Here is a 57,671-nt window from a genome sequence, read left to right on the forward strand (position 1 = left end):
CCCTCTTTTCGGGCTTGAGTGAACGGTATTAACGGATCACGCTCTTTTGCCCGGTGTTCGTCCAGATTAATGACGACTGATTTTGGTACTGACATATTCGCTTCCACCTGATACAACCCTTTACTGAATGCCTGCTTTGCTGACTCAATACCGTGCTGCTGGCGATAATCGTCCCAGTCAGCCTTGCTTGTTTAGCCACCGTCGGTAAATTGCCTTCATCAATCGCCGCCAGTACCACACCATCATGTAACTGACTGACCGTTAAAGCGGTTGCATAGCCCTCCGTAATGATGATCGTGTCTGGTGTTCCGATTACAGGTGATAAGGGGATAAAACTCCCCTTTTTCTGCGTACCAGAGACAAGACGTTTTTCACCCTTCGGCTTGATGATTTGAGCACCGGTGATCGTGTTGTCCAGTATCTGAGTGACCAGTAACAACGAACCGTCGTTCAGTAGCTTCTGATCGGGGCATGGCAGCCCCTTTTTGGCCAGATAATCAGATTGTCCGGTAGTAGCCTGAGCCACCAGCTTGTTCACTTTTTCAGCTATCGGAGGAGCCTCTGATTTTGGCGCCTCCTTTCTGGCAGGTTGGGGTTCAGGCAATGGCAGTAATAAAGCCTCAGAAACCACCTTAGCCGCTTCGATTACCGTGATACCTTTAGCTTTCGAGAGTAAATCAAAACCGTCTCCGTGGTTCGGGTGTTCACACTGGCGACAATGCCAATTACCGTCCCCGTGGTCGTCTATAAAGTGAAAGCGATCATTCCCGCCACAGATAGGGCAAGCACCATGCTTACCCTTTGCAGGAACGTCCACACCACAGGCAGACAGCAAACCTTGCCACTGATTTTGCGCTACCGCTTTCACCGAACGAATATCAATATGACTTACCATTTCGGGAATCCCTCGCGGTGATGGAGTTCAAACTGAGCATTTTGTTCTGTGTCGTTCAGCGCTTCGGCGATCCTCGGCAAATACATCAATGCCTCACCGATACGGCGTAAATCTTCCCTTGCCTGACGATTGTCATAGCTTTCATTATCAACTGACCAGAACGCCATCTCCCCCATTGCCGACATTGCCGCCATCACGCTGCTCAATGCCCCTTCGGAGTTTTTACGCAGATCTTTGAGTTCTTCGGTGCTCATGGCGTCGAAATTAGTACGTACCAAATGGTTATCAGAGAGGGAATACCTGCCAATAGACGGGCTTCACCTTCACTGTCTGCCAGTACCGTGATAAGGCACACCGGATGAATATCCACCAGTCGCTGAGTGCCTGATGCAATTAGGAATGTAAATTTAAGGCGAGTTTGGTTATGCTGTGGTGTATCCATAGCGTAAGTCTCCTTTACGTTTTTGGTTAGAGGCCCAGTTAGTGTTCGCGCACTACTGGGCTTCGCTGTTTGTATACCTTGAGCTCTCAAGGTGTGTTTCGAATTATACTTATAAGAAACACACGTTAAGGCTTTTTGTATTTCTTTTTTTGTGTATAATGAAACACACCAACCGTAAGGAGTTTCATTAATGCCAACACCAAACAAAAATGCAAAGTCACAATTAACTACTGTTCGTGTACCGCATGATGTAATGGAGGGAATGGAAGCAGCAAAACAAGATAATGAAAGCAATGCTGGGTTCATTATTACTGCGATGCGTGGAGAAATAGCTCGCCGCCAAAGTGAGGGCAACTGTAAAGACCCACTACTCTCATCCCTTGATGCGCTTGCTCGTATCGAAGAAATCGGTACAAAAGCCAATGAAGAGATAAGATTACTCATTAGTGTTGCGCAGGAAGAACTCCAGCAGCGCAAAGCCAAAGCATCATCTGAGCAATAACCAACTAATTGATTTATCTCATGATGGAAAGAGCCATCATCCCAAAGGGTAGTATTCGCCGTGCTATCCTTTTCTTTTTGTGCTCCACTATCGGAGTTACCGATATTCACTCGGTTCAAAAACAATGATTGATTTCTAACTACATCTCTTAAAGATATGTGGTTCTGAGATTGAGGACTCCTTAACCTCAAGGAGTCACCAGACATGATGACCATCACACTACCTCTCGCAGCTCTATTCCTTTTGCCGTGTACCCCTGAACCCGAACACCCTCAACACGGTGGCGTTTCTTTGTCAGAAAGCGAATGTGATCGGCATAGACGTAGAGCCACTGACCGTCTACAGCAATGCGTTCGAAGGTTTTGATTGGTCGTTTTGCATACTGGACAAATGGAGTTAACTTATTGTTTTTAAGCTTTTCTTTTGTGCGCACCTCTTTGATGCTTCTTTCATTGTGTCGATAAATCCAGACATCATTTATTTTTCCTGTAATCTGACGGGTACGAACTTTGACATAACCCAAACGGCGCATAAGTTTGCTGAATTCGGCATCATTGCGGATTAATCTGCTCAGATACTCCAGCGGTTCACGCTTCCAGCCTTTCGCCTGATAGCACTTTGCCAGTTCATGATGATGTTGCTTATTGAGAATGGTGTATTTATCTGGCTGGTTCGGATTGCGGTATAAAACCCAGTTATCCACGGCTTTTTTCCGCTGTGCCTGGTCAATCAGTAACGCGAACGTCGCTAAAGCTGTGCCATTTTTACGCGTGTGATATTCAGAACTGATTGAAGTGATGATGTTCAGGGCGTAGCTATCAATGTCTTTTAGCTGGACAAATCCATAATAGTTACCACTATTCAAATGATTAATTGTGCGTACCTCTGAATGATATTCAAAGGATTGCTTATCCTTGCCTGTCAGCCCGGTATCACTCTTTGCATCGTGAACTGATACACCTGAATTAAGCCAAACCAACCCCTGACCGTTATGACGCAGCCCTAGATCAGTCAGTGTGCAAATACCCTTGTTAATCGATGACCAGTCACCGGAAATAACTGCTTTGCGGATATTTAAAATATCATTCTGGCTGTTTTCAGTGTGAGCGAGTTCCTGACCATTTAAGGCCATATTTTTAGATGTCATCGTTTTACCCTGTCTTAATTAATTTGATTTTCGGCTATAGGGGTTATTTGTATTGTCTATTGTGGGTTGGAATATAGAGCATTTCATCACATCACCTCGCCACGAGATTCAGCAATACGTTGTGATATCCAGTCATCTATTTCTGATTCAATAAAAGCGACTGAGCGAGTGCCAATCTTGACTTGCTTAGGAAATTTATTATCTGCAATGAGTCTGTAGATCCACGCTTTACCGTAGCCCGTTCTGCGCTGAACTTCGGGTAGACGGATAAGGTTTTCTTTAGGTATTGTGATTGCTGGCATGTAGCCCTCCTGTTATCTAGCCCTTAAGATATTATGGTGGACGTTGTTTGATTTCAGGACATGCTATGCTAATTTGCTTGAACAAGGAATGACACATTAATTTGAATATATTCATTAATATGTCATGTTAATAACTCGTCCCATAAGAAAGTATAGAGCCATGACAAAAGTAGGTTATTTTCTTCCTGTTTTTGTCCTTTATAAGTTTTCCAGCTCATACTTAAATTTATGTATCAATAAGTTTCTTCTACTAGAAAGCGGGTTTACATATTGCCCTCCTCTCTTATAGGTGCGTGTAAAGTAACGCTGTGATATCTCTAACTCTTTTATTTTATTTTTATTCACATTTATAATTTCGTTGTAATAAATTAAAGAGTTATCCTCTTTCTCCTTACTCTCCTTTGTCTTTTTTACAATTCTAGATATTGTTCTTGGTCAATATAATTATTTAAAATGGGTGATGCTGACATTAGTGTTAATACCCTTGCAATGTTATTTTTTTATAGAGCAATAGAGATTTTGCAATTTCAGAAAGAAGGATTCTTTCTCTTTTTGTTTCATCATCTCTTTTGGTTATTAATTCATTTTTAAGTGTGTTTATTTTGGATTCTATGACAATAGGATTTAAGTTACTGCTTCCATTGATAATGTTATGATAATCCTCATCAGTATCTGAGGATAAAATCCAATGTGTATTTAGTTTTAATACTTCTTCAAGTTTTTCTTTATATTCTTCTAAAAAAGCTATTTTCCTTCCAAGATAACCAGTTAAATCAAATCCTGCCAAGGATGCAGCGAAACGCAGCACTATTAAACATAATAATCTTATATCATTAATTTGCTTAAATTCGTAGCTATCAAAATATCTCTTTTTAGATAGTTCATTGGATAAAAAAGAAAGACTATACTCGTAAAAATTTACATTGGAGTTATATTCTACGCCAAGCAATTCAAGTGCTCTATTAATAGATATTGTGGATATGAAATCATTAATAATCTTATTTGATTCATTAATTTTCATATCAAATGCAAACTTTTCTAAAATCTTCTCACATTTTTTTGCTGATTCCATTTTATCATCAATGGAATCGCTGCTTACTGTGCGAGAAGCTAACATGCACAATCTTATATCCCGGTAAAACCGAAGAATTTCCCTTGTATGATAATAAATTAAATCAAAATCAACCGATTTAATATCCACACGTCACCTCACGCCCTCTATTAGCAGGAGCTATGCCAGTTCGTAGAGGTGTACGGGTTTTCGGTGATCAGCCTAGGCATAGCTTTATTCTTTAACATCTTGGATAGTCTACTAAAGTCGATTTATCCTGTCTATTTATCCAGTTACGCACGTTTACCAAATTTGCCATGTATCACATTTTCACCTCGTTCTAATGCTTCCATATAGTCGGCGTACCATTGAAGCATCTCCCTGCGACCATCCAGATATTGAGCATGGTTATATGTGCCTCGAATGCTGTTCTTATCAACGTGAGCAAGTTGTGTTTCAATCCACTCAGACGGGTATCCTTGTTCATGTAAAATTGTGCTCATGGTATGGTGGAAACCATGTCCCGTTGCTCGCCCCATATAACCAATGCGTCTGATTAATACATTTAATGCCATTTCACTCATTGGCTGGGATTGTTTTATCCTACCCGGAAAAACATATGTTCCTTGGCCTGTAATTGGTTTTAGCTGTTCTAAAATATCAATCGCCTGAGTTGATAATGGGACAATATGAGGACGACGCATTTTCATTTTTTCAGCAGATATTTCCCATTGAGCTTTATGAAAATCAATCTCTGACCATTCAGCCTTGCGTAATTCACCGGGGTGCACGCCTGTTATAATTTGTAATCGCATTCCCATCTTTACAATGAAACTACCTGTATAAGTATTTAATACTTTGTAGAACTGTGGCAATTCATCAACAAGTAAAAATGGATAATGTTCTTTTTTGTGTGGAACAAAAGCTGAGACTAAATCAGGTGCAGGATTATATTCAGCTCGCCCTGTGACTATTGCATAGCGCCATACTTCTCCACAGCGTTGACGAACTTTTCTAAGTTTTTCAGTCGCTCCCCGATCATTCAATAGAGATAAAACAGCCATAAGTTCCATTGGCTTAATTTCAGCAATAGGTCTGTTACCTATGTAGGGGAAAACATCTTTTTCAAATGTTTCCATCATTTCTACTAAATAAGAAGCTGATCATCGGTCTTTTCGTTTTTCGTACCATTCACGCGTTATATTTTCAAAGGTGTTTTCTATCAAATTAGCCGCTGATATTTTCTCTGATTTTCGTACATCGCTGGGATTAATACCGCCAGCAACTAATTTTCGTGCCTCATCGCGTTTTGTTCTGGCTTCAGCGAGAGACACTATCGGATATATACCAAAAGAGATCATTTTGGGTTTTCCACCAAACCGATAACGAAAACGCCAACCTTTTGCTCCATTTGGTTCTATAAGTATCGATAATCCATTTCCGTCATTCAATGTATAGGGCTTTTCTTTCGGCTTAGAGCGCCGTATTTCAATATCAGTCAGTGGCATTGTGTATAGCTCCGTAGAAATGAGAATATCCTATACATATTACTATACACAATTTCGTATAGATTTAGATTTAGGAAGACGACACTAGACTAAGCGAGAGTCATATCAGTGTGTAACGCTTGATTTTACTGGGGTTAGTAGACTTTTACAGACGGTGAGAGATGTTAACTTGGAGCGAGTGAAGGGAATCGAACCCTCGTCGTAGGCTTGGGAAGCCTCTGCTCTACCATTGAGCTACACCCGCATTAGCGATATGACGCAGCCAAATATATACCTCTTACCGAATATCAGCAACTGCTTATCAATTAAAGGCGGTTCAATTTTTCATTCAACTACATCAATTTATCTTATTGGATAAAAATACGCCCTACTCAGTTATATGTGCAGGGCGTATTATAGGTTTTAATCAAAAATGATTATTTATTCGGACGCATAGCCGGGAACAGGATCACGTCACGGATGGTATGGCTGTCAGTGAACAGCATCACCATACGATCGATACCGATGCCCAGACCTGCTGTTGGTGGCATGCCGTGTTCCAATGCAGTGACGTAGTCATCATCGTAGAACATCGCTTCGTCGTCACCTTCGTCTTTCTGACGAACCTGCTCAGCAAAACGTTCAGCCTGATCTTCTGCATCGTTCAGCTCGGAGAAACCGTTACCAATTTCACGTCCGCCAATGAAGAATTCAAAACGATCAGTAATGAATGGATTATCATCATTACGACGTGCCAACGGAGAAACTTCTGCCGGATATTCAGTAATGAATGTTGGCTGGATTAAGTGGCTTTCTGCGGTCTCTTCAAAAATTTCGCACTGAATACGACCCAATCCCCAGCTTTTATCAACTTCAATACCAATAGATTCAGCGATAACCACTGCTTTATCCATATCATCCAGATCTGCCATGTTGGTTTCCGGGCGATATTTGCAGATTGCTTCTTTCATGGTCATTTTGACGAAAGGTTTGCCAAAATCGAACTCTTGTTCGCCGTATTTGACCAAAGTCGTTCCCAGTACATCCTGAGTCAAGGTACGGAACAGTTCTTCAGTCAGAACGATCAGATCCTGATAATCCGCATAAGCCATGTAGAGTTCCATCATGGTGAACTCTGGGTTATGACGTGGAGAAATACCTTCGTTACGGAAGTTGCGGTTGATTTCAAACACGCGTTCAAAACCACCAACCACCAGGCGTTTCAGATAAAGCTCTGGTGCAATACGCAGATACATGTCGATATCCAGCGCATTGTGGTGAGTAGTGAATGGACGTGCACTCGCCCCACCCGGGATAGCCTGCATCATTGGCGTTTCGACTTCCATGAAGTCTTTACTGACCATGAAATTACGCAGTGCAGCCATAACGCGGGAACGGATCTGGAATGTCTTGCGCGATTCATCATTGGAGATCAGATCCAGATAACGCTGACGATAACGCGTTTCCTGATCCGCTAGGCCGTGGAATTTATCCGGCAATGGACGCAATGCCTTAGTCAGCAGACGCAACTCACTACAGTGGATAGAAAGCTCACCCGTTTTGGTTTTAAACAACTTACCGCGTGCGCCTAAAATGTCACCCAAATCCCATTTTTTGAACTGCTCGTTATAGATGCCTTCCGGCAGATCATCACGAGAAACGTAGATCTGAATACGACCGCCCATATCCTGCAAGGTCGCAAAAGAGGCCTTGCCCATGATACGGCGGGTCATCATACGACCAGCAACAGTGACTTCAACATTCAGTGCTTCCAGCTCTTCCTGCGTCTTATCATCGTATTTTGCATGCAGATCTTCAGAAATATTTTCACGACGAAAATCATTCGGGAATGCGATACCGTTACTACGCAGTGTAACCAGTTTCTCACGGCGTGTTTTCAGTTCGTTATTTAAGTCAGGAGCCTGCTCAGCCCCCTGCTGTTGTTGCGACATTTTAGTTCCTCATAGGCCAGCTTTTAAGCTTGCTTCAATGAATTTGTCCAAATCACCATCCAGCACCGATTGCGTATTACGGGTTTCAACACCTGTACGCAGGTCTTTAATGCGGGAATCATCTAAAACGTAAGAGCGGATTTGGCTACCCCAGCCGATATCCGATTTGTTCTCTTCCATTACCTGTTTATCAGCATTTTTCTTTTGCATTTCCAGCTCATACAGTTTGGCTTTCAACTGTTTCATCGCCTGATCTTTGTTTTTATGCTGAGAACGATCATTCTGACACTGAGTGACAATGCCTGTCGGTTCGTGGGTAATGCGCACCGCAGATTCGGTTTTGTTGACATGCTGACCACCAGCACCAGAAGCACGATATACATCAATACGCAAATCAGCAGGATTAATTTCAATATCAATGTCATCATCAACTTCAGGGTAAATAAAGGCAGAGCTGAATGATGTATGGCGACGACCGCCGGAATCAAACGGGCTTTTACGTACCAAGCGATGTACACCTGTTTCAGTACGCAGCCAGCCGTAAGCATACTCACCGATGATTTTGATGGTAGCGGATTTCAAACCGGCTACATCACCATCAGATTCTTCGATAATTTCAGTCTTGAAACCCTTGGAATCGGCCCAGCGCAGATACATACGCATCAGCATGCTAGCCCAGTCCTGTGCTTCTGTACCACCAGAGCCAGCCTGTAGATCCAGATAACAGTTCGCGTTGTCATACTCGCCTGAGAACATACGGCGGAATTCAAGCTGACCCAGTTTTTCTTCCAGTTGTTCCAATTCAGCTATTGCTTCATTGAAAGTCTCTTCATCATCAGCTTCAACGGCCAGCTCCAGCAAGCCGCTCACATCTTCCAGTCCCTGTTCAAGCTGATCAATCGTTTCAACGATGCCTTCCAATGATGAACGTTCTTTGCCTAACGCCTGTGCCCGCTCCGGCTCATTCCAGACATCAGGCTGCTCTAATTCAGCATTAACTTCTTCTAAACGTTCTTTCTTGGCATCATAGTCAAAGATACCCCCTCAGAACTGCTGTCCGCTCAGACAGGTTCTGAATCTGGTTTTTTACCGGATTAATTTCAAACATATTTCGTGTCTTATACGTTGTGGTTTATAAAAACGATGGTTTTTATAGAAAGATGACCATAGAGATTGTCGAACCGTGCATTGTAACGGATCTGACACAGGGTTTATAGCATTTCAATTGATTTGCCACATAATCAAACCTGATTATGTGGCAATGGATTCAGGTTTTGTCTTATCATTTCGGCGATGTAATCCGAGCAATCACTCTGGCTTATTTAACAGGGCCAGATGTGCTGGATCAAAAGCTGAACATCACGATTACCACGAAACTCATTAATATCCAGTTTATAAGCCAATTCAACCGTTTTGACGCTATTATCAGGCCAGTACTTGGTGTCAATGTTAAAAGCAATACCATCCAGCATTGGCCCTCCGTTTAATGGCTCAATCATGACTTTCAGATGCTTTTCACCCACAATCCGCTGTTGCAACAGCCTGAATTTTCCGTCAAATACCGGCTCAGAAAATGCCTGCCCCCAAGGGCCACCATCCCGAAGAACCTCTGCGATCTCCAGTGATAGTTCTCCCAGCGTCAGCTCACCATCGCTCCAGACAACGCCTTCTAGCTGTGCTATATCCAGCCACTCAGCGACCAAGGCAGAGAAATGGCGCTGAAACAATTCAAATTTATCCTGCTCTAACGATAATCCGGCAGCCATTGCATGACCACCAAATTTCAGCATTAATCCGGGATATAAAGTATCAAGGCGCTCAAGAGCATCGCGCATATGCAGCCCATTGATTGAACGGCCTGAACCTTTCAGTGTGCCATCACCCGCCGGAGCAAAAGCAATCACTGGCCGATGAAAGCGTTCTTTGATGCGAGATGCCAGAATGCCGACTACTCCCTGATGCCACTCTGGATGATAAATAGCCAGCCCATAAGGTAATTCGGTATGAGTGCGCTCAATCTGGTCACAAATTTGCAAGGCTTCCTGCTGCATTCCTTGCTCGATTTCGCACCGTGTCTGGTTCAGGCCATCCAGTTCACAGGCAATCTGCCGGGCCTGAGCCATATTGTCAGTTAATAACAGCGTGACCCCAACGGACATATCATCCAGCCGTCCTGCGGCATTTAACCGTGGCCCAAGGGAAAATCCCAAATCACTGGCTGATAATTTTGCTGCTTCCCGTTTAGAAATTTCCAGCAATGCCCGGATACCGGCACAACAGCGCCCGGCACGGATCCGATTCAATCCCTGATACACCAAAATGCGATTATTGGTATCAAGCGGAACAACATCAGCTACTGTTCCCAGAGCAACCAGATCAAGCAGTTCCGCCAGATTGGGCAAAGGAATACCCTGTTGTTCAAACCACGATATTTTACGTAATTCGGCCCTGAGAGCTGACATCAGATAAAAAGCGACACCGACACCTGCCAGCGCTTTTGAAGGGAAGGAGCAATCCGTCAGATTCGGGTTAACAATGGCATCTGCGGTTGGCAACGTTTCTCCCGGCAAATGGTGATCTGTAACGATCACTTTAAGCCCGTGCTGATGGGCAACCATGACACCATCATGGGAAGAGATCCCATTATCCACGGTGATGATCAGATCTGCGCCTCTTTTCACAACATCGTTTACAACCTGCACACTCAAGCCATAGCCATCTTCAAAGCGATTAGGCACAAAGTAATCCAGATCCCGATACCCCATTGCACGTAATGCCCGAATGCTTAATGCGGTACTGGTCGCGCCGTCAGCATCAAAATCACCAACAATAACAATGCGCCAACGTTGCTGTAATGCTTCAACAAGCAGAGAAACAGCCCTGTCTATACCACTGAGGGACTGATAATTGAGTAATCCTTTAGCACCGCGTTCTAACTCATCAGCCTGACGTATGCCTCGTGTGACATAAAGACGGCGTAATAGTGGATGGATACTATCAGGAAGGAGACTATCATCCGCCGCTGGACGGCGGCGGAGCTGTGTTTTTCTATTCACTGGATTAATTCATCACTGGATTTTAATGATTACTGAGTTTAATTCACCGCGTATTATTTGCTTACAGCAAGATACTCTAGTGATTATTCACCATGCTGTGCCAATGCCTTAGCTAAATCTTTTGGCGGTAAAAAACCACTAATCAGAGTACCGTCTTTGAGTACAATTGCCGGTGTTCCATTGATGCCAAACTGTAAACCCAGCTCGTAATGCTTAGCGATATCCTTTTTACAGCTCTCAATAGGTGAAATTTTATCCCCTTTGAAAGCAGCATCCAGTGCTTTGTTAGCTTTCGCACTGCACCAGATTGATTGCATATCTTTAGCTGACTGGTGTTCCAGACCGTGACGCGGGAATGCCAGATAACGGACCGTAATTCCTTCGTCGTTATATTCCTTCATATTTTCATGCAGCTTACGGCAGTAACCACAAGTGATATCTGTAAACACCGTGACGACATATTTTTCTTTCGGTGCTTTATAAATAATCATCTGACCTTTCAGGGCTTCCAGTTTTTCCACCAGTGATTTATTGACAATTTGCTTTGGAATTTTGCTGCTGATGTCGTAAAGCGGGCCCTGAAACATATAATGACCATCGTTGGATAGATAAATCGTTCCATGCTGAGTTAAAACACTACTTACACCAGCAATCCCTGATGGGCTAATACTTTCTGCTTTGAGGCCCATATTTGATAATGACTGATTAATCATACTATTATCAGCAAATGCATTACCGGTAAAAGCAGTAAGTATTAAGGAAAGACAAAACGCAATCTTTTTCATTTTTTGTTCCTTTTTCATCCTGCTTCGCAATTTCTCCACAAATAACGTCCGTTGAGCCGCTATTTATAAATGAGTTATCCGCGAGGATGATGTTGTTGGTGCAGCACTTTGAGACGCTCAGTTGCCACATGAGTATAAATTTGCGTTGTGGAGAGATCACTGTGACCCAGTAACATCTGCACAACCCGTAAGTCAGCGCCATGATTAATTAAATGTGTTGCAAAAGCATGACGTAAAACGTGGGGAGATAAACGTTCCGAATCAATGCCAGCCAATACTGCATAATGCTTGATCCGGTGCCAGAAGGTCTGGCGCGTCATCTGTGTCCCACGTTTACTGGGAAAAAATACATCGGATACTATGCCATTCAGCAGCCACGGACGTCCATATTCAAGATATTGTTCCAGCCAGTACAGTGCTTCTTCCCCCAGAGGAACTAACCTTTCTTTGTTCCCTTTCCCCACTATTCTGACAACTCCCTGACGCAAACTCACATCTGATAATGTCAGCCCGACTAATTCGGATACCCGTAAACCACAAGCATAAAGCACTTCAAGCATTGCCTTATCCCGTAACTCTATCGGTTGGTCACTCGAAGGCGTATTCAGCAAATTTTCAACCTGTTTTTCGCTTAAATCTTTCGGCAAGCGCTTAGGTAATTTAGGGGCAGATAAAAATACAGTAGGATCATCCGCCCGAATGTTTTCACGATAAAGATACTGAAATAATCTGCGCATTGCACTTAACAAACGCGCTGAACTACTGGCTTTATAACCGCCATCTACCCGCTCAGCCAAAAATGATTGTAATTCAATAGACTGAACAGAAAGTAAATCATAGCCCCCTTGAACTAACCAGTTATTCAGACACTGTAAATCCAGCCGATAAGAAGCAAGTGTATTCTCTGCCAGATCCTTTTCCAGCCAGATCGCATCCAAAAATTGCTCTATCAGAGGATCAGGTAACGGGCTTTGTTCCGGTACATCATTTTTTGATAAGTCATGTTTTTTTGGCACAAGCCCTCCTTTGTATCCGTGCTTTCCGGTCAGCTATTATGCCTGAAAAAGCAATTCTTCTGTTACAATGCCTCTTCTGATATTAAAAATTCACTGATAATTAATGATGAAAATTGGTCTATTTTACGGTTCTACCACTTGCTACACTGAAATGGTAGCAGAAAAAATACGCGATATTCTTGGTGAAGATCTGATTGATCTGCATAACGTCAAAGATTGTGACCCTCAATTGATGGAAGAGTATTCTGTCTTAATTCTCGGTATGCCTACATGGGATTTCGGTGAAATACAGGAAGACTGGCTGGCTATTTGGGATCAACTTCCATCACTGGATTTATCAGGCAAAATTGTTGCTATGTATGGTATGGGTGATCAAATTGATTATAGTGAATGGTTTCTGGATGCGCTGGGAATGCTGTATCACCATCTGCTGCCTACTGGCGCACAGTTTATTGGTTTCTGGCCAACTGAAGGCTATGAATTCACCAGCCCAAAACCACTGACTGATGATGGCAAACAGTTTGTCGGCCTTGCTCTGGATGATGTGAACCAGTTTGAAGAAACCGATGAACGTCTGAGTCAGTGGTGTATGCAGATATTAGCAGAGATGGAAGCGCTATTTTAATATACGAAGTCCACCGGACATAAGATTAGTTATTCTTTATTGGTTATGTATCGGGATATTGACGCATCAGCTGGTTGAGATAGCGCCACATTTGCGGTGGCATACTGTCTGATGCCACCCATAGACGAATTGCGGGCTTATGATGAAAGCCTTTCGGTTGCTCAAGCGCGCGCAGTGAAAGCATCATTCCATAGCGGCTAAACCACGGCGGCTGAGTCATTTCCCACCTTGCATTTTGCCAATGTACTTTATTGCCCTTCAACAGTATCAATTGCCCCTGACACTGTTGAATATTTTTCTGACTTCGTACCCAACTCACCATAATCATGGCAAGGATTGGGATAGCAAACACTGAAAACCCGAAATAAAGGTTTTTAGCAGACCACGGTGCGAATAAAGCAGCCAGCGCAATCATTCCATGTACACAGGAAGAGAACCATCGCGTCTGGCGGGATAACCTCAGTTTACTGTTCCACAGGGCCACGAGCCTGATTTCTGCTTTGGATCAATTGCACCATACCGAAAAGCGCTTCATCTTCCGGACGACCATGATTCATCAGCCAGTTGAACAGATCAGGATCCGGACATTCCAGCAAACGAACAAAAATATGCTTTTCATCGTCACTTAAAGAATCATATTCATATTCAAAAAATGGCATGATAGAAATATCCAGCTCACGCATTCCACGACGACATGCCCAGTGAATACGCGCTTTATTGTTAATATCCATGTTTAAAAAGCCTCTTGATTATTTTCATTCGTGCCATTGGTGCGGTAAAGCTTTTACTCGATTGCTGCAAAGAACCTCTACCACAAGAAATTACTGTTGCCTCTGCAAAAACAACGGTTGTAAGAATAGAGTGAAAGGTTAACAAGTTTACCGTTATTACAAAAATGATCACGATTGCAAAATTTTACATTCAGGCATAATTATCAGCGATTCCATACTGTTTTTCACTATTTACAGCCCTGGATTCTGTTTTATATCTACAATATGCGAGAGGCTTCGCAACAGGTTAACAATAAACATTCAACAGAAAAATAACCGGAATAACCCCTTTGCATTGGGCTTCATCTCTTTTACCATTAACGTTATTTCTCAGATAGCTTATGGCAGGAGCTGTTATGGCTTACCAAATTCCGTTTTCTGCACAATCCCCATCGCCTTCCGCAACGCTCCCACTCACGTTAATTTCCCTTGATGATTGGGCAATAGTGACCGCAATCGGAGCTGATGCCGAAAAATATCTGCAAGGTCAGGTAACTGCGGATATTCATTCTCTGGATGCAAATCAGCATGTGTTATGCGCACACTGTGATGCCAAAGGCAAGATGTGGAGTAATCTGCGGCTGTTTCATCGCGGAGAAGGTTTTGCCTATATCGGACGTCGTTCCATATTGGATACTCAACTGGCTGAATTGAAGAAATATGCTGTATTTTCTAAAGTCACCTTCGCCAAAGATGAAGAAAGTATCTTACTTGGTATCGCAGGTTCAGGAAGCAGGGAAACACTGGCAACATTTTTTCCAGTACTGCCTGATACAGAAACAGCCGTTATCCAGCATGAAACCACAACCCTTCTCCACTTCTCTCTTCCAACAGAACGCTTTCTTCTCATAACAGATAGTGCAACCGCAACTCAATTAACCGAAACGTTAGTAGAGAAATTTCAGGCACAGATGAACAATAGCCCACAATGGCTGGCGCTGGAAATTGAAGCGGGGTTCCCTGTTATTGATGACGCTAACAGTGCGCAATTTATTCCGCAGGCCACCAATCTTCAGGCTCTTGAAGGCAGTATCAATTTCCAGAAAGGGTGTTATACCGGTCAGGAAATGGTAGCCCGGGCTAAATATCGCGGAGCTAATAAGCGAGCCATGTATTGGCTGGCTGGTAACGCTTCTTGCCTGCCTGTGGCTGGTGATGATTTGGAGTGGCAGTTAGGTGATACATGGCGCAGGACCGGTACAGTTCTCGCTTCAGCCAGATTGGTCGATGATTCAGTCTGGATACAAGTCGTCATGAATAATGATATGGAGGCAGGCAGCGTATTCCGCGTCCGTGAGGATGAACACTCCTCCCTTTCTATACAGGCATTACCCTATTCATTGGAAGAAAAATAATAATTGAGGTCTTTTATGTCAAAAACTGTAACCGCTGTTGATTTTGGGCCATTTACCGATGTCATTTCCTTTATCATGGAACTGGACAAGTTAAAAAATGTATACCGCAAAACAAAGATCCTGAATAATGAACGTCATGAAAACTCTGCGGAGCATAGCTGGCACTTTGCACTGGCAGTTATCAGTTTTGCTCCCTATGCCGGCAATGTAAATATCAGCCGTGTCATTCAGATGGCTCTGATCCACGATATTGTCGAAATCGATGCAGGGGATGTTATCGCGTTTGACTTGGCAGCCCGTGAAGCCATTCACGAGCAAGAAGTACAGGCTGCTAAACGTATTTTCGGTTTACTGCCGGAATCACAAAGAGATCATTTTCTGGCACTCTGGCACGAATACGAAGACGGAGAAACACCGGAAGCATGCTTTGCTAAAATGCTCGACAGAGTTATGCCGGTGTTGATGAACCTGCATAACAACGGTCAAAGCTGGGTGGAAAACGGTATTTGTTTTGAGCAAGCCTTTAATTTACTCAGTTTCATTTCTGAGAGTTATCCTGAATTCTGGAAATATTTACTGCCACAGTTAGAAGCAGCAAGAGAGAAAGGCTGGTTAAAAGAGTAATTGTTTATTATAACAAATAATTAAATGCTTCAATTGCACCGTAATATGCGGTGCAATTTTATAAGCGATGCTTTTTATCTGTATGAATTCATCATTAGATATTGTTCAGTCAGCTTATCGAGAAAAACAAATAATTTATTATTCATTTCACTATAATCATGAGTGCGTAATACTTCTGGTGTCTGAACAAATTTATATTCATTCGCTTTACTCAGTTCTTTTTCTGAGTTTTGGATAAGTAGCTCAACCACCTCTGTGGTCAGCTCCATATGGCACTGGAAAGCATAAACCAGATGTTGATATTCAATAATCTGTCTGGGGCAACCTTCACTAAAAGCGATAACTTTTGCATCTGGCGTTAAACCCGGCATGTCACCATGCCAATGCCCTACTTCAAGCATTTCACCAAAATGGCTAAATTTGTTATTTTTCAAACCCTCTTCAGTGAGCATAATTGGATACTTACCAATTTCTTTTTCAGGGCTATTTTCAAAACCTGCGCCCAGTGCTGCGCCGATTAATTGCGCACCAAGACAAACACCAATAACAGCTTTATTTGATGAAATGGATTTTAAAATAAGCTGTTTCTCTGATGCCGTATCAAAATGTGGACACTCAGCGAGTGTAGTTGCCGGGCTTTGTGGTCCACCCATCACTATCAGAAAATCAATATCATCCAGTGAATCCGGTAACTTTTCCCCAAGATAAACCCGTGAAAATGTGGTTTGGTATCCCCTCGCCTTAGCCCAGTCTTCATATGCTCCCGGTGCTTCAAAATACTCATGTACAACAAAATGAATTCGCATTACGTTATTGCCTTAGAAAAAGAGTGAAACTATTTCTTGTAAATCTAAAATCAGGTAAATCTAAAAAAGCAGTATGAGACTCCTCTCAATACTGCTTTTATCTTTTTAACTTAATAAAGTTATATCGATATTAACGATAATCTTCGATGGGGGCGCAGGAACAATGCAGATTTCGGTCACCATAAACATCGTCCAGACGTTTTACTGTCGGCCAGTATTTATTTTCTTTTGTCTCTATGGTTGGGAAAACGGCAACTTCACGGCTATACGCGTGCTCCCAGTCAGAAACCAGCTCAGCCTGAACGTGCGGTGCATTCACCAGCGGGTTATCTTCCAGTGGCCAATCACCTTTTGCTACTTTGTTGATTTCTTCACGAATTGCCAGCATGGCATTAATGAAGCGATCAATTTCCATTTTGCTTTCAGATTCAGTTGGCTCAACCATCAGAGTTCCCGCAACAGGGAATGACATAGTTGGTGCATGGAAACCATAGTCAATCAAGCGCTTGGCGATGTCCATTTCACTGATACCGAACTCTTCTTTCAATGGGCGAATATCCAGAATACATTCGTGAGCAACATAACCATCACGACCGGTATAGAGGATGTCATAAGCCCCTTTCAGACGAGCAGCAATATAATTTGCATTCAGGATCGCAACCTGACTGGCCTGTTTCAGACCTTTTGCACCCATCATACGAATGTACATCCAGCTAATCGGCAGAATAGACGCACTACCAAATGGCGCTGCGGATACTGCTCCCTGCGAGGTTAATGAATCCATTTCCACCACTGAGTGCCCCGGAAGGAACGGTGCAAGATGTTTTTTCACACCAATTGGCCCCATGCCCGGCCCGCCACCACCGTGTGGAATGCAGAAGGTTTTATGCAGGTTAAGGTGTGAGACATCAGCACCGATAAAGCCCGGCGTAGTGATCCCTACCTGAGCGTTCATATTTGCGCCATCAAGGTAAACCTGCCCGCCATTTTGGTGAATGATGTCACAAACTTGGCGAATTGTTTCTTCGTATACACCGTGGGTTGATGGGTAAGTCACCATGATACAAGCTAGTTCATCACGATGTTTTTCGGCTTTTTCCCGCAGGTCAGTCAGATCGATATTGCCATCTTTATCACAATCGACCACAACCACGGTCATGCCAGCCATGTGTGCGGATGCCGGGTTTGTACCATGTGCAGAGCTTGGGATCAGGCAGATATGACGGTGTTGCTCGCCACGGCTGGCATAGTAATGGCGAATAGCCAGTAGACCGGCATATTCTCCCTGAGCACCTGAGTTTGGCTGCATAGATACGGCATCATAACCCGTCAGCAATACCAGCCAGTTGGAGAGCTGGTTAATTAATTGCTGATAGCCCTGTGCCTGTTCTGGAGGGCAGAAAGGGTGCAGATCCGTAAATTCAGGCCATGTGATTGGCATAATTTCGGCGGCTGCGTTCAATTTCATTGTGCATGAACCCAACGGGATCATTGCTTGGTTCAATGCCAGATCTTTACGTTCCAGACTGTGCAGATAGCGCATCATATCTGTTTCACTGTGATAACGGCGGAAGTTATCATGGATCAGAATTTCATCATTACGCAACATTGAAACCGGAACAGACTGGCTGCCTTCTGAAATTTCAAGATCAATTGCATCAACATCTAATACCGTTTCAGTGCCAGTTAAAACCTGAAACAAGGTTATCAAATCTTCACGACTGGTTTTTTCACTTAATGACACACCAATTGCACCAAGAATATCTGTACGCAAATTGATGTGTGCTTTTTCAGCACGTGTCAATACTGGTGTCTTATCGGTGACCTCTACCGTCAATGTATCGAACCACGTATTGTGGCGCAGGGTTAAACCCGCTTTTTGCAGAGCTGATGCTAAAATATCAGTCAGTCGGTGAATACGCTCTGCTATTCTTTTCAGACCTTCGGCACCATGATAAACCGCATACATACCAGCAATATTTGCCAGTAATACCTGCGATGTACAAATATTGGAGTTCGCCTTTTCACGACGAATATGTTGCTCACGTGTCTGCATCGCCATACGTAATGCCCGGTTTCCGGCAGCATCACGGGAAACGCCAATAATTCGGCCAGGCATTGAACGTTTGTATTCATCACGGCAGGCAAAGAACGCGGCATATGGGCCACCGTAACCCATCGGAACACCAAAACGCTGCGCTGATCCAAAGACAATATCAGCACCCTGCTTACCCGGTGCTGTCAGCATGACCAATGCCATGATATCAGCAGCAACGCTGACAATAATTTTTTGCTGTTTCAGTTTTGTAATGAGATCACTGTAATCATGGACTTCACCGGTAGTACCTACCTGTTGCAGCAGAACACCAAAGATGCCTTCCAGTTCCAGGACTTTTTCTGCTTTATCAACAATGACATCAAATCCAAATGTCGCCGCTCGTGTACGAACCACATCCAGTGTCTGCGGGTGAATATCATCAGCAACAAAGAAACGCTCAGCATTTTTCAGTTTGCTGACACGTTTTGCCATTGCCATTGATTCCGCCGCCGCAGTAGCTTCATCCAATAGTGATGCTGAAGCGAGATCTAATCCGGTTAGATCGATGGTGACTTGCTGAAAATTCAGCAGGGCTTCCAGTCTCCCCTGAGAAACTTCCGGTTGGTATGGTGTATATGCAGTATACCAACCCGGGTTTTCCAGCAGGTTACGCAGGATGACTGGTGGGAGAATTGAAGGAGCATATCCCATACCAATATAAGACTGGTAACGCTTGTTCTGACCTGCAATTGCCTTCAGTTCAGCCAGTGCTTGTTGTTCTGTCGCACCATCTCCTACTGCTGGTGGTTCTGCCAGTGCGATATCACGGGGAACAATTTTATTAGTGAGATCGTCAAGGGAGCTTGCATCTACCATTGCCAACATTTCTTTTTGCTGTCCGGCAGAAGAACCAATGTGGCGACGAATGAATTCACCTTGATTTTCAAGTTGGATTAGAGTCTGGGTCATTGATAATAATTTCCTGAAACTAGCTAAAAACGGCACATATGAAAAACGCCCCGCTCACGGTATAGTTCCAGTGGTGCGGGGCGATAAATGCTTACTCTTCTTCTTCCAGTAATGCCCGATAACCGTCTGCATCAAGCAGGTCGGACAATTTACTTTCATCAGTCACCTTGATGCGGAACAACCAGCCATCATAATAAGGCTCGCTGTTTACTAATTCTGGCGAACCTTCCAGAGCCGGGTTAACAGCAATGACTTCACCACTCAGTGGTGCGTAAATATCAGAAGCAGCTTTAACTGATTCAACCACAGCACAATCATCACCAACATTTACCTGCGTTCCGATTTCAGGTAAGTCAATGAACACCATATCGCCCAACAACTGCTGGGCATGTTCGGTAATACCCACGGTGTATTCGCCGTTTCCTTCAGAACGAACCCACTCGTGTGACTCGGTATATTTTAATTCAACGGGTACATGACTCATCGGTTCCATCTCCTTATTTTTTTATTAATTAAAATGTTGCGACCAAAATTATCCTACAAGCGATTTACCCATCCGCACAAAGCCCGGTTTCACAACCTGAACTGGCATCTCACGATTACGGATCTGGACAACCGCCTGCTTTCCAACCCCTCGCGGTATCCGTGCAAGGGCAATACTGAATCCTAATGTAGGGGAGAATGTTCCACTGGTAATAGCACCAAAATGTGTTGCACCCGTTTCATCTGTAAAACCAACCGTTAACCCACTGCGCAATACACCTTTCTCACGCATGATTAATCCGACTAGTTGTTCTGTTCCGATTTCACGTTGTTTTAACAGGGCTTCGCGGCCAATAAACTGGCGATATTCCGGCTCCCATGCGATTGTCCATCCCATGTTAGCTGCCAATGGAGAGATGGATTCATCCATTTCCTGACCATAAAGGTTCATTCCGGCTTCAAGACGCAGTGTATCCCGCGCGCCCAATCCTGCCGGTTTGACGCCTTCTTTCAGTAATTGTTGCCAAAAATCAGCAGCCTGTTCCTGAGGCATGGCTATTTCATATCCGGCCTCACCGGTATAACCGGTAGTTGCAATAAATAAATCACCGGTCTGCACACAAAAAAATGGCTTCATACCTGTAATGGCTTGTTTTTGTTCATCACTGAACAAAGATTGAACTTTAGATTGTGCGTTCGGGCCCTGCACCGCAATGAGCGCCAAATCATCACGCACGGTGATCTCAACAGGATATTTTTCAGCATGCTGTTTTATCCATGCTAAGTCTTTCTCGCGTGTTGCTGAGTTAACAACCATGCGATAAAAATCGTTTGTGAAAAAATAGACAATCAGGTCATCAATAACGCCGCCGGAAGCATTCAGCATACCGGTATAGAGTGCCTTACCTTTTTCAGTCAGTTTGGCAACATCATTTGCCAGAAGATAGCGGAGAAAATCACGGCAGCCAGTACCGTGTAAGTCCACGATGGTCATATGGGAAACATCGAACATACCAGCGTCAGTGCGCACCGAGTGATGCTCGTCGATTTGTGAGCCGTAGTGAAGGGGCATCATCCAGCCATGAAAATCGACCATGCGCGCTCCGCATGCCAGATGCTGCTCATACAATGGGGTGTGTTTTGACATTATTTCCCTCTTTCCATTCTTGACATGAAGATGTTCTTGATCTGAGTAAATACGGCGTATTAACCGACAAATATTGGATCATGAAGCAGAGAAACGGTTAACAGCGCAAACGATACCTTGGACTAGAAGTTATCACTGAAAAGGGAAATGAACCATAGGATAAATTATTAACACTGTAGTGATAGCTTCAAAAATGCTTCACTATCATGCAGGATTTTTTTCTAATTTATTGTGGAAGGACGCTAAAAACTGGCAGTAAAATACAAAATATATACTTTTTTTATTAGAAACAGACTAAAGCGCAAAGCAATTTGACTGAATACACTTTAGCCTGATATAAAAAAAACTAATCCCAAATTGAAGGCGGCATTAGAATTTTTCAACTGAATGGGGCTGAGTCATCAACCAATCCGGTAGATCATGAAGGCCCATTGCATGGCGGAGTAACTGTGGTTTTACTCCGGGTAAATGGTCAGCCATAGCCAGCCCTACATCACGAACCAGCTTTTTGACAGGGTTATTTCCATCAAACAGTTGGCGAAAACCCTGCATACCAGCCAACATAACAGCCGCACTGTGTTTACGACGACGCTCATAACGGCCAAGATAGAGATATTGCCCGATATCTTTGCCCTCCTGATTCAGTCGGTTAAGTTCACCAATCAGCTCTGCTACATCCATAAACCCCAAATTGACTCCCTGACCGGCTAACGGATGGATCGTATGTGCTGCATCCCCTAGTAAAGCTAACCGATGGGCCGCAAAATTACGCGCATAACGCCCCATCAAAGGAATGGTTTGCCGCTCACTAACCAGCTTGCATTGCCCCAGACGCATATCAAAGGTAGCACTCAACTGTCGGTTGAATAACTCAGTATCCATTGCCTTGCGCTGTTTTGCTGCTTCAGCGGGTAGCGACCAGACAATAGAGCATAAATGTGGATCAGACAGTGGCAGAAAAGCAAGAATGCCATTCCCGTGGAAGACCTGACGGGCAACGCTTTGATGGGGTTCCGCTGTATGAATGGTAGCGACCAGTGCATGATGTTCATAATCCCAGAATGTCAGTGGAATATCCGCATGCTGACGCAACCATGAGTGAGCACCATCTGCACCAACCACCAACCGTGAAGTCAGCATGCTTTCATCAGACAGAGTAATAAAGGCTTCATTTTCTCCCCATGCAACATTTTTCAGCGAAACAGGAGAGTACACTGTGATGTCAGATAAACTTTCAGCCTGTTCCCACAACGCTTGCCTGATCACTCGGTTTTCGATGATATGCCCAAGGTGACTCAGACCATTTTCTGCTGCACTGAACTGAATACGCCCAAAACTATCCAGATCCCAGACTTCCATTCCCTGATAAGGGCTGGCGCGCATTGCCAGTATCCTCTGCCAGACGCCAAGATGAGTTAATAATCTTTCACTGGCAGCATTGATGGCAGAAACACGCAGCGTATGCTCATCATTGGTATGAAATTTACCGGTTGGCGGGTGTTCTTCAACAATCGCGATACGCAAGCCGCTACCCTGTAAACCACAGGCCAGCGCAAGGCCAACCATTCCGCCTCCTGCGATCACCACATCAAATGACTGCATGTTTTTATTTCCTCTTAATCTGACTTACTCTGCCGTTGAATGATGCTTGACCCACCCGAGTGTCTGGCGAGCCAGTGTTCCTTTCGTCAATGGCAACATTTCCATCGCCATCAGTCCGAGATTTCTCCCGGCCTTCAACGGAAAATAATCATTGGCAAACAACCTGACCAATCCATCAGTAATACCAATTGTTACTTCTCGATCAACATCCCGTTGCTGCCGATAACGAGCCAGAACGTTATAAGAACCAATATCTAGCCCTTCAATCGCAGCTTCAGAAATCACCTGAGCCAGCGCCATAACATCACGCATACCTAGGTTAAAACCTTGCCCTGCAATCGGATGCAGCGTTTGCGATGAGTTACCTACCAGTGCCAGACGATGACTAATCTGCTGCCCGGCAGTGGATAAAGCCAACGGATAACTGTGTCGCTGGCCTGTTGCCAACATTTTACCCAGTCGCCAGCCAAACGCTTTCTGTAATTGTTGAAGAAATTCGCTATCTTCCCACTGACTGATTTCCGATAGTTTTTCCGATGGATGGCACCAAACCAGTGAACTGCGCCCTTCAGACATTGGCAGCAATGCTAACGGGCCATGCTTGGTAAACCGCTCAAACGCCCGTCCCTGAGGATTTTCAGATGTCAGAACATTGGCAATAATGGCCGCCTGACCATAATCTTGTCGTTGCCACGGAATATGACAGGCACTGGCCACAGCGGACTGGCTTCCGTCTGCGGCTACCAGCAGTTTTCCCGTCAGTTTTTCACCGTTATCCAAAGTAATGGAGACAGAAGAGTCGAAACGCTCAACAGAACTCACTTTCGCCGGACAGTAAAGCCGGATATTCGGTGCCTGTTTTAATAAACCAAATAAACGACTTCCGGCATTGTGCAATTCAATCACATTGCCCAATGCCGGAATGTTATAGTCATCGGCTCGGATATTCACAAAACCGCTATGGCCGCGATCACTGACATGAACGTGAGTAATTGGCGTCACACAATCTTTCAGGGCAGACCAGATGCCTATCTGGTTTAAACGCTGACATGTGCCATAAGCTAAGGCAATTGCCCTTGCATCAAAACCCGGATGTTCCTGTGCCGGCTCTGCTGCTTCAATTAAAGAAACCTGCAACTGCCCCCGACTTAAAGCAGAAATGGCAAGCGCCAGTGTTGCACCGGCCATTCCTCCTCCTACGATAATCACGCTCATTATCACTTCCTGATTACTTTCCCCTTCGTTTTTCAAACTGTCTCCTAGCTGCGATACAGTTTGAAATCCATCGGGTGTATGACTCTAACTCTATTTTGCCTGTGACATCAGTGCTTCAATTTCATCAGGATCTTTAACGACATATTCGGTTAAATTTTCATTACCTGATTCTGTAATCAAAATATCGTCTTCAATACGGATCCCAATTCCTCGATATTCCGGCGGTACATCAGCATCCGGTGCAATATACAGCCCCGGTTCAACCGTCAGTACCATGCCCGGTTCCAGAATACGATCACGATCAACACCATAATGCCCTACATCGTGAACATCCAGACCCAGCCAGTGGCTTAAACCATGCATGAAAAATTGACGATAAGCATTGGTCTCGATCAAATATTCGACTTCGCCATGCAGAATGCCCAGCTTAACCAACTCTTCAACCATGATACGCACAACCTGCCCCGTCACTTCCCTCATGCTGGCACCCGGTTTATAAAGCTCCAGAGAGACATTGATGGATTTCAGCACAATGTCATAAATTTCTCGCTGAGGACGGGTAAATTTACCATTGACCGGAAATGTTCGTGTAATGTCGCCCGCATAACCTTTATATTCACAACCGGCATCGATAAGCACCAAATCGCCAGCTTTCATGCAGCGATCATTTTCTGTGTAATGCAGAATGCAGGCATTTTCGCCAGAACCAACAATGGTGTTATAAGCAGGATAACGTGCGCCGTGATAGGTAAATTCATGATGAATTTCAGCTTCAAGCTGATATTCAAACATATCCGGGCGGCAATGCTGCATCGCTCTGGTATGAGCCTGCGCACTGATTTTCCCCGCTTTACGCATGATTTCCAATTCAGCTTCTGATTTAAACAGACGCATTTCATGTAGCCACGGGCGCCAGTCAGCTATGATTGATGGCACAGTGAGATTACGACGGCTGTTTTTGCGTAATTTATCCAGAGCACTGAATACTATCTCGTCCGCATATTCAAATTCGCCCTGCGCATGGTAAACCACGTCCAGCCCGTTCAGCAGTAGGTAAAGTTGCTCGTCAAGAGCATCAAAAGGTAAAGCGCGATCAACGCCCAGTTTTTCCGGCGCAGCTTCTTGCCCGAGCCGGCGACCAAACCAGATTTCCGCCGTCAAATCACGCACTCGGTTAAACAACACACTGTGATTATGAGTTTCATCACTTTTGATCAGAATAAGAACAGACTCTGGTTCATTAAATCCAGTCAAATAAAGAAAATCACTATGTTGACGATAAGGATATTCACTATCTGAATTGCGTGTCGCATGCGGGGCTGCAAAAATAATGGCCGCACTGGCCGGTGCCATTTTCGACAATAATACCTGACGACGGGACAAATATTCTTGTTTGGTCATACCCTCTCCTGCAATCTCATTATTATTAATTAATCACCAATCAATGCAGCGTTGGTTTTTCGTTTTTGGTATTGCCTGCTTTTTTAGGTGTCGCCAGTGCGATGTAGCAGAGTTGCACTGCAACACGAACATATTCCAGTACTTCTTCCAGTGCCTGTGCTAACTCTTCCTGATCTTCGCTTTCATCGTATCCCAGCATCCCTATATTACGTAAATCCGTAATAACTTCCTGAATTTCTTTTCTTTCTGTTAACTTAGGATCAGCTACGCCTAACCCTAACAAGAAGTGGTTTACCCAACCTGCCAACGCATCGGCACATGCAAAAACACCCTCTTCATCATCAGGAAGCAGTAAATTAAAGTGAAAATTACTGTCATCCAATAACTCGAAGGTTGTTTCATACAATTCTCTGATTGGCTGCGCGAGGATCTGTGAAAATGCCAGACCGTCATTGGCAAGATCATGAACAAGAGCCTGCCAGCTACTGTCGTGATTTCCACCACACAGTAACCCGCTGATTAAACCGTGCATTTCCGCGGCGGTTAAAGCGACGGACTGTTGATGCAAAATTTCATCAAATGACTGATAATTAGGTAATGAGTTTTGTATAGACATGTATATTGATCATCGTTGGCGATATAAGTTCATGCTATGCTACCATCAAGGGGAGTCGCTATACCAGACAACATAATCAGGTTGTTTTTTGGTATTGCACGGTAATGATTGGTGTCGGCCTTACTTTTATACCAGAATATGTTTTTACACTCTTTATTTTTCCAGATTACTACCGCTCTGGAATCTGGAAAGATATACCCAATGGATTTCGAGTTGCATCGCGGCGGCAAGGGAACTCATCCCCGGGAGCATAGCTAACCGTATGTTTATAAAAACGGTGACCGGAGTGAGTGAGCACAGCCAACAAAGAGGCAACTTGAAAGACGAAGGGTATAAAGGGTGTATGTCAAAATTAAGGTATCGGCACAGTAATAAATCAGGAAGGTGTCATGTCTGCACAACCAGTAGATATTCAGATTTTTGGGCGGTCATTACGTGTCAATTGTCCACCAGAGCAGATAGAAGCATTGCAGGCTGCTGCGGATGAACTTGATCAGCGTTTGCATAACCTCAAAGAACGCACCAGAGTGACTAACACTGAGCAACTGGTTTTTATTGTGGCGCTGAATATCTGTCACGAGTTGGCACAGGAAAAAATGAAAACCCGTGATTACGCCTATAATATGGAACAAAAAATTAAAATGCTTCAGCAGACGATTGAGCAGGCACTGTTAGAGCAAGGTAACAAAAGTTAGGGCAAAGTAACAAAAGTCCGAAATTAGCCAGCTTTATATCGTCAGTAGGCTTATCCTTGTTTAGAAATCAGGCAGTAGTTACGATAGATGAACATAAGCAGTTGCTTTCTCCATTTAGTTCCATACAATAGGCCACATGATATTACTTAAGACTAAATGGGTAGGTTCTGATTGAAGATTCCTGGCTAATTAGTTTAAAGTAATAAAAAATTTCTCTGAGGTGTTCGTGAGCGGGGATGTCCCCTGAGCCGATATTTCATATCTGATAGAATGTGGTGCTCCGTTTCTTGTGAGCATGCTTGGCTAGTCCAAGAAGCCTAATAGGGGCGACACCATGTTCACCTTGAACCAAGGGTTCAAGGGTTACCACCTGCAGCGGCATCTTGGAGAACCCTATCTATCTGTTTTGTATCCTTTTCTGCACTACTTTAATAGGCAGGTACTATGCAATCAGATTCCTTTTTCTCTCTTCGAAAAAGCATCAGACAAGACATTCGTCAACTACGTAAAAATCTCTCCCCTGAACAACAATTGCGATTCGCCCTACAGGCAGCTGAACGGGTTATGGAACACCCTAAAATCCTGCAAGCAAAAAAAATTGCCTTGTATCTCTCTTTTGACGGTGAACTCGATACACGCCCGTTGATTCAGCAACTCTGGCAACAAAACAAACAGGTCTATTTGCCAGTATTACACCCTTTCAGTCGGAATCATTTGCTGTTTCTTCGTTATCAGCCTGACACTCCTCTCATCCGGAATCAATTCAGGATAGAAGAACCACCACTGGATATCCGGCAGGTTTTACCTGTTTCTGAGCTGGATATTATGTTTATTCCGCTCGTTGCTTTTGATCGTAGCGGGCAGCGCTTAGGGATGGGCGGAGGGTTCTACGACAGGACGCTTGCCAGATGGCAACAGCAAAACTTTTATCCGATTGGGTTAGCACATAATTTTCAACTGGTTGACTCATTACCCAGCGCAAGTTGGGATATTCCTTTACCCGAAATAATCACTCCAGAAAAAACATGGCGCTGGGTATAACCGCTGAAAATTATTTATTATTAAATTTCAATGCATAAGGGCTATTATTATAGCCCTTATATCATTTAAGTTAGTAAAGCATACGGGATCGAATAGTACCAGGCAAAGCTTTTAGCTGTTGCAGGACTAATTCCGCCTGAGCCGGATTTTGCGTCATAATATCGATAACAACATAACCCATATCGCCTTCAGTACGCAGATATTGTGCCTCGATATTGATTTCCTGATCGGTGAAAACCTGGTTAATGCTGGTTAAGATACCCGGGCGATTTTCGTGGATATGCAATAATCGATTGGTATCCTTCGCATGCAGAGGCAATGAAACTTCCGGAAAGTTTACTGCGGATAATGTAGAACCATTATCAGAATATTTAACCAGTTTACCTGCAACTTCATAACCGATGTTCTGTTGTGCTTCTTGCGTAGAACCACCGATATGAGGTGTCAGCAATACGTTGTCAAATTTGATTAGCGGTGAGACAAAAGGTTCGCTGTTTGTTGCTGGCTCTTCAGGGAAGACATCAATCGCAGCACCAGAAAGATGCCCGATTTCCAACGCTTCAGTCAGTGCAGGAATATCGATCACAGTACCACGTGATGCATTGATCAAAATCGAACCCGGTTTCATCAGTTCTAATTCTGCCGCGCCAATCATGTTTTTAGTTGAATGAGTTTCAGGAACATGCAGACTGATAACATCACTCATATTTAGCAATTCAGATAAGTGATGAACCTGCTGAGCGTTGCCCAGTGGTAGTTTGTGTTCCAAATCATAGAAATAAACATTCAGGCCGATACTTTCAGCCAAAACACTTAGCTGTGAGCCGATATGACCGTAACCAATAATGCCCAGTTTTTTACCACGTGCTTCATAGCAGCCCGCAGCCTGTTTATTCCATATGCCTTTGTGAGCCTTTGCATTAGCTTCAGGAACCCGGCGTAACAGCAGCAACAGCTGCCCTAATACCATTTCAGCCACTGAGCGCGTATTAGAGAATGGGGCGTTGAATACGGGAATACCGCGTTTTGCTGCGGCGTTCAGATCAACCTGATTAGTACCGATGCAGAAACATCCGACTGCCACCAGTTTTTCCGCCGCCGCAAAAATTTCTTCAGTTAACTGAGTACGGGAACGGATCCCAACAAATTTGGCATCACGGATAGCTTCTTTCAGCTCTTCCGGCTCTAATGCCCCTTTATGATATTCAATATTGCTGTACCCTGCTGCCCGCAGATTGTCGACTGTGCTTTGATGAACACCTTCCAGCAGCAGAAACTTAATTTTTTCCTTTTCTAAAGATACCTTAACCATTTACCCGCCCTAGTTGTACTAACTTTCATAATGCCGATAGATTTCACTAAAATAACAAAAAAAACGTCAACAGCAATATAATCGTTTGCCTGTAAAACAGCATAAGAAACAGTAAAAAAGTTGTTACACAAAGTAAAGGGTTTCGTTACAAGGTAAAATTAGAATTTTGAGGAAGATTTAATCAATAATACAATATATATATCTGAATTTTATTTTTTGAAAAAGTCAGAAAATTTTTTAAGGGCAGAATATTCTGCCCTTCGCAAGCGGTTACTCTGTAATCGTTTTCACTCCGTTGGAACTGCCAACCAGCACGACATTTGCGCCACGATTCGCAAACAGGCCTACCGTTACTACTCCTGCAATAGCATTAATTTTATTTTCTAACTCGATAGGATTCAGAATGGTAAGATTGTGAACATCTAAAATAACGTTACCATTATCAGTGATAACATTCTGACGATAAACCGGCGTTCCTCCGAGTTTTACCAGCTCACGGGCAACATAAGAACAAGCCATCGGAATAACTTCCACAGGTAACGGGAATTTACCCAACACGTCAACCTGTTTGGATTCATCAATAATACAAATGAATTTTTTTGCTACCGCAGCAATGATCTTCTCTCTGGTCAGTGCCGCACCACCACCTTTAATCATCTGCATTTGAGCATTAATTTCGTCAGCTCCGTCAACATAAATGTCTAGAGAGTCAACCTCATTACAGTCAAACACAGGGATACCAAGACTCTTCAATTTCTCAGTTGATGCTTCCGAGCTGGATACCGCACCTTCGATTTGATCTTTCATTGTTCCCAGAGCATCAATAAAATGAGATGCCGTTGAACCGGTGCCTACTCCCACAACTGTTCCCGGTTTAACATATTCCAGCGCTGCCCAGCCTACCGCTTTTTTCAGTTCATCCTGTGTCATATCAATCAATGCCTATAATCAATTACAAGAAAAATCCAGCCGCCAGTATAAACAATATTTTATCTTACCCTGTGAAAAAATATGGCATAGTGCTACCTAGACCGAAAAATATTTTGGGCACACAATATCATTCTAGAATAAATACCATTCCAGAATAATCGAAGAGTTAATGACAAACGGAGAGCCTGATTTTCAATGAAACGTCCTGATTACCGATCCTTACAGGCGTTAGACGCCGTGATCCGCGAACGCGGCTTCGAACGTGCAGCCCAAAAGCTTTGTATTACTCAATCCGCCGTATCCCAGCGCATCAAGCAATTAGAAAATTTATTTGGTCAACCACTCTTAGTGCGTACTGTTCCGCCCCGTCCTACAGAGCAGGGACAAAAATTGCTGGCGTTATTACATCAAGTGGAATTACTCGAAGCACAATGGCTCGGTGATGAGAATGGCAATGAAACTCCCCTGCTACTTTCTCTTGCTGTCAATGCAGATAGTCTGGCTACCTGGCTTTTACCCGCACTCCATCCGGTGCTTTCTGATTTACCCATCAGACTCAATATTCAGGTAGAAGATGAAACCCGGACACAGGAAAGCCTGAGACGCGGGGAAGTTGTCGGTGCCATCAGTATTCAGTCACAACCACTGCCAAGCTGTCTGGTGGATAAATTAGGCGCTCTCGATTATCTCTTCGTCGCTTCTCCTAAATTTGCCGATCGCTTTTTCCCTAATGGAGTGACACGCTCTGCATTATTGAAAGCACCAGCGGTTGCATTTGATCATCTGGATGATATGCATCAGGCCTTTTTACAACAGTATTTTGATTTATCGCCGGGTAGTGTGCCCTGCCATATCGTTAACTCATCTGAAGCCTTTGTTCAATTAGCAAAACAAGGCACGACATGCTGTATGATCCCTCATTTACAAATTGACAGAGAACTAAAAGCAGGTGAATTAGTTGATTTAACACCCGGGCTGTACCAGCGCCGTATGCTTTACTGGCACCGGTTTGCCCCAGAAAGCAGTGCAATGAGAAAAGTTACTGACGCCCTGTTAAAACTTGGGCGCCAGATGTTACGTCAGGAAGATGAAATTAATTAACGCTGTAATTCAAAAACTGCATCAACGTGATCAGAAAACTCTATGCTTTGTGGTTCATAAGTTTCATCTGCTGAATCCCCTGCTGGCGCAGCTGCCATCTGAGTAGTCCTTAATTGCAGTCTGTTCATTGGATAAGGTACAGCTTCAGGGGGACGATAAGTGACACTATATACAGCACCTAACTTACTGTTAAAGCCTTTTGCCAGTTCAGTTGCCTGTTGAATCGCATTTGTGATCGCTTTCTGTCTGGCTTCATTACGATATAGCTGAGGATCAGCAACACTGAATTGCACTGAATTAATTTCATTCAGTCCTGCTTTCAAAGCACCATCCAGCAGCGGATTCAGTTGATCCAATTTGTGTACTTTGACTTCAACTGAGCGAGATGCGCTATACCCTATAATGGTTGATTTACCATTTTTCTGATCATATTGATATTCTGGCTGGGTCCGGATATTGGCCGCATTAATATCCTTTTTATCGATACCACTCGCCTTCAAAAAATCAAAATACTTGGCGACACGTGCATCAACTTTATGCTTGGCCTCGGTCGCGCTTTTCTGGCTCACTTTGACATGAATCATCAGAGTTGCCATATCCGGAGCTGCTTTGATTGTCGCACTACCAGAAGTAGATATATGTGGGACAGATGGTAATTCCGCCGCTGAAACTGACATACTGCCTACAGCCAGCATAACAGCAAATATCAGTGAGTTACGTTTCACTAAAACCTCCTTTCGGATATACCCACCCTCTTTCAAGCCACTGTTAACTCGAAAAAAACTGGATATACAGCAAATAAATAAGCATTTTGGTCAGACTCTAATAACCTGTAACAGTCTAATAGGCTAGAAGATCCCAATAGACAGTAAGACAAGCAATTTTCAGAAACATTAGCACACTATTTATAAAGAATTGTTTAAATTATAAAGAATTGTTTCAGTTAATTAAAAATCTGTAATCCCTGCTTCAATAAATTCCATGCGATATACCACATTACGCATCCCACAAACAGATTAATGATGCGTTGAGAACGAGGTTGATTAAGGATTGGAGAAAACCACGCGGCGAGTATCGCCAATGCGAAAAACCAACTGATAGAGGCAGTCACTGCACCGATGGTAAACCACGGTCTCAACTCAGCTGATAATCCACCTCCAATGCTACCTAATACAATAAAGGTATCCAGATAAACATGAGGATTTAGCCAAGTTACTGCAAATAATGTCACAATAATCCGCCAGCGGCTTTGAACAACCACATCTTTATTGGACAGTGAAAAATCCGCAGATAATGCGGCCCGAAAAGCCCCCCATCCATACCATAAGAGGAATGCAACGCCTCCCCATGTCACCGCCTGTAACAGAAAAGTAGATTGCCCAAGTAGAGCACTTCCTCCAAAGATCCCAGCCATAATCAGAATAATGTCACTGATGGCACATAATGCGGCACTCATCAGATGAAATTGTTTTTTACTGCCTTGCTGCATCACAAAAACATTTTGTGGCCCAAGTGGGATGATCATTGCAGCACTAAGAAAAAAGCCCTGAATTAACGTCGAAAACATGCAGAAATTCCTAATAATTATTCAATAAAATAAGGTCTATCTGCATATTAAGTAAATACATTCATTAGTAAAAATTAATTATTCTTATTCATCATTAATAAAATTAATAAAGCACTAAGCAAGTAAGCAGTCCGCCTGATTATTTCCTTCCGCATGTGACGGGCGGTTGAAGTACACCATGCTACATATAGCCCTTGATAAGGAGGGATAGAGACACTTCCTCCTCCCAGTTTATTTTTATTTGAACATGAACACAGCTACCAAGCTAAAAAATATTTTTTCACTTTTTATTCTTATTTTAATTACCGAAATGTTTTCCTTTTCTAAATAAAAATAAAGAGCCATCCTATGAAAAATATCACAAAAATTTCATTACTTAGTCTGCTTATTTCGAATAGCGCTTTTGCCGCAAATTATGTCCTGACTAACGATAATATTAAGATCTCGTTTGAAGAACCGAAGTCTGTAGTTACGATTCAGGATAAACCGTTCCACCGCCAGATCACATCACAGGAACTCTTTTTTCTAACGCTGCCAAATCAAGATGTGATTCATTCCTCTGATTTTAAAATTAAACATGTAGAACAACTGGATAACACAATTAAGATTGATTATTCCCACAAGGATTTTAACGTCACCGTCGTACTGAGCATGCTGAAAAAGAAATATGCCAGCATTAATTACACTATCACTGCGGTAGGTAAACCCAGAGAAATTACTAACATCACCTTCTTCCCGACAACTAAGCAGCAATCTCCGACACCTTATATTGATGGCGAAATCAACAGTTCACCAATCATTGCCAACCCATTTGTTATTCTGCCCAAAAAACCTTTTGTTAACACCAATGTCCATAAAGCAAGCAGTAGCCTGAACGTCGAGCTGAAAATGGCTATCCAGCCTAAAATTCCGCTCAGCTACACTATCTTCCTTGGCACCTTTTCGGAAACCAATCAACTTCGCCGCAGTGTTAACCAACTGATCAACACACTGCGCCCACGTCCATATAAACCCTATCTACACTACAATAGCTGGATGGATATAGGTTTTGGCTCCGCCTACACCGAACAAGATGTATTGAAACGGATAGATGAGTGGAATAAAGAATTCATTATCGGACGTGGAGTGAAGCTTGATGCCTTTCTACTGGATGATGGCTGGGATGACCTCACTGGCAGATGGCTGTTTAGCCCAGCTTTCAGTCATTTCGATACCGTTAGAAACAAGGCAACCAGCCTGCACAGTTCAATAGGTTTGTGGCTTTCCCCATGGGGCGGCTATGGTGAATCAGGCCAAATCCGCGTCTCACATGCCAAAGAGTATGGTTTTGAAACAGCTAATGGAATGCTCGCTCTCTCCGGTCCAAATTATTTCAAAAGCTTTAACGCCCAAGTGCTCAACCTCATCAAAAATGAACACATTACTTCCTTCAAGCTGGACGGTATGGGTAACGCCAATTCGCATATTAAAGGTAGCCCGTTTGCTTCCGATTTCGATGCTTCAATTGCCCTCATTAATAATATGCGAGCAGCTAACAAGGATCTGTTTATCAACCTGACAACCGGCACCACTGCCAGCCCTTCCTGGCTGTTCTACGCTGATTCTATCTGGCGTCAGGGTTCTGATATCAATTTAGACGGTAAAGGTTCACCAGCTCAGAAGTGGGTCACTTATCGTGATGCAGAAACTTATCGCTCGATTGTGAAAAAGAGTCCGTTATTACCGCTTAATTCATTGATGTACCACGGCATCGTCAGCGCGAAAAACGCCTATGATGGGCTGGAGAAGGTACAAACGGATGGCGATTTCGCCGATCAGGTCTGGAGCTACTTCGCCACCGGCTCACAGCTACAAGAGCTATATATTACACCGTCTATGCTGAATAAGGCCAAATGGGATACGCTGGCGAAAGCGGCTAAGTGGTCACGGAGCAATTCAGATGTACTGATAGATAGCCACTGGATAGGCGGCGATCCCCATGCGCTGAAAATTTACGGCTGGGCATCATGGAATAAACGTAAAGCAATTCTCGGTCTCCGCAATCCGTCAGATAAAGCACAGACATATTATCTGGATATGGCAAAAGACTTCGAAATCCCGCGAGGAGAAACCTCGCATTTCAGACTAATCCCCGTATACGGCAACAACTCCACTGTACCGGAAAACTATACCAAAGCTGTCACCGTGACACTAAAACCGCTGGAAATGCTTGTATTTGAAGCCGTACCTATGAAGTAAACAACACCGACTTCTCTGATTAAAAATTTAAATACCGTTGAAGTAAATTCTGACTTGGTGTGAGTGTATCTGTTTCTCACACCAAGTATTTCTCCCATCAATTATTTCTTACATAAAAAGTTTTAGTTAATTGTCCGTGTTCTTCTGCAAAGCAATCTGCTGCTGATGAAGATAAACATCCATTTGTGGGAAAGGAATACCAATCTTATGTTTATCTAAAGCTCGCTTGAAGTTTTCCATCAGATCCCAATAGACACTCCAGGCATCACCATTGGTTGTCCATACACGTACAATAAAATTAAGTGATGAAGGTGCCATTTCATGCAAACGAATAGTTACACCTTTGTCATGCTGAATACGGTTATCCGCTTGAATAACATCACCCAATACTTTCTTAACTTCATCAATATCTGCGTCATATGCCACACCGACCATAATCTGAGTACGGCGGTTTGGTTCACGGCTGGTATTGATTATATTATTTGTAATAATCTTTCCATTAGGGATAACAATGATGCGATCATCCGCCGTACGCAATGTTGTGGAGAAAATCTGCACCTGTACAACAGTCCCTTCCACTGACCCAATGATGACATACTCACCAACACGAAGCGGGCGGAAAACAACCAGCAACACACCTGCGGCAAAATTTGATAATGAACCCTGTAATGCCAGACCAACAGCTAAACCGGCAGCACCAATAACCGCAATGACAGATGCAGTCTGGATCCCTAACCTTCCGAGAACGGCAATGATAGTAAACGCGATAATGGCATAACGAATTATGGCTGATAAAAAGTCAGAAATAGTCGTATCAACACCACGTAACGACATAACGCGTTTCACTGCCTTACATGCCAGCTTGGCAATGGACAAACCGACTATCAGAATTAAAATGGCAAATACGATATTCATTGCATACTGGATCAGTATTTCTTGATTATTGACCAGCCAATGTGTTGCTTTATCTATCTCACCGGACAGATTGATCTCTTCCATAAAAGCCTACCTTTTTTTGTTGGAACCTATCTACATGAACACGAAAGCGATGGAATAGAAATTATGGCAGAAAGCGGCCATGGATTGAACATAACCACTTACCCTTTATTTTTTTGCAAAACAAAGTCTCTATAATTTGCCAGCATATCGATAAAATCATCTGTACCGCAAAATGCCAGACTTTCGTTATCGTAGTAACTCATTCCCTCTTCCATCTCTTCAGTATCAAACTGGAGTTGATTGGCTCTTATCATGATTTCTTCTTCATTCATTAACAGTGTGTATTCATGACCGTTCAACTGCCACTGGCGTACACTGCCTTTTATTTCTATCAGCGCTGAGGTTATCTTATCTAATATGCTCAAATCGTCTTTCACCTCCTCATTAAGCCAATGACCAATAGCTTCATGATCCATTGAAAAGCGCGCTGTAACCTGACCAGTGATATCCTGCATAAATTCATATTCCATCACATACCTCCACATTTTACTTATCTCAATCACATCCGGATTTTAAACATTTCCGATGCTCCCACCTCAGAGCCAGCCCACAAACTGACACAAAATCTGCCGCAAAAATCAGGCACAAAAAAGGGAGGCATGCGCCTCCCTTATTCATTCAGCAATATACTTTTTTTACACGGCAGTTTGGAAGATAACATCATCCGCTTTTTCAGTATACTCGTTCAACTGATCAAAATTGAGGTAGCGGTAAGTATCCGCCGCGGTTTCATCAACTCTCTCCATGAATTGCAGATACTCTTCAGGCGTTGGCAGACGACCTAATAATGAAGCAACAGCCGCCAGTTCCGCAGATGCAAGATAAACATTAGCTCCTGCACCTAAACGGTTCGGGAAGTTACGTGTGGAAGTAGAAACCACCGTAGCACCATCAGCAACCCGAGCCTGATTACCCATACACAATGAACAGCCCGGAATTTCGATGCGTGCCCCACTCTTACCAAAGACACTGTAATAACCTTCTTCGGTCAACTGAGCAGCATCCATTTTAGTTGGAGGAGCAACCCAAAGACGAGTAGGTAACTGGCCTTTATGCTGATCGAGTAACTTACCGGCAGCACGGAAGTGACCAATGTTTGTCATACAGGAGCCGATAAACACTTCATCAATTTTGCTGTTAGCAACATCAGATAACAGGCGGGCATCATCCGGATCATTAGGTGCACACAAAATAGGTTCTTTGATCTCAGCCAGATCAATTTCAATTACTGCGGCATATTCTGCATCTGCATCCGCCTCCAGTAACTGAGGATCTTTCAACCAGTTTTCCATACCAATAATACGGCGTTCCAGCGTCCGGCGATCGCCGTAACCTTCTGCAATCATCCATTTCAACAGAACAATGTTGGATTGCAGGTATTCAATAATCGGTGACTTATCCAGTTTTATCGTACAGCCCGCCGCAGAACGTTCGGCAGATGCATCTGCCAGTTCAAATGCCTGCTCAACTTTGAGTTCTGGCAAACCTTCAATTTCCAGAATACGACCGGAGAAAATATTTTTCTTACCTTTTTTCTCTACGGTTAATAAACCTTGCTGAATCGCATAGTAAGGAATGGCATGAACCAGATCACGCAAAGTGATACCCGGTTGCATTTTCCCTTTAAAACGCACTAATACAGATTCCGGCATGTCCAACGGCATAACTCCCGTTGCCGCCGCAAATGCGACCAAACCAGAACCCGCTGGGAAAGAAATACCAATAGGGAAACGGGTGTGAGAGTCACCGCCTGTACCTACGGTATCCGGCAGTAACATACGGTTCAGCCATGAGTGAATAATGCCATCACCCGGGCGCAGAGATACGCCACCACGGTTCATGATGAAGTCAGGTAATGTATGATGGGTCGTCACATCCACAGGTTTTGGATAAGCCGCAGTATGGCAGAACGACTGCATGACCAGATCCGCTGAGAAGCCCAGACAGGCCAAATCTTTCAACTCATCACGGGTCATTGGCCCGGTTGTATCCTGTGAACCAACAGAGGTCATCTTCGGTTCACAATATTCTCCCGGACGGATCCCGCTAGTACCACAGGCACGGCCAACCATTTTCTGTGCCAGTGTGAAACCCCGGTTACTTTTCTCAATCGCTTTCGCCTGACGGAAAACATCACTGTATGGCAACCCTAAAGATTCACGGGCTTTGGTTGTCAGGCCACGACCGATAATTAATGGAATTCGGCCTCCGGCACGTACTTCATCAATCAGTACATCTGTTTTCAGTTCAAAAGTTGACAATACTTCATTGGTATCATGAAGGCGGATCTCACCTTTATATGGATAGATGTCAATCACATCCCCCATATTCAGTCGGGATACATCAACTTCAACCGGCAATGCACCAGCATCTTCCATTGTGTTGAAGAATATTGGAGCAATTTTCCCACCCAATACAACACCGCCACCACGTTTATTAGGCACAAACGGGATATCTTCCCCCATAAACCACAAAACGGAGTTTGTAGCAGATTTACGGGAAGAACCGGTTCCCACAACATCCCCTACATAAGCCAGAGGATGGCCTTTTTCATTGAGTGCTTCAATTTGCTTGATTGGACCAACAACGCCAGCCTGATCAGGCACGATACCTTCACGGGCATTTTTCAGCATAGCTAACGCATGTAATGGAATGTCGGGGCGTGACCACGCATCTGGTGCAGGGGAAAGGTCATCTGTATTAGTTTCACCAGTGACTTTGAAGACCGTAACAGTAATTTTTTCAGCCAGTGCCGGGCGTTGCAGGAACCATTCTGCATCAGCCCATGACTGGATAATTTGTTTGGCATGTGGATTACCTGCTTTCGCTTTTTCTTCCACATCATAGAAACTGTCGAACATCAGTAAAGTGTGAGACAGAGCCTTAGCGGCAATAGGTGCCAGTTTTTCATTATCGAGAGCGTCAATCAGAGCATGGATATTGTACCCACCCTGCATGGTTCCCAATAATTCAATCGCTTTTTCCGGTGTAATAAGTGGTGAAGTGGTTTCACTCTTCGAGATTGCAGCAAGAAAGCCAGCTTTTACATAAGCAGCTTCATCAACACCGGGGGGGACTCGGTTAGTCAACAGATCTAGCAGGAAATCTTCTTCACCTTGAGGTGGGTTCTTCAGTAATTCGACCAGCGCGGCTGCTTGAGCTGCGTCTAATGGCTTAGGGACGATGCCTTGCTCTGCACGTTCGGCTACGTGCCTGCGGTATTCTTCTAGCACGACTAACTCCTCGCTCTCATTGTCTTTTATATGCCCGGCTGTCTGCACCCGGTAACGATCACCATGAAATGACCATTAGGGATGCCAGGTCAGAGGATTTGCTCACATAACATCAAAATTATGCCGAGCTTCGGGCAATTAGAATACCAAAATTTGAATGGCATGTTAATTCATTCACATAAAATCAACATTGGAGTGCAGTAAAGTTCTGGATAGAGGTGCATGAAGTGTGTATTTAGGATTTAAATACTATTTGTTGATGTTTTGTCCTGAAAACCTCTTATCTTTATTTATGAAAATAATTAAGTGAGAAAACGGCAAGACTCTCCATGCAAGAGCCAATTAGCGAAAAAATAAATAACAAACGGCTTCTACAATAGAAGCCGCCTATATTCACTGCAGAAATAACGCAAAATCTAATGCATTATTTCTTTTTCTTTGCCTTAGGGTTTGGCAAGTCAGTGATGCTGCCTTCGTACATTTCAGCAGCCATACCGATTGATTCGTACAGAGTCGGGTGAGCGTGAACAGTCAGAGCGATATCTTCTGCATCACAACCCATCTCGATAGCCAGACCGATTTCACCCAGCAGTTCGCCGCCGTTAGTACCAACAATAGCACCACCGATAATACGGTTGCTTTCTTTATCGAAAATCAGTTTAGTCATACCATCTGAACAATCAGATGCAATTGCACGACCGGAAGCAGCCCATGGGAAAGTTGCAGTTTCGTAACTGATGCCTTTCTCTTTCGCTTCTTTCTCAGTCAGACCAACCCACGCAACTTCTGGCTCAGTATAAGCAATGGATGGGATCACTTTTGGATCGAAATAATGTTTCTTACCGGAAATAACTTCGGCAGCAACATGGCCTTCATGAACACCTTTGTGTGCCAGCATTGGTTGACCAACGATATCACCGATAGCGAAGATATGAGGTACGTTAGTACGCATTTGCTTATCAACATTGATAAAGCCACGCTCATCAACAGCAACACCTGCCTGACCAGCATCGATCAGTTTACCGTTTGGTACACGGCCGATAGCAACCAGAACCGCGTCATAGCGCTGAGGTTCTGCCGGTGCTTTTTTACCTTCCATTGTCACGTAGATACCATCTTCTTTGGCTTCTACAGCAGTCACTTTGGTTTCCAGCATCAGGTTGAATTTCTTGCTGACACGTTTAGTGAATACTTTAACAACGTCTTTGTCCGCAGCAGGGATAACCTGATCGAACATTTCAACCACGTCAATCTGAGAACCCAGAGCGTGATAAACAGTGCCCATTTCCAGACCGATGATACCGCCGCCCATAACCAGCATGCGTCCCGGAACTGTTTTCAGCTCCAGTGCATCAGTAGAATCCCATACGCGAGGGTCATCATGCGGAATGAATGGCAGCTGAATTGGGCGTGAACCCGCTGCAATAATGGCATTATCAAAATTAATCGTTGTTGCGCCATTTTCGCCTTCAACTACCAGAGTGTTAGCACCTGTGAATTTACCAACACCGTTAACAACGTTAACTTTACGGCCCTTAGCCATGCCACCCAGACCACCTGTCAACTGGGAAATAACTTTTTCTTTCCAGAGACGGATTTTATCGATATCAGTTTGTGGCTCACCAAACACGATACCGTGTTGTGCCAGCGCTTTTGCTTCTTCAATGACTTTAGCAACGTGAAGCAATGCTTTAGATGGGATACAACCAACGTTAAGACAAACACCACCCAGAGTAGAGTAGCGCTCAACCAGAACGGTATCCAAACCTAAGTCTGCACAACGAAAAGCAGCAGAATACCCTGCTGGGCCTGCTCCAAGCACCACTACCTGGGCTTTAATTTCAGTACTCATCATGACCTCTTAATTGTTTGTCCGGCGGGTCAGACGAAAAAAAACCATATTCCACCGGGACGTACACACCGCGAGCAGTTTACAGAATTGTAAATAACCTGAAAAGCGCGTTAACGTGACGGAAATCTCAACCTGTCAGATACAAGTCTAAAATTTCCATCACTGTCGTAATTATTAGGCCGGCTATTCACCGGCCTTTGCATTACATCACCAGACGGCGAATGTCGCTCATCAACTGATTAATATAAGTGATGAAACGAGCACCATCAGCTCCATCGATCACACGGTGGTCGAAAGACAGAGACATTGGCAGGATCAGACGAGGAACGAATTCCTTGCCATTCCAGACCGGCTTCATAGAAGAACGGGACAGACCCATAATAGCCACTTCTGGCGCGTTCACGATTGGTGCAAAGCCGGTTGTACCGATACCACCCAAGCTGGAGATCGTGAAGCAGCCGCCCTGCATGTCGGAAGCAGTCAGCTTACCAGCACGAGCTTTCTTGGATACTTCAGCCAGTTCTCTTGACAGTTCCATGATGCCTTTTTTGTTAACATCTTTGAATACAGGAACAACCAGGCCGTTAGGCGTATCAACCGCAATACCGATGTTGACGTATTTTTTCAGGATCAGCTTTTGGCCATCTTCAGAGATAGAGCTGTTAAAGCGAGGCATTGCTTCCAGTGCTTTTGCAGCCGCTTTCATGACGAATACCAGCGGAGTGATTTTCACGCCCAGCTGTTTCTTCTCTGCTTCTTTGTTTTGCTGTTTACGGAATTCTTCAACTTCAGTTATATCCGCTTCATCGAACAGGTTAACATGAGGGATCATTACCCAGTTACGGCTCAGGTTTGCACCGGAGATTTTCTGGATACGGCTCATTTCAACTTCTTCGATTTCACCAAACTTGCTGAAATCAACTTTCGGCCAAGGCAGCATACCAGGCAAGCCACCACCCGCAGCCGCAGGTGCAGCTTCAGCACGCTTGATCGCATCTTTCACGTAAGCCTGAACGTCTTCGCGCAGGATACGACCTTTACGACCAGTACCTTTAACTTTAGCCAGGTTTACACCGAATTCACGAGCCAGACGGCGGATAACCGGAGTTGCATGAACGTAAGCGTCATTTTCTGCAAACTCATTTTTGCCTTCTGCTGGCTTAGCCGCGGCCGGAGCTGGTGCTGCTTTCGCTGGTGCAGCCGCAGGAGCCGGAGCCGCTGCAGGTGCTGCCACAGGTGCTGAGCCTGCAACTTCAAATACCATGATCAGAGAACCGGTTTTTACTTTATCGCCAACCGCGATTTTGATCTCTTTCACAGTACCTGCAAATGGCGCAGGTACTTCCATGGAAGCCTTGTCACCTTCAACAGTGATCAGTGACTGCTCTTCAGCAATGGTGTCACCCACTTTTACCATGATTTCGGTAACTTCAACTTCATCACCACCGATATCCGGTACATTAACTTCTTTTGCTGCAGATGCCGCAGGCGCTGCTGCCGGAGCAGAAGCTGCTGCCGGAGCTGGCGCTGCACCAGAACCTGCAACTTCAAATACCATGATCAGAGAACCAGTTTTTACTTTATCGCCAACCGCGATTTTGATCTCTTTCACAGTACCTGAGAATGGCGCAGGCACTTCCATGGAAGCCTTGTCACCCTCAACAGTCAGCAGCGATTGCTCTTCAGTGATGGTATCACCCACTTTTACCATGATTTCGGTAACTTCAACTTCATCACCACCGATATCCGGTACAGCAACTTCTTTGCTTTCAGCTGCAACAGGCGCTGCTGCCGGAGCCGCTTCCTGCTGTACAGGTGCTGCTTCTGCTGCACCAGTTGCGGATTCAAAGATCATAATCAGTTTGCCGGTTTCAACTTTGTCACCAACTGTAACTTTGATCTCTTTAACCACACCCGCCTGTGGAGAAGGAACTTCCATAGAAGCCTTGTCACCTTCAACAGTGATCAGTGACTGTTCTACTTCTACTGTGTCACCAACTTTCACCAGAATCTCGGTAACTTCAACTTCATCTGCACCAATATCAGGCACGTTAATTTCGATAGACATTAATCTTTACCTCTTATGCCAGACGTGGGTTAACTTTTTCTGGGTTGATGCTGTATTTCTTGATGGCTTCTTCAACCACTTTCACATCAACTTCGCCACGTTTAGCCAATTCACCCAGAGCAGCAACAACCACGTAAGAAGCATCAACTTCAAAGTGGTGGCGCAGGTTTTCACGGCTGTCAGAACGACCGAAGCCGTCAGTACCCAGTACGCGGAATTCGCTTGCTGGTACAAAGTTACGAACCTGCTCAGCAAACAGCTTCATGTAATCGGTAGAAGCAACTGCTGGTGCTTCGTTCATGATCTGAGCGATATAAGGAACGCGTGGTTCTTCTGATGGGTGCAGCATGTTCCAACGCTCACAATCCTGACCATCACGAGCCAGTTCAGTGAAGGAAGTTACGCTATAAACGTCAGAAGCAACACCGTACTCGTCAGACAGGATCTTAGCTGCTTCACGAACGTGACGCAGGATAGAACCAGAGCCCAGCAACTGAACTTTACCTTTCGCGCCTTCCATGCTTTCCAGTTTATAGATACCTTTACGGATACCTTCTTCAGCACCTTCCGGCATTGCTGGCATATGGTAGTTTTCGTTCAGAGTGGTGATGTAGTAGTAGATATTCTCTTGCTTCTCACCATACATACGCTCCAGACCATCATGCATGATAACAGCTACTTCATAAGCAAACGCTGGATCATAAGAGATACAGTTAGGAATAGTCAGAGACTGAATATGGCTGTGACCATCTTCGTGTTGCAGACCTTCACCATTCAGAGTCGTACGACCGGAAGTACCACCAACCAGGAAGCCACGAGCCTGCTGATCGCCAGCAGCCCAGCACAGATCACCGATACGCTGGAATCCGAACATGGAGTAGTAGATGTAGAACGGGATCATCGGCAGGTTATTGGTGCTGTAAGAAGTTGCAGCCGCCAGCCAAGATGATGCTGCACCCAGTTCGTTGATACCTTCCTGCAGGATCTGACCTTTAGCGTCTTCTTTATAGTATGCAACCTGCTCACGGTCCTGCGGAGTATACTGCTGACCATTCGGGCTATAGATACCGATCTGACGGAACAGACCTTCCATACCGAAAGTACGTGCTTCGTCAGCAATGATTGGAACCAGACGATCTTTGATAGACTTGTTCTTCAGCATTACGTTCAGGGCACGAACGAAAGCGATAGTGGTAGAAATTTCTTTGGATTGTTCTTCCAGCAGAGAGTTGAACTCTTCCAGTGCTGGGATCTCCAGTTTGTCGTCGAAGTTAACACGACGGCTTGGCAGGTAACCACCCAGTGCATTACGACGCTCATGCAGATATTTAGCTTCTTCTGAGTCTTTGTCGAAAGTCACGTATTGCAGGTTTTCAACTTGCTCATCAGATGCAGGCACATTGAAACGATCACGGAACTGGCGAACGCCTTCCATGTTCATTTTCTTAACCTGGTGAGCAATGTTTTTACCTTCAGCGGTATCACCCATGCCGTAACCTTTAACGGTCTGAGCCAGGATTACAGTTGGTTGGCCTTTAGTTTCCTGCGCTTTATTCAGTGCAGCGTAAACTTTCTTAGGATCATGACCACCACGGTTCAGAGCCCAAATCTCGTCATCAGTCATATCTTTGACCAATTCCGCAGTTTCTGGGTAACGACCGAAGAAGTGTTTACGGACATAAGCACCATCTTTAGACTTGAATGTCTGATAGTCGCCGTCCAGAGTTTCGTTCATCAGCTGAACCAGTTTACCGCTGGTATCTTTACGCAGCAGTGCATCCCAACGCTCGCCCCACAGGACTTTCAGTACCTGCCAGCCAGCGCCTGCGAAGATGCCTTCTAGTTCATTAACAATTTTACCGTTACCGGTTACTGGGCCATCCAGACGCTGTAAGTTACAGTTGATGATAAATACCAGATTGTCCAGTTTTTCACGGGTTGCGATAGTGATCGCACCTTTGGATTCTGGCTCATCCATCTCACCGTCGCCCAGGAAAGCATAAACGGTTTGTTTAGACGTATCTTTCAGACCACGGTTTTCCAGATATTTCAGGAACTTAGCCTGATAAATGGCAGAGATTGGGCCCAGACCCATTGAAACAGTCGGGAACTGCCAGAAGTCAGGCATCAGTTTAGGATGCGGATAAGAAGACAGACCGTTACCGCCGATTTCCTGACGGAAGTTGTTCATCTGCTCTTCAGTCAGACGACCTTCAAGGAATGCACGAGCATAAACGCCCGGAGAAATATGGCCCTGGAAGTAAACCAAGTCGCCGCCATCATTATCATTACGAGCGCGGAAGAAATGGTTAAAACAAACTTCATAAACAGTAGCGGAAGACTGGAATGAAGCCATGTGACCGCCCAGCTCCAAATCTTTCTTGGATGCACGCAGAACAGTCATGATGGCATTCCAGCGAATTGCAGAACGAATGCGGCGTTCTAAATCCAGATTACCAGGGTAAGCCGGCTCATCCTCAACCGGAATAGTGTTGATGTAATCACGGCTTGCAGTACCAGCTGCTACACTAACACCACCTTTACGTGCTTCGTTCAAAACCTGATCAATCAGGAATTGAGCGCGTTCAACACCTTCTTCACGGATGACCGATTCGATCGCCTGTAACCAGTCGCGAGTTTCGATCGGATCCACGTCATTTTTCAAAATATCTGACATGGTGTGTTCCTTATCTGTTATCTATTTCTAATGGTTGTTTTGGAGCCTATCTTCTGGTCATACCCTTTGACATTCAGTCAGTCATGACCGGAAGATAGGCCCTGCTATATGTTGCCGCTAAAACTCTTCAAAAAGAGCATAACGACTGTACAGACGCAGCAGCCAGGATCTGCACAGTCAATTTAGGACCTACCCCATTTGGGAGTTGTTTTAATCCATGACGCCCCGGAGGATAGGCTCTTATTCCTGATGTTGTTGGAGCCGTCTCAGTGAGCGTTCACGACGGGTATGCTCACGAGTCAGATCCAATAAAACTTCTTCAATGAAAGACAAATGACGATGTGAAGCTTCACGGGCTTTTTCCGGTTCTTTCGCCATTATTGCGTGAAAAATCGCTGCCCTATGGTCACTCACTGCCGCCAGCATTTCTTTACGGGTATAAATGAACTCGAAATTGCGCCGGATATTTTGTTCCAGCATCGGGATCATACAACGCAGTAAATGCAGCAAAACCACATTATGTGCTGCTTCTGTGACAATAAGTTGATATTGCAGAACTGCATCAGATTCCGCACCAATATCCCCGCTTTGCTGTGCTTCCTGAATCGCGAGATGGCTTTCCTTAATGCGTTTAAAATCTTCATCTGTTCCTCTGAGCGCCGCATAATAAGCTGCGATACCTTCCAGCGCATGACGCGCTTCGAGGAGATCAAACTGTGATTCCTGATTCTCTGCAATAAGTTGGGCTAGCGGGTCACTGAAACTTTGCCAGAGATTATTCTGTACAAAAGTTCCTCCACCCTGACGACGGAAAAGAAACCCTTTGGCTTCTAGTTTTTGAATGGCTTCGCGCAATGAAGGACGTGATACCTCGAACTGCTTTGCCAGCTCACGCTCAGGCGGCAACTTTTCCCCGGGGCGCAACGAGCCTTCGAGAATGAGGTTTTCCAGACGCTGCTCAATCACATCTGATAATTTTGGTTGGCGAATTTTGCTATAAGCCATATCTGCTGTAAGCCATTCAGTAAGTAAGTGTTACTTTGAACAATTTATGGTGAACTATACCCCTCTACCCTGTTTAACAGAGTATTCAGACTAACCTTCAGTTGATCGACCTCATTCAATTAACCTCGTTTAGCCGGGATTTAGTCAATTGGTAATACCAATTTAGAATACAGGCCATAAAGTAACAAAGTATTCACTAGCTGTCTATAAAGACCTTGGGCTAAATCATAAAAATCTGCAAATTTTAACAAATTATTTTAATTTTTATCAGAAAATTATAACCAAAAGGGATTTTCAGACAGTAAAACAGGTAGGAGTGGTAAAGATACAGATTAAATTCATTATCTATTGTTATAATTTATTTAATATATTGATTCTTTTGTTTATTTGTTATTTAAATTTATACATTACTATTTAACTTACACAATATAGTGAGCAAATTAAGGGCCATAGTGCTTGTTACTTATCATGACAGCATCATTATTAAATTATTAACAGAGCTTAATTCAAAATAGTTAATCATAAAAATAAATTAAGTATTTTACTGTATAGTCAATATGCCGTGCAGATTTCATACTGAATCGTTTTATTACAGTTGCAGACAAGATAGCAGTGGCAAACCAATGCAGTGGCAGCAATAAGTAGTCCAAAACACATATAAAACACGTTAAATACAATACCCCTCCCCCCAGGAATAACAAAAATGTTATGGACATTTCTTAAGTGGTTAATTTAAGTGCCAACTCAGGGAATATTCTAACGTTTCAGGATGAATATATACCCAATAGATTTCGAGTTGAGTCACGTCGGCAAATGCAAATAGAGTGGGTTATCAGTAACATAGAGAACTATATATATGTAACTGAAAAACCAGCCAACACAGAAGCTACTCTAAAGATTAAGGGTATACTCAGGCTAATTTGATATATACCAACATATTTCAAGTTGTCTAACTGGGGTCAATGATGCCCATTAGCAATATCACTAGCCGGAAGCTACAACCTGAAAAAATGAATGGTATAAAAATCCTTTTAAAGTAATTCCCGCCAGATGTCACATATAGACACAGGCGGGAGTTTTTTATGCTAACGCCCCATAAATCGTCAACAGTGCGACAATAATCACAATGGTAAATGTTGCTTTTTTCGCAATTTTTACCGCAGCAAGGGGGCTATTCAAAAGATCTAAATGAGGTTCCTTGCTCAATGCAAATTGAGCCAATTGACTGACCACCTTATATTGTGATGTCCGCAAATCACTAAGTGATGCAATCCAGGCTGGTAACGCTTTTTCCCCATGCCCTAGCAAAGCATAAGCAATACCCGCCAAACGTGCTGGTATCCAATCCAAACAATTTAATAGCGCATCAACCCCGGATTGCGCTCGCTGCACAGAAGTTCTGCATTGCGCCAACCATCTCTGATAAGCTCTCAGGAAACAGTATCCCATTAAAATGGACGGACCAAACTCACCCATAACAACTAACCAGAAAATCGGGGCAAGATAATAGCGGAAATTTATCCAGATCAATGCGTTCTGTATTTCACGCAAGCGATCATCTTTTGTCATCTCAGGCGGATTCTGTTGCCCTATAAGTAAATTTGTAAGATGAATATTCTGTTGCTCTAAATCACCAGTGCGTACAGAACGGAGATATTCACGATAACTATGGCGCAAAGAGCCGGCACCAATACATAACAAGCTAATCATGATGCATAACAGGATCGCAGGGATACCAAAAGCAATAACACTCAGTACATCAATAATTTTCCAGGTCAAAAAAGCAACTACAAATGCCATCACTAAACTGACCCACAATGAATATACTTTTACTCTGGCAAAAAAAGGAGACAGATAATGTTCTAACTGCCAATGCTCTCCCATCTTGAAAATGCGTTCCCATGCCAGTATTAACAATAGAATAAAGAGAGTCATCCAACTCGCTCCTTTAATAGCTGCCGATACTGTTCCCAGTAAAAATAAGGCCCTGGGTCAGTTTTCCTGCCCGGAGCGATATCACTGTGACCTGTAATATTATTACGGATATCAGGATAATGACTGATAAGTAACTCAGTCACTTCCGCCAGCTTAGTGTACTGAATTTCAGTAAATGGCTCGTAATCGGTACCTTCTAACTCAATACCTATTGAAAAATCATTGCACGTTTCCCGATCACAATAACAGGAAACCCCTGCATGCCAGGCTCTTTTGTCGAAAGGAACATATTGCACAACTTCACCATCACGACGAATCAAACAATGCGCAGAAACCCTTAATCCTTTTATTTCCTGAAAGAAAGGGTCTTCATTCGGATCCAACGTCCCCATAAATAGCTGATCAATATACGGCCCGCCAAACTTACCGGGCGGTAAACTAATGTTATGTATAACCAATAATGATGGGATTTCCCCTGCTGGACGCAGATCATAATGCGGTGAAATCACCTTTCTGGCATTAGCAATCCACCCTTCATGTAACCTCATACCCTCGATTCCTCCATCTTTCAAAACCTATTGAGTATATACCCTATGAATTTCAAGATGCAGCCAAAGTGTAACAGGTTAGATTTTTCAATCGAGGAGTATTGTTGTTCATGTTTTCATTTGCGAGCAAGCTCGAAAACTTCCCGGTATAAAATGTAATTAATAATTCTTTTCTTTGAATCGCTTCCATAAATTTCATTTATCTTATTTTCTTTTTTAAGAAAACATTCATGCTAACTGGCATCAGCAAATAATAAATATCATGCTTTTATTTTAAAAAATAACGAAGCCATGTAGAGATCGAATAAAAAACACAAAATGAGGAAGCGATAATATGAATCAACAAGGATTTACATTAATGGAAGTTATGGTGGTAATGGCAATAGTGTCTATCCTCGGTGCGATTGGTATTCCTAGCTATCAGGGATATATTCAAAAGGCAGCACTGACTGATATGCTACAAGCTATTGTTCCTTATAAATCTGGCATTGATATTTGTCATTTTGAAACCGGAAATTACAAAGAATGCAGCTCTGGGCATAAATCAATTCCATCAGGGTTTAATAGCCGTTACATCAATACAATTACAGTAAAAGAAGGAGAAGTAAATATTATTGGCCAGAAAAACCTCAGCGGCCTGAATATCACCTTAAAACCAGATCAAGATACTAAAACTGGCATGACTCATTGGCAAGTTATGTGCAATTCTGAAAGTGAATCGTTAAAAACAAAATGTCAGGAAACATTTAAATTTTAAAAAAACAAGTAAAAACAAACAAATTAGCATTTAAATTATAGTGTAAATATAGTCCTCCACTGAAAGTGTAAACAGCCTTATATTTACAAAAACAGCTATTCTCTTTTAAAACTAAAGGAATATATTAAATGAGAAATATGGAAAGCAGTTTAATGGAAAAAGAAATTGACGAATTATGCCAGAAACATCAGGCAATCATTATAAAAAGAAATAGTTATTCCATCACTATTGCCTGTAGCCAATCACCCAATGAAGAGTTTATTACTGCATTACGTTTTATTTCTGGTGCAATAATTGATTTTAATATTTGGCCAAAAGCCAAAATAGAATCCATGTTGACAAAAAAGCACATACTACCTTCTTACACAGAAAACTATTGCTCAGAAAATGGTGAAACAGAAACCTATCGGATAGAAAATTTAACCACTCCAAATAACAATTATAATGAAAAAAAACTGATTGAAAGCAGTCATGAAGATATTGACACTCCTGTTATTCAGTTAATTAATCAAACAATATCTATTTCTATACAAAAAAGAGCATCAGATATTCACTTTGAGCCATTACAAAATAACTATCAAATACGTATTCGGGTTGATGGTTCATTACATTTTATGCCACCACCTCCTCCTCAAATGAATACTGGCATCCCTGCCCGCTTAAAAATTATGGCGAAACTCAATATTGCGGAAAAACGTCAGCCACAAGATGGGCAATTTGACTGGAATGATAATAAGAACCGTTATGCAATACGTATCTCAACATTACCCACCCTGTATGGAGAAAAAATTGTTCTACGTATTCTCAGTACAATACAACAACTATCACTAGAACAACTTGGCCTGTCTGAATCTCAGCTACAACTTTTAATTCAGAAACTTCATGTACCGCAAGGAATGATTGTAGTAACCGGCCCGACAGGAAGCGGGAAAACCGTCACATTATACAGTTGCCTGAAATATTTAAATCAAACTCAGAAAAACATCTGTAGCGTTGAGGATCCTATAGAAATCCCCTTACAGGGAATTAATCAAACACAAGTAAATAATAAAATCGGGCTAGATTTTGCCAAAGTTTTGCGGGCATTACTCAGACAGGATCCCGATATCATCATGGTTGGTGAGATTCGTGATAATGAAACTGCTGAAATATCGATGAAGTCTGCTCAAACGGGCCACTTGGTTTTATCCACCCTACATACCAACTCGACGATAGATACCTTATCACGCCTGCAACATCTGGGGATTTCAGGTTATACCACCGCTTCATGTGTTAAATTAATTATTGCTCAGAGATTAGTCCGCAAACTTTGCCCCCATTGTCGTCAACCCGCAGAAAAGTCTGAATTCATACATACTGAAAATAACGATACAAAACAAAATATAGCAGTAAAAACATGGGTAGCTGTTGGTTGTGAGCACTGCTTTTCTGGCTATTATGGCAGGACAGCCATCTATGAATTTCTCGAAATAAAACCTGAACTTCAACAGATTTTATCAGAACAATCTTCTGACAAGATACCCTGTTTACCAACCCAGCAACAAAAATCCACGCTTTTATCTGCCGGACTAACATTGGTCGGGCAAGGTATAACAACGCTGGAAGAGATTTATCAGACTCTAGGCCAGGAAGCATAATCAATAAATATCCATATAGAAGGCAAAAAATGAAAATAGAATTTATTTATCACTGGAACGCTGTGAATAAAAAAGGAAATATTATAACAGGAGAAAATATAGGTCAGAACAGACAAGTGATTTTCAACCATCTGAGTCAGCTTGATCTACAACCCTACACCATTAAACGCCGACAGATTATTTATTACAGTGAAAAAGAAATGGCTTATCGGCTACATTTCACCCAACAACTAAATACATTGCTGACATCAGGTATTCCCCTGTTACAAGCTCTTAATATTCTCTTACCAGAATGTAAAAGTGTTATCTGGAGATGCATATTAGCTGATATTATTCATAAGATTAGTCAGGGAGAATCATTCTCTACCGCTTTACAGAATTATCCACGACTGTTTTCTCCTTTATTCTGCCAGTTTATTGCAGTAGGAGAACAAACCGGCCAACTTGAATCTTGCTGTCAGTTACTTATTAATCGACTAGAGCAGCAAAATATATTGCATAAAAAGTTCCAAAAAGCGTATCGTTATCCATTAATAATTTCTCTTGTTGCTATAATCGTTATCTTATTAATGCTGATTTTCGTTCTACCTGAATTCAAACAGGTTTATTCTGCATTTGGGGCCTCACTACCTTTATTAACGCAGCTACTCTTATCTGCCTCTGACTTTTTTATTAATCATGGTTTTTTTATTTTTATAACAACATTAACAATGACAACTAGTTATTTAGGATTACGCTCTAGATTTCCTACATTACACGAAAAAGAAAAAATACTTTTCACCCGACTACCACTTTTCAAAAAACTCATAACATATCGGCATACCAGCCAGATATTTCATATTCTATTTATGACTCAAAAAGCAGGATTAACGTTGACCATTGGTTTGGAATGTGCAATGAATGCAACCCATCATCCTTTATTTATAGCTGGAATCAAAAACCTCCATCGAAAAATACAGCAAGGTGTACCAATGAGTCATGCCTTGAAAAAAGAGTATTGTTTCCCCCCATTATGTAAACAATTTGTCATAATTGGTGAAGAATCAGGTGAACTTGAGTTATTTTTAGGTAATCTAGCAATATGGTATCAAGAGCAATTTATAAACTGTGCTGATAATTTAGCTAACTTACTTGAACCTGTATTAATGCTGTTCATTGCAATAATTGTAGGCCTGTTACTACTCGCTATGTATTTGCCAATTTTTCAATTGGGTACTATTTTGACGTAACGTATTATATACACTGAATTTCTAACGTTATGTAGCGGCGGCACTGATACGAACCATCCAAGGGAGCGATAACTATGTAAGTGGAACATGATTGTAATAACAAGATTTATATATGTTTGTTTATAGCCCATATGCCTCCCTTGAGTTACAATTTATTTATATAGGCTATCAGAATATTTGAAGGATAGAATGACTTATATTGTTGCACTCACAGGTGGAATTGGTAGTGGTAAAACAACTATCTCTAATGTATTTTCATCCCTTGGTGTCCCGCTTGTTGATGCAGATATTATTGCCAGAGAAGTTGTTGCCTCTGGTTCTCCCGCATTACAGACAATCGCTGAACACTTTGGTTCGGATATCCTATTATCGGATGGTAGTTTAAACCGCGCCGTGCTACGCCAGAAAATTTTTGCTGCGCCAGAAGAAAAACAGTGGCTCAACTCACTTCTTCATCCACTAATACACACAGAAACACAACGACAACTGAACCAAATCAACGCCCCTTATGCTATTTGGGTTGTACCTCTGCTAATAGAAAATAATTTAATGCATTTAGCTGACCGAATCTTAGTAGTTGATGTCTCCCCTGAAGTACAAATCAGCCGGACAATCACGCGTGATGGCGTTAGTCGGGAACAGGTTGAAAATATTCTGGCTGCACAGGCTGACCGCAATGAACGTCTGGGAAAAGCAGATGATGTCATATTAAACGATCAAAAAGAGCAAGATCTCACTGTACGTATAGCCGAATTACATCAACAATATTTGAAACAAGCAGAATCAGTCAGACAGGAAGAACGCAATGAATGATGCAACCTCTACTATTATTTTTGAACACCCGCTAAATGAAAAGATGCGTTCATGGTTGAGGATTGAATCTTCACTGCAACAACTCGAAACACAGTCTCATCTGGATTCACAAGCAAACAGCTTGGCATTTTTTCGCACAATCGCCGAGTTAATTGAGATACTGGAACGTGGTGAAGTACGTTCTGAGTTATTAAAGGAACTGGAACGCCAACAAATAAAATTAAGGCAATGGCTCAATGCTCCCAATGTAGATACGACTATGGTTCACAGTCTGGTAGAGCAACTGAAAGAACGGAGCCTTGCATTACACCATGCTCCCCGCCTTAGCCAACAGATTAAAGAAGACCGAATCATCAGCATGGTTCGCCAACGGCTCAGTATTCCGGGCGGATGTTGTAGTTTTGATCTGCCGACATTGTATCTGTGGCTTCATCTGCCACAGTCTACCCGGGATGAAACCGTCAGCTCTTGGCTAAACAGCCTCCTACCACTAAAGCAGGCATTAGAAAGCATTCTGGAGCTGATACGACAGTCAACAATGTTCTCTTCTCAGGTAAGCCATAACGGTTTTTTTCAGGGGAATGCTGGTGATGCCGATCTGCTAAGGTTAAAACTAGATATTTCGGAAAACCAATTAATTTATCCGCAAGTTTCTGGCCACAAAACGCGCTTTGCTATCCGGTTTCTGCCAATGGACAGTGAAAATGGTACGGTACCTGCACATTTGTCATTTGAATTGGCCTGCTGTTAACATACCCTCAAACTAAGCAGGAGAAAACAGCATGTCTGAAATATTGACTGTCGCATGTCCTACATGTGGTCAGGCCGTAATCTGGGGAGAAATTAGCCCACACCGACCGTTTTGCAGTAAGCGTTGTCAATTAATCGACTTAGGTGAATGGGCTAATGAAGAAAAGAAAATACCAAGTCAGGGCGACAGTATAGAAAACGATGAATGGAGTGAACTGCCTGAACAGTAAAATCACTTGATGGATTTCAAAATGCTTCGCGGCGGCAAGGGAGTAACAAATTCGTCGGGAACGAATTTGCCCAGCCAAAGGCTGGCCTCCGGTGAAAGGCAGGAGCCTCTCAGTAATCCCCAGAGGTATAGATAACCGTCTTTTTATAAAAACGGTGACTAGGGTGAGCGAGCGTAGCCAGCAAAGAGGCAACTTGTAAGACGAAGTGTAGATAGCGTCGAATAAGTTCGACGCTATCTTTGCTCGAGTTAGCCCGCAGATTTAGTCAATAAACCAACGATACTACGGTTTGCTGGCGGGAATTCATCAGCAACTAATTCAGTTTGCAGGAGCCAGCGGGAAGGCTGCCCTTCTTTTCCAAATGGCTCATCTTCCCATTGATCAACCATAAAAAAGTAAAGAGTGATATTCCTGTCCGTAAATTCATGAGTGATAGTTTCCGTCAGTTCACAATGAGTTACCGTGATACCAACCTCTTCTTTTAGCTCTCTTATTAAAGCTTGTTCTGGTGTTTCTCCCTGTTCAAGCTTACCTCCCGGAAACTCCCAAAATCCGCCCATATGTGAGTCGGCACGACGTTGGGTAATAAAAATTTCATTATTGCTGTTTTTAATAATGCCTGCCGCAATATGCAGATGTTTTTTTTCCATAACGTTTTCCATGATGGTCGTTCTTACAAGCCATAATAAACAGCCTTATGGGAAGATATAATCTCACGAGACCTGCATCAATTCACATTTCTTTTTATCTGTATCTTCATGCATAAAAGAATATTATATATACTTGATGCATTTCTATTCATAAGAAGTATATTCAATCGATTTCAAAGTGTATCACTGCGGCAAGAAAACACTCCTTAGGCGCTTAGATAATCTATGCTTGTAACTACGCTAACCGGATGAACAACGCAGATAATAAAAAGCAATTTGAAGAACAACAAACTTACATTAACCAAACAATACGACAAAAAGAAGGCAGCTAGAAAATGAATGGAAAAAACGTCAAATAAGGTTTTATCCAAGAATAAAAATAATTAAATCATACAATAAAGATTGAGGGAGAATCATTCATGCAATATGAAGGTCAACCATTAATCGAAGCAAAAAAAATAGCCCATCAATTTTCGGGTGAACTCAAACCACTATTTTCCGATATTGATATTACTCTGCATACAGGGCAACACGCACTGATAGGCCGTAATGGTATTGGTAAATCCTGGTTAGCATCAATACTGGCAAAACAAACTTCACCATCGGAAGGAAGTGTCAGACATTTTTGTGATGTGGGTTATCTGTCACAAGGCCTATCTGCTTTTACAGGTAGTTCAGCCAACATATTCGGACTCACTGATATTATCAATGCCAATGAACGTATTCTTGCTGGTATTGGTGAAGCCGCAGACTTTGATGTTATGGAAGGAAACTGGGATTGGCAATTTCAGATCGAATCTTTACTGGCAGAAGGTGAACTGGCTCCAGAGATATTAAACCAGCCCTTTAATTTACTCAGCGGAGGAGAACAAACACGACTTCGGCTACTGTCTCTCAAAAAACAGGGGGCCGGCTTTATGATTCTGGATGAACCAAGTAATCACCTTGATAGACAGGGGCGTCTCTGGTTAGCCCAATGGTTGGCAACTTTCAACGGTGGCATTTTACTGGTTACACATGATACGAAACTCTTACAGCATGTTTCCGTTGTTTATGAGCTTGGCGGGTTAGGATTATCACGTAGCATTGGTGGTTGGGAAACATGGCTGGACAGTAAAGAACAGCTAAGATTAGGTATACAGCGCGAGGTGGATCAGACCAGAAAAAACCTCAAGCAAGCCATACGGGATAAACAAAGAGATCGAGAAAAATCTGATAAAAGGCAGAGTCAGGGGAAACAACGTAGGGAAAATGCTAATCAAGCTAAAATTCTGCTGGATCGCGCATTGGACCGCTCTGAATCCACGTTGTCACGGCTGGCAAAACAGAATGAAGAAAGGCTACAGCGCAGTTCTTCCTTAGCAACTGATGCCAGAGCAAAACTCGACATTATCGACCCGCTGTCAATTGCTGTTGCAACGCCTCAGTCAGCAACGCCTCCATTACTTTATTTACAGGATGTCATTTTACCCTTTGGGTCAGACTCCCCTATCAGCTTGACTATCAATAACGGTGACCGCCTCGCTATCACAGGAAAAAATGGCAGTGGAAAATCGACTTTACTGAAAGTCATGACTGGCTCACTGGCACCAAAACAGGGCACTTGTCGCATCACCTCCTCACATCGCTTAATGGATCAGCATTTCTCATTCCTCGATAAAACCCAGTCAGCTTTGTATAACTTTCAATTACAGTCACCAGGCTGGACGGAAGATCGTTATCGTACTCGGCTGGCGCAACTGCGTATGCGAGGTGAAGAGGCTCTAAAACCTGTCGGTTATCTAAGTGGAGGAGAACAACTGAAAGTCGCCCTTGCCTGTTTATTTTGTGGGCCTTCAGCACCGGCACTTCTGTTATTAGATGAACCGGATAATCATCTGGATATTGAATCCCGTGAGTTACTCCAGAAAGCACTACATGATTACACTGGTGCTATGGTATTAATTTCTCATGATGATCAATTTATTGAGCGTATAGGTAATATGCAGGAACTCATACTGGGAGGTTAATCTGACAATGTGATTTGATGAATTGTTAACTTTATAAACTACTATAAATATGCTGAAATCATTTGCACCTAAAAATAACAAAAGACCCCGCCTCAAGTGGCGGGTAATA

The 57,671-nt window shown here is 43.2% G+C and carries 49 protein-coding genes, 1 tRNA gene, 1 other RNA gene and 2 pseudogenes; 16 read left to right on the plus strand and 37 right to left on the minus strand.

Going from position 1 to position 57,671, the window contains the following annotated elements:
• The 3 genes and pseudogenes from Xsto_RS12615 to Xsto_RS21440 all read right to left on the minus strand — a co-directional run.
• Positions 1–895 (minus strand): annotated as a pseudogene (locus Xsto_RS12615) (primase-helicase zinc-binding domain-containing protein); the annotation flags it as partial.
• Positions 889–1,089: a hypothetical protein gene (locus Xsto_RS12620; protein ID WP_244590395.1), complete on the minus strand. Its 201-nt coding sequence runs from the start codon at positions 1,087–1,089 to the stop codon at positions 889–891. The pseudogene Xsto_RS12615 and the gene Xsto_RS12620, both read right to left, overlap by 7 nt.
• 56 nt (positions 1,090–1,145) lie before the next feature.
• The gene (locus Xsto_RS21440) at positions 1,146–1,337 is read right to left on the minus strand and encodes a hypothetical protein (RefSeq protein ID WP_169926645.1); all 192 of its coding nucleotides are present in this window, start codon (positions 1,335–1,337) and stop codon (positions 1,146–1,148) included.
• A gap of 190 nt (positions 1,338–1,527) precedes the next feature.
• Here Xsto_RS21440 and Xsto_RS21445 point away from each other — a divergent pair, with 190 nt between their 5' ends.
• Positions 1,528–1,839 carry a YlcI/YnfO family protein gene (locus Xsto_RS21445; RefSeq protein ID WP_169926646.1) on the plus strand — a complete coding sequence of 104 codons (312 nt, stop codon included), beginning with the start codon at positions 1,528–1,530 and terminating at the stop codon, positions 1,837–1,839.
• Positions 1,840–2,053: 214 nt separating this feature from the next.
• On the opposite strand, the gene Xsto_RS12630 is transcribed toward Xsto_RS21445, so the two are convergent.
• From Xsto_RS12630 to xerD, 10 genes and pseudogenes are all read right to left on the minus strand, one after another.
• A complete protein-coding gene (locus Xsto_RS12630) occupies positions 2,054–2,986 on the minus strand; it encodes a hypothetical protein (protein ID WP_099125278.1) in 933 nt (310 codons plus the stop codon).
• A gap of 86 nt (positions 2,987–3,072) precedes the next feature.
• A complete protein-coding gene (locus Xsto_RS12635; RefSeq protein WP_099125279.1) occupies positions 3,073–3,288 on the minus strand; it encodes a helix-turn-helix transcriptional regulator in 216 nt (71 codons plus the stop codon).
• A gap of 475 nt (positions 3,289–3,763) precedes the next feature.
• The gene (locus tag Xsto_RS12640; RefSeq protein ID WP_141554508.1) at positions 3,764–4,489 is read right to left on the minus strand and encodes a hypothetical protein; all 726 of its coding nucleotides are present in this window, start codon (positions 4,487–4,489) and stop codon (positions 3,764–3,766) included.
• 143 nt (positions 4,490–4,632) lie between these two features.
• Positions 4,633–5,847: pseudogene (locus Xsto_RS12645) on the minus strand (tyrosine-type recombinase/integrase).
• 170 nt (positions 5,848–6,017) lie between these two features.
• Positions 6,018–6,091: transfer RNA gene (locus Xsto_RS12650), tRNA-Gly, on the minus strand.
• A 172-nt stretch (positions 6,092–6,263) separates the two neighbouring features.
• Entirely contained in the window at positions 6,264–7,778 is a 1,515-nt protein-coding gene (gene lysS / locus Xsto_RS12655) for a lysine--tRNA ligase (protein WP_099111374.1), read from the minus strand.
• A 9-nt stretch (positions 7,779–7,787) separates the two neighbouring features.
• A protein-coding gene (gene prfB, locus Xsto_RS12660) for a peptide chain release factor 2 (protein ID WP_099111375.1) occupies positions 7,788–8,886 on the minus strand; the annotation gives its coding sequence in 2 pieces (ribosomal slippage) (positions 7,788–8,810 and positions 8,812–8,886; 1,098 coding nt in all).
• Between the two features lie 214 nt (positions 8,887–9,100).
• The gene (gene recJ / locus Xsto_RS12665; protein ID WP_099125281.1) at positions 9,101–10,834 is read right to left on the minus strand and encodes a single-stranded-DNA-specific exonuclease RecJ; all 1,734 of its coding nucleotides are present in this window, start codon (positions 10,832–10,834) and stop codon (positions 9,101–9,103) included.
• Positions 10,835–10,917: 83 nt separating this feature from the next.
• On the minus strand, positions 10,918–11,619 hold the full coding sequence (gene dsbC, locus Xsto_RS12670; protein WP_099111377.1) for a bifunctional protein-disulfide isomerase/oxidoreductase DsbC: 702 nt from the start codon (positions 11,617–11,619) through the stop codon (positions 10,918–10,920).
• A gap of 74 nt (positions 11,620–11,693) precedes the next feature.
• Positions 11,694–12,572 (minus strand): site-specific tyrosine recombinase XerD, encoded by an 879-nt coding sequence (gene xerD, locus Xsto_RS12675; protein ID WP_169926647.1) that lies wholly within the window; start codon positions 12,570–12,572, stop codon positions 11,694–11,696.
• A gap of 169 nt (positions 12,573–12,741) precedes the next feature.
• Here xerD and fldB point away from each other — a divergent pair, with 169 nt between their 5' ends.
• Positions 12,742–13,260, plus strand: a complete 519-nt coding sequence (gene fldB / locus Xsto_RS12680; protein WP_099111413.1) for a flavodoxin FldB — start codon at positions 12,742–12,744, stop codon at positions 13,258–13,260.
• 43 nt (positions 13,261–13,303) lie between these two features.
• On the opposite strand, the gene Xsto_RS12685 is transcribed toward fldB, so the two are convergent.
• Together Xsto_RS12685 and sdhE are read right to left on the minus strand one after the other, a co-directional pair.
• Positions 13,304–13,744: a protein YgfX gene (locus Xsto_RS12685; RefSeq protein WP_244590396.1), complete on the minus strand. Its 441-nt coding sequence runs from the start codon at positions 13,742–13,744 to the stop codon at positions 13,304–13,306.
• A complete protein-coding gene (gene sdhE, locus Xsto_RS12690; protein ID WP_099111378.1) occupies positions 13,725–13,991 on the minus strand; it encodes an FAD assembly factor SdhE in 267 nt (88 codons plus the stop codon). The genes Xsto_RS12685 and sdhE overlap by 20 nt, the downstream gene beginning before the upstream one ends.
• Positions 13,992–14,386: 395 nt before the next feature.
• Here sdhE and ygfZ point away from each other — a divergent pair, with 395 nt between their 5' ends.
• Together ygfZ and Xsto_RS12700 are read left to right on the plus strand one after the other, a co-directional pair.
• Positions 14,387–15,385, plus strand: a complete 999-nt coding sequence (gene ygfZ, locus Xsto_RS12695) for a tRNA-modifying protein YgfZ (protein WP_099125283.1) — start codon at positions 14,387–14,389, stop codon at positions 15,383–15,385.
• 15 nt (positions 15,386–15,400) lie between these two features.
• Positions 15,401–16,009 (plus strand): HD domain-containing protein, encoded by a 609-nt coding sequence (locus tag Xsto_RS12700; RefSeq protein ID WP_099125284.1) that lies wholly within the window; start codon positions 15,401–15,403, stop codon positions 16,007–16,009.
• A gap of 74 nt (positions 16,010–16,083) precedes the next feature.
• On the opposite strand, the gene Xsto_RS12705 is transcribed toward Xsto_RS12700, so the two are convergent.
• From Xsto_RS12705 to Xsto_RS12740, 8 genes are all read right to left on the minus strand, one after another.
• A complete protein-coding gene (locus Xsto_RS12705) occupies positions 16,084–16,815 on the minus strand; it encodes a type 1 glutamine amidotransferase (protein ID WP_099125285.1) in 732 nt (243 codons plus the stop codon).
• Between the two features lie 130 nt (positions 16,816–16,945).
• Positions 16,946–19,822 (minus strand): aminomethyl-transferring glycine dehydrogenase, encoded by a 2,877-nt coding sequence (gcvP, locus tag Xsto_RS12710; protein WP_099125286.1) that lies wholly within the window; start codon positions 19,820–19,822, stop codon positions 16,946–16,948.
• 91 nt (positions 19,823–19,913) lie between these two features.
• Positions 19,914–20,306 carry a glycine cleavage system protein GcvH gene (gene gcvH / locus Xsto_RS12715; protein ID WP_099125287.1) on the minus strand — a complete coding sequence of 131 codons (393 nt, stop codon included), beginning with the start codon at positions 20,304–20,306 and terminating at the stop codon, positions 19,914–19,916.
• 48 nt (positions 20,307–20,354) lie between these two features.
• Positions 20,355–21,452, minus strand: coding sequence for a glycine cleavage system aminomethyltransferase GcvT (gene gcvT / locus Xsto_RS12720; protein ID WP_099125288.1), 1,098 nt, complete (start codon positions 21,450–21,452; stop codon positions 20,355–20,357).
• A gap of 369 nt (positions 21,453–21,821) precedes the next feature.
• Positions 21,822–23,054 (minus strand): FAD-dependent 2-octaprenylphenol hydroxylase, encoded by a 1,233-nt coding sequence (ubiI, locus tag Xsto_RS12725; RefSeq protein ID WP_099125289.1) that lies wholly within the window; start codon positions 23,052–23,054, stop codon positions 21,822–21,824.
• A 24-nt stretch (positions 23,055–23,078) separates the two neighbouring features.
• On the minus strand, positions 23,079–24,269 hold the full coding sequence (gene ubiH, locus Xsto_RS12730; protein ID WP_099125290.1) for a 2-octaprenyl-6-methoxyphenyl hydroxylase: 1,191 nt from the start codon (positions 24,267–24,269) through the stop codon (positions 23,079–23,081).
• 90 nt (positions 24,270–24,359) lie between these two features.
• Positions 24,360–25,670, minus strand: a complete 1,311-nt coding sequence (gene pepP, locus Xsto_RS12735) for a Xaa-Pro aminopeptidase (protein ID WP_099125291.1) — start codon at positions 25,668–25,670, stop codon at positions 24,360–24,362.
• Positions 25,671–25,710: 40 nt separating this feature from the next.
• Positions 25,711–26,286 (minus strand): YecA/YgfB family protein, encoded by a 576-nt coding sequence (locus tag Xsto_RS12740; protein ID WP_099111388.1) that lies wholly within the window; start codon positions 26,284–26,286, stop codon positions 25,711–25,713.
• Between the two features lie 389 nt (positions 26,287–26,675).
• On the opposite strand from Xsto_RS12740, the gene zapA reads away from it, so the two are divergent.
• The 3 genes from zapA to Xsto_RS12755 all read left to right on the plus strand — a co-directional run bounded on the left by zapA (position 26,676) and on the right by Xsto_RS12755 (position 28,022).
• The gene (gene zapA / locus Xsto_RS12745; protein WP_086955933.1) at positions 26,676–26,981 is read left to right on the plus strand and encodes a cell division protein ZapA; all 306 of its coding nucleotides are present in this window, start codon (positions 26,676–26,678) and stop codon (positions 26,979–26,981) included.
• 209 nt (positions 26,982–27,190) lie between these two features.
• A non-coding RNA gene (ssrS, locus tag Xsto_RS12750) (6S RNA) lies at positions 27,191–27,375 on the plus strand.
• A gap of 50 nt (positions 27,376–27,425) precedes the next feature.
• Positions 27,426–28,022, plus strand: a complete 597-nt coding sequence (locus Xsto_RS12755; RefSeq protein WP_099125292.1) for a 5-formyltetrahydrofolate cyclo-ligase — start codon at positions 27,426–27,428, stop codon at positions 28,020–28,022.
• A 70-nt stretch (positions 28,023–28,092) separates the two neighbouring features.
• On the opposite strand, the gene serA is transcribed toward Xsto_RS12755, so the two are convergent.
• Together serA and rpiA are read right to left on the minus strand one after the other, a co-directional pair.
• The gene (gene serA / locus Xsto_RS12760) at positions 28,093–29,334 is read right to left on the minus strand and encodes a phosphoglycerate dehydrogenase (RefSeq protein WP_099111390.1); all 1,242 of its coding nucleotides are present in this window, start codon (positions 29,332–29,334) and stop codon (positions 28,093–28,095) included.
• Positions 29,335–29,604: 270 nt separating this feature from the next.
• Positions 29,605–30,264 (minus strand): ribose-5-phosphate isomerase RpiA, encoded by a 660-nt coding sequence (gene rpiA / locus Xsto_RS12770; RefSeq protein WP_099125293.1) that lies wholly within the window; start codon positions 30,262–30,264, stop codon positions 29,605–29,607.
• Between the two features lie 195 nt (positions 30,265–30,459).
• Between rpiA and Xsto_RS12775 the strand changes: the two genes are divergently transcribed.
• Positions 30,460–31,365: a LysR family transcriptional regulator ArgP gene (locus tag Xsto_RS12775; protein ID WP_099121372.1), complete on the plus strand. Its 906-nt coding sequence runs from the start codon at positions 30,460–30,462 to the stop codon at positions 31,363–31,365.
• Here Xsto_RS12775 and Xsto_RS12780 read toward each other — a convergent pair.
• On the minus strand, positions 31,362–32,090 hold the full coding sequence (locus Xsto_RS12780) for an oxidative stress defense protein (RefSeq protein ID WP_099111393.1): 729 nt from the start codon (positions 32,088–32,090) through the stop codon (positions 31,362–31,364). The two genes, Xsto_RS12775 and Xsto_RS12780, sit on opposite strands and share 4 nt — an antisense overlap.
• A 218-nt stretch (positions 32,091–32,308) precedes the next feature.
• On the minus strand, positions 32,309–32,932 hold the full coding sequence (gene argO, locus Xsto_RS12785; protein ID WP_099125294.1) for an arginine exporter ArgO: 624 nt from the start codon (positions 32,930–32,932) through the stop codon (positions 32,309–32,311).
• 348 nt (positions 32,933–33,280) lie between these two features.
• Between argO and Xsto_RS12790 the strand changes: the two genes are divergently transcribed.
• Positions 33,281–35,170, plus strand: coding sequence for an alpha-galactosidase (locus tag Xsto_RS12790; protein WP_099125295.1), 1,890 nt, complete (start codon positions 33,281–33,283; stop codon positions 35,168–35,170).
• Positions 35,171–35,296: 126 nt separating this feature from the next.
• On the opposite strand, the gene mscS is transcribed toward Xsto_RS12790, so the two are convergent.
• From mscS to ampD, 9 genes are all read right to left on the minus strand, one after another.
• Positions 35,297–36,169: a small-conductance mechanosensitive channel MscS gene (mscS, locus tag Xsto_RS12795; RefSeq protein WP_099111396.1), complete on the minus strand. Its 873-nt coding sequence runs from the start codon at positions 36,167–36,169 to the stop codon at positions 35,297–35,299.
• Positions 36,170–36,267: 98 nt separating this feature from the next.
• Complete coding sequence (locus Xsto_RS12800; RefSeq protein WP_099111397.1) at positions 36,268–36,639, minus strand: YacL family protein; 372 nt, start codon at positions 36,637–36,639, stop codon at positions 36,268–36,270.
• Positions 36,640–36,804: 165 nt separating this feature from the next.
• Positions 36,805–39,402: a bifunctional aconitate hydratase 2/2-methylisocitrate dehydratase gene (gene acnB / locus Xsto_RS12805; protein ID WP_099125296.1), complete on the minus strand. Its 2,598-nt coding sequence runs from the start codon at positions 39,400–39,402 to the stop codon at positions 36,805–36,807.
• 424 nt (positions 39,403–39,826) lie between these two features.
• Complete coding sequence (lpdA, locus tag Xsto_RS12810) at positions 39,827–41,254, minus strand: dihydrolipoyl dehydrogenase (protein WP_086955916.1); 1,428 nt, start codon at positions 41,252–41,254, stop codon at positions 39,827–39,829.
• 202 nt (positions 41,255–41,456) lie between these two features.
• Positions 41,457–43,322 carry a pyruvate dehydrogenase complex dihydrolipoyllysine-residue acetyltransferase gene (gene aceF / locus Xsto_RS12815; protein ID WP_099111399.1) on the minus strand — a complete coding sequence of 622 codons (1,866 nt, stop codon included), beginning with the start codon at positions 43,320–43,322 and terminating at the stop codon, positions 41,457–41,459.
• 13 nt (positions 43,323–43,335) lie between these two features.
• Positions 43,336–45,999 carry a pyruvate dehydrogenase (acetyl-transferring), homodimeric type gene (gene aceE, locus Xsto_RS12820; protein ID WP_099125297.1) on the minus strand — a complete coding sequence of 888 codons (2,664 nt, stop codon included), beginning with the start codon at positions 45,997–45,999 and terminating at the stop codon, positions 43,336–43,338.
• A gap of 240 nt (positions 46,000–46,239) precedes the next feature.
• Positions 46,240–47,004: a pyruvate dehydrogenase complex transcriptional repressor PdhR gene (gene pdhR, locus Xsto_RS12825; RefSeq protein ID WP_099111401.1), complete on the minus strand. Its 765-nt coding sequence runs from the start codon at positions 47,002–47,004 to the stop codon at positions 46,240–46,242.
• A gap of 1,080 nt (positions 47,005–48,084) precedes the next feature.
• Positions 48,085–48,939, minus strand: coding sequence for a beta-lactamase regulator AmpE (gene ampE, locus Xsto_RS12835; RefSeq protein ID WP_099111403.1), 855 nt, complete (start codon positions 48,937–48,939; stop codon positions 48,085–48,087).
• Entirely contained in the window at positions 48,936–49,487 is a 552-nt protein-coding gene (ampD, locus tag Xsto_RS12840) for a 1,6-anhydro-N-acetylmuramyl-L-alanine amidase AmpD (protein ID WP_099125298.1), read from the minus strand. The genes ampE and ampD overlap by 4 nt, the downstream gene beginning before the upstream one ends.
• Positions 49,488–49,821: 334 nt before the next feature.
• On the opposite strand from ampD, the gene ppdD reads away from it, so the two are divergent.
• The 6 genes from ppdD (at position 49,822) to yacG (ending at position 54,903) form a co-directional block, all read left to right on the plus strand.
• Positions 49,822–50,244: a prepilin peptidase-dependent pilin gene (ppdD, locus tag Xsto_RS12845; protein ID WP_099125299.1), complete on the plus strand. Its 423-nt coding sequence runs from the start codon at positions 49,822–49,824 to the stop codon at positions 50,242–50,244.
• A 128-nt stretch (positions 50,245–50,372) separates the two neighbouring features.
• Positions 50,373–51,881 (plus strand): type II secretion system protein GspE, encoded by a 1,509-nt coding sequence (gene gspE, locus Xsto_RS12850; protein WP_099125300.1) that lies wholly within the window; start codon positions 50,373–50,375, stop codon positions 51,879–51,881.
• 29 nt (positions 51,882–51,910) lie between these two features.
• Positions 51,911–53,110 (plus strand): protein transport protein HofC, encoded by a 1,200-nt coding sequence (hofC, locus tag Xsto_RS12855; RefSeq protein WP_099125301.1) that lies wholly within the window; start codon positions 51,911–51,913, stop codon positions 53,108–53,110.
• A 189-nt stretch (positions 53,111–53,299) separates the two neighbouring features.
• On the plus strand, positions 53,300–53,923 hold the full coding sequence (coaE, locus tag Xsto_RS12860; protein ID WP_099125302.1) for a dephospho-CoA kinase: 624 nt from the start codon (positions 53,300–53,302) through the stop codon (positions 53,921–53,923).
• On the plus strand, positions 53,916–54,674 hold the full coding sequence (zapD, locus tag Xsto_RS12865; protein WP_099111409.1) for a cell division protein ZapD: 759 nt from the start codon (positions 53,916–53,918) through the stop codon (positions 54,672–54,674). The genes coaE and zapD overlap by 8 nt, the downstream gene beginning before the upstream one ends.
• 31 nt (positions 54,675–54,705) lie before the next feature.
• Entirely contained in the window at positions 54,706–54,903 is a 198-nt protein-coding gene (gene yacG / locus Xsto_RS12870) for a DNA gyrase inhibitor YacG (protein ID WP_099125303.1), read from the plus strand.
• A 248-nt stretch (positions 54,904–55,151) separates the two neighbouring features.
• Here yacG and mutT read toward each other — a convergent pair whose 3' ends face one another.
• Complete coding sequence (gene mutT / locus Xsto_RS12875) at positions 55,152–55,553, minus strand: 8-oxo-dGTP diphosphatase MutT (protein WP_099111411.1); 402 nt, start codon at positions 55,551–55,553, stop codon at positions 55,152–55,154.
• A gap of 419 nt (positions 55,554–55,972) precedes the next feature.
• On the opposite strand from mutT, the gene Xsto_RS12880 reads away from it, so the two are divergent.
• Positions 55,973–57,562, plus strand: a complete 1,590-nt coding sequence (locus tag Xsto_RS12880) for an ATP-binding cassette domain-containing protein (protein ID WP_099125304.1) — start codon at positions 55,973–55,975, stop codon at positions 57,560–57,562.
• Positions 57,563–57,671: the final 109 nt, after the last annotated feature.

Origin of the sequence: Xenorhabdus stockiae, from assembly GCF_002632825.1 — a bacterium.
Taxonomy (GTDB): Bacteria; Pseudomonadota; Gammaproteobacteria; order Enterobacterales; family Enterobacteriaceae; genus Xenorhabdus; species Xenorhabdus stockiae.

Bases quoted from the DNA above. Each gene is read 5' to 3' on its own strand.
- Xsto_RS12620 (WP_244590395.1), bottom strand. From the start codon at position 1,089: ATGGCGGCAATGTCGGCAATGGGGGAGATGGCGTTCTGGTCAGTTGAT.
- Xsto_RS21440 (WP_169926645.1), bottom strand. From the start codon at position 1,337: ATGGATACACCACAGCATAACCAAACTCGCCTTAAATTTACATTCCTA.
- Xsto_RS21445 (WP_169926646.1), top strand. From the start codon at position 1,528: ATGCCAACACCAAACAAAAATGCAAAGTCACAATTAACTACTGTTCGT.
- Xsto_RS12630 (WP_099125278.1), bottom strand. From the start codon at position 2,986: ATGACATCTAAAAATATGGCCTTAAATGGTCAGGAACTCGCTCACACT.
- Xsto_RS12635 (WP_099125279.1), bottom strand. From the start codon at position 3,288: ATGCCAGCAATCACAATACCTAAAGAAAACCTTATCCGTCTACCCGAA.
- lysS (WP_099111374.1), bottom strand. From the start codon at position 7,778: ATGTCGCAACAACAGCAGGGGGCTGAGCAGGCTCCTGACTTAAATAAC.
- dsbC (WP_099111377.1), bottom strand. From the start codon at position 11,619: ATGAAAAAGATTGCGTTTTGTCTTTCCTTAATACTTACTGCTTTTACC.
- fldB (WP_099111413.1), top strand. From the start codon at position 12,742: ATGAAAATTGGTCTATTTTACGGTTCTACCACTTGCTACACTGAAATG.
- sdhE (WP_099111378.1), bottom strand. From the start codon at position 13,991: ATGGATATTAACAATAAAGCGCGTATTCACTGGGCATGTCGTCGTGGA.
- ygfZ (WP_099125283.1), top strand. From the start codon at position 14,387: ATGGCTTACCAAATTCCGTTTTCTGCACAATCCCCATCGCCTTCCGCA.
- Xsto_RS12700 (WP_099125284.1), top strand. From the start codon at position 15,401: ATGTCAAAAACTGTAACCGCTGTTGATTTTGGGCCATTTACCGATGTC.
- Xsto_RS12705 (WP_099125285.1), bottom strand. From the start codon at position 16,815: ATGCGAATTCATTTTGTTGTACATGAGTATTTTGAAGCACCGGGAGCA.
- gcvP (WP_099125286.1), bottom strand. From the start codon at position 19,822: ATGACCCAGACTCTAATCCAACTTGAAAATCAAGGTGAATTCATTCGT.
- gcvH (WP_099125287.1), bottom strand. From the start codon at position 20,306: ATGAGTCATGTACCCGTTGAATTAAAATATACCGAGTCACACGAGTGG.
- gcvT (WP_099125288.1), bottom strand. From the start codon at position 21,452: ATGTCAAAACACACCCCATTGTATGAGCAGCATCTGGCATGCGGAGCG.
- ubiI (WP_099125289.1), bottom strand. From the start codon at position 23,054: ATGCAGTCATTTGATGTGGTGATCGCAGGAGGCGGAATGGTTGGCCTT.
- ubiH (WP_099125290.1), bottom strand. From the start codon at position 24,269: ATGAGCGTGATTATCGTAGGAGGAGGAATGGCCGGTGCAACACTGGCG.
- pepP (WP_099125291.1), bottom strand. From the start codon at position 25,670: ATGACCAAACAAGAATATTTGTCCCGTCGTCAGGTATTATTGTCGAAA.
- Xsto_RS12740 (WP_099111388.1), bottom strand. From the start codon at position 26,286: ATGTCTATACAAAACTCATTACCTAATTATCAGTCATTTGATGAAATT.
- zapA (WP_086955933.1), top strand. From the start codon at position 26,676: ATGTCTGCACAACCAGTAGATATTCAGATTTTTGGGCGGTCATTACGT.
- Xsto_RS12755 (WP_099125292.1), top strand. From the start codon at position 27,426: ATGCAATCAGATTCCTTTTTCTCTCTTCGAAAAAGCATCAGACAAGAC.
- serA (WP_099111390.1), bottom strand. From the start codon at position 29,334: ATGGTTAAGGTATCTTTAGAAAAGGAAAAAATTAAGTTTCTGCTGCTG.
- rpiA (WP_099125293.1), bottom strand. From the start codon at position 30,264: ATGACACAGGATGAACTGAAAAAAGCGGTAGGCTGGGCAGCGCTGGAA.
- Xsto_RS12775 (WP_099121372.1), top strand. From the start codon at position 30,460: ATGAAACGTCCTGATTACCGATCCTTACAGGCGTTAGACGCCGTGATC.
- argO (WP_099125294.1), bottom strand. From the start codon at position 32,932: ATGTTTTCGACGTTAATTCAGGGCTTTTTTCTTAGTGCTGCAATGATC.
- Xsto_RS12790 (WP_099125295.1), top strand. From the start codon at position 33,281: ATGAAAAATATCACAAAAATTTCATTACTTAGTCTGCTTATTTCGAAT.
- mscS (WP_099111396.1), bottom strand. From the start codon at position 36,169: ATGGAAGAGATCAATCTGTCCGGTGAGATAGATAAAGCAACACATTGG.
- Xsto_RS12800 (WP_099111397.1), bottom strand. From the start codon at position 36,639: ATGGAATATGAATTTATGCAGGATATCACTGGTCAGGTTACAGCGCGC.
- lpdA (WP_086955916.1), bottom strand. From the start codon at position 41,254: ATGAGTACTGAAATTAAAGCCCAGGTAGTGGTGCTTGGAGCAGGCCCA.
- aceF (WP_099111399.1), bottom strand. From the start codon at position 43,322: ATGTCTATCGAAATTAACGTGCCTGATATTGGTGCAGATGAAGTTGAA.
- aceE (WP_099125297.1), bottom strand. From the start codon at position 45,999: ATGTCAGATATTTTGAAAAATGACGTGGATCCGATCGAAACTCGCGAC.
- pdhR (WP_099111401.1), bottom strand. From the start codon at position 47,004: ATGGCTTATAGCAAAATTCGCCAACCAAAATTATCAGATGTGATTGAG.
- ampE (WP_099111403.1), bottom strand. From the start codon at position 48,939: ATGACTCTCTTTATTCTATTGTTAATACTGGCATGGGAACGCATTTTC.
- ampD (WP_099125298.1), bottom strand. From the start codon at position 49,487: ATGAGGTTACATGAAGGGTGGATTGCTAATGCCAGAAAGGTGATTTCA.
- ppdD (WP_099125299.1), top strand. From the start codon at position 49,822: ATGAATCAACAAGGATTTACATTAATGGAAGTTATGGTGGTAATGGCA.
- gspE (WP_099125300.1), top strand. From the start codon at position 50,373: ATGAGAAATATGGAAAGCAGTTTAATGGAAAAAGAAATTGACGAATTA.
- hofC (WP_099125301.1), top strand. From the start codon at position 51,911: ATGAAAATAGAATTTATTTATCACTGGAACGCTGTGAATAAAAAAGGA.
- coaE (WP_099125302.1), top strand. From the start codon at position 53,300: ATGACTTATATTGTTGCACTCACAGGTGGAATTGGTAGTGGTAAAACA.
- zapD (WP_099111409.1), top strand. From the start codon at position 53,916: ATGAATGATGCAACCTCTACTATTATTTTTGAACACCCGCTAAATGAA.
- yacG (WP_099125303.1), top strand. From the start codon at position 54,706: ATGTCTGAAATATTGACTGTCGCATGTCCTACATGTGGTCAGGCCGTA.
- mutT (WP_099111411.1), bottom strand. From the start codon at position 55,553: ATGGAAAAAAAACATCTGCATATTGCGGCAGGCATTATTAAAAACAGC.
- Xsto_RS12880 (WP_099125304.1), top strand. From the start codon at position 55,973: ATGCAATATGAAGGTCAACCATTAATCGAAGCAAAAAAAATAGCCCAT.